At 44.7% G+C, this 44,339-nt stretch carries 42 protein-coding genes and 4 tRNA genes (1 of these 46 cut by a window edge); 23 read left to right on the top strand and 23 right to left on the bottom strand.

The features are described 5' to 3' along the window. From GDA45_01945 to GDA45_01925, 5 genes are all read right to left on the bottom strand, one after another. Positions 1-93 (bottom strand): elongation factor Tu (locus tag GDA45_01945; GenBank protein ID MBC6413683.1); only part of this gene is annotated, 93 nt, incomplete at its 3' end. Positions 94-117: 24 nt separating this feature from the next. After that, positions 118-192, bottom strand: a tRNA-Thr gene (locus GDA45_01940). A gap of 28 nt (positions 193-220) precedes the next feature. Beyond that, positions 221-291: transfer RNA gene (locus GDA45_01935), tRNA-Gly, on the bottom strand. A 73-nt stretch (positions 292-364) separates the two neighbouring features. Then, positions 365-446, bottom strand: a tRNA-Tyr gene (locus GDA45_01930). 78 nt (positions 447-524) lie between these two features. Next, the gene (locus GDA45_01925; GenBank protein ID MBC6413682.1) at positions 525-755 is read right to left on the bottom strand and encodes a hypothetical protein; all 231 of its coding nucleotides are present in this window, start codon (positions 753-755) and stop codon (positions 525-527) included. 134 nt (positions 756-889) lie between these two features. On the opposite strand from GDA45_01925, the gene GDA45_01920 reads away from it, so the two are divergent. After that, positions 890-1,867 (top strand): malate dehydrogenase, encoded by a 978-nt coding sequence (locus GDA45_01920; protein MBC6413681.1) that lies wholly within the window; start codon positions 890-892, stop codon positions 1,865-1,867. Positions 1,868-2,105: 238 nt separating this feature from the next. On the opposite strand, the gene GDA45_01915 is transcribed toward GDA45_01920, so the two are convergent. The 3 genes from GDA45_01915 to GDA45_01905 form a co-directional block, all read right to left on the bottom strand. Next, a complete protein-coding gene (locus GDA45_01915) occupies positions 2,106-2,387 on the bottom strand; it encodes a hypothetical protein (protein ID MBC6413680.1) in 282 nt (93 codons plus the stop codon). Positions 2,388-2,403: 16 nt separating this feature from the next. Continuing rightward, the gene (locus GDA45_01910; protein ID MBC6413679.1) at positions 2,404-2,487 is read right to left on the bottom strand and encodes a hypothetical protein; all 84 of its coding nucleotides are present in this window, start codon (positions 2,485-2,487) and stop codon (positions 2,404-2,406) included. Between the two features lie 102 nt (positions 2,488-2,589). After that, on the bottom strand, positions 2,590-3,363 hold the full coding sequence (locus GDA45_01905; protein ID MBC6413678.1) for a PD-(D/E)XK nuclease family transposase: 774 nt from the start codon (positions 3,361-3,363) through the stop codon (positions 2,590-2,592). Positions 3,364-3,603: 240 nt separating this feature from the next. Here GDA45_01905 and GDA45_01900 point away from each other — a divergent pair, with 240 nt between their 5' ends. Beyond that, entirely contained in the window at positions 3,604-4,371 is a 768-nt protein-coding gene (locus tag GDA45_01900) for a hypothetical protein (GenBank protein MBC6413677.1), read from the top strand. 260 nt (positions 4,372-4,631) lie between these two features. Here GDA45_01900 and GDA45_01895 read toward each other — a convergent pair whose 3' ends face one another. Beyond that, positions 4,632-6,728, bottom strand: a complete 2,097-nt coding sequence (locus GDA45_01895; protein ID MBC6413676.1) for an LPS-assembly protein LptD — start codon at positions 6,726-6,728, stop codon at positions 4,632-4,634. A 182-nt stretch (positions 6,729-6,910) separates the two neighbouring features. On the opposite strand from GDA45_01895, the gene GDA45_01890 reads away from it, so the two are divergent. After that, entirely contained in the window at positions 6,911-8,098 is a 1,188-nt protein-coding gene (locus GDA45_01890) for an efflux RND transporter periplasmic adaptor subunit (GenBank protein ID MBC6413675.1), read from the top strand. Positions 8,099-8,133: 35 nt separating this feature from the next. Here the strand turns inward: GDA45_01890 and icd are convergent, their stop codons facing one another. Beyond that, positions 8,134-9,477 (bottom strand): NADP-dependent isocitrate dehydrogenase, encoded by a 1,344-nt coding sequence (gene icd / locus GDA45_01885; GenBank protein ID MBC6413674.1) that lies wholly within the window; start codon positions 9,475-9,477, stop codon positions 8,134-8,136. A gap of 34 nt (positions 9,478-9,511) precedes the next feature. Further along, a complete protein-coding gene (gene aceA / locus GDA45_01880) occupies positions 9,512-10,774 on the bottom strand; it encodes an isocitrate lyase (protein MBC6413673.1) in 1,263 nt (420 codons plus the stop codon). 531 nt (positions 10,775-11,305) lie between these two features. On the opposite strand from aceA, the gene GDA45_01875 reads away from it, so the two are divergent. Next, positions 11,306-11,485, top strand: a complete 180-nt coding sequence (locus GDA45_01875; GenBank protein MBC6413672.1) for a hypothetical protein — start codon at positions 11,306-11,308, stop codon at positions 11,483-11,485. A 141-nt stretch (positions 11,486-11,626) separates the two neighbouring features. Here the strand turns inward: GDA45_01875 and GDA45_01870 are convergent, their stop codons facing one another. From GDA45_01870 to GDA45_01855, 4 genes are read right to left on the bottom strand one after another with little or no spacing between them, the layout of a single operon-like run. Continuing rightward, entirely contained in the window at positions 11,627-12,229 is a 603-nt protein-coding gene (locus GDA45_01870) for a hypothetical protein (protein MBC6413671.1), read from the bottom strand. Next, positions 12,229-12,909, bottom strand: a complete 681-nt coding sequence (gene bioD, locus GDA45_01865) for a dethiobiotin synthase (GenBank protein ID MBC6413670.1) — start codon at positions 12,907-12,909, stop codon at positions 12,229-12,231. Before bioD ends, GDA45_01870 begins: the two co-directional genes overlap by 1 nt. Positions 12,910-12,947: 38 nt before the next feature. Continuing rightward, on the bottom strand, positions 12,948-13,826 hold the full coding sequence (locus tag GDA45_01860; GenBank protein ID MBC6413669.1) for a phosphoribosylaminoimidazolesuccinocarboxamide synthase: 879 nt from the start codon (positions 13,824-13,826) through the stop codon (positions 12,948-12,950). Between the two features lie 15 nt (positions 13,827-13,841). Further along, positions 13,842-14,594: an MBL fold metallo-hydrolase gene (locus GDA45_01855; protein MBC6413668.1), complete on the bottom strand. Its 753-nt coding sequence runs from the start codon at positions 14,592-14,594 to the stop codon at positions 13,842-13,844. Between the two features lie 58 nt (positions 14,595-14,652). Between GDA45_01855 and GDA45_01850 the strand changes: the two genes are divergently transcribed. Continuing rightward, entirely contained in the window at positions 14,653-14,889 is a 237-nt protein-coding gene (locus tag GDA45_01850) for a BolA/IbaG family iron-sulfur metabolism protein (GenBank protein MBC6413667.1), read from the top strand. A 1-nt stretch (position 14,890) separates the two neighbouring features. Here the strand turns inward: GDA45_01850 and GDA45_01845 are convergent, their stop codons facing one another. Further along, positions 14,891-15,457, bottom strand: a complete 567-nt coding sequence (locus GDA45_01845) for a cytochrome c4 (protein ID MBC6413666.1) — start codon at positions 15,455-15,457, stop codon at positions 14,891-14,893. A 273-nt stretch (positions 15,458-15,730) separates the two neighbouring features. Here GDA45_01845 and GDA45_01840 point away from each other — a divergent pair, with 273 nt between their 5' ends. Further along, entirely contained in the window at positions 15,731-16,732 is a 1,002-nt protein-coding gene (locus GDA45_01840; protein MBC6413665.1) for a glycosyltransferase family 9 protein, read from the top strand. A gap of 44 nt (positions 16,733-16,776) precedes the next feature. On the opposite strand, the gene hisI is transcribed toward GDA45_01840, so the two are convergent. The 4 genes from hisI to GDA45_01820 all read right to left on the bottom strand — a co-directional run bounded on the left by hisI (position 16,777) and on the right by GDA45_01820 (position 20,156). Continuing rightward, positions 16,777-17,262 carry a phosphoribosyl-AMP cyclohydrolase gene (hisI, locus tag GDA45_01835; protein ID MBC6413664.1) on the bottom strand — a complete coding sequence of 162 codons (486 nt, stop codon included), beginning with the start codon at positions 17,260-17,262 and terminating at the stop codon, positions 16,777-16,779. A 468-nt stretch (positions 17,263-17,730) separates the two neighbouring features. Continuing rightward, positions 17,731-18,657, bottom strand: coding sequence for a hypothetical protein (locus GDA45_01830; GenBank protein ID MBC6413663.1), 927 nt, complete (start codon positions 18,655-18,657; stop codon positions 17,731-17,733). 98 nt (positions 18,658-18,755) lie between these two features. Beyond that, positions 18,756-19,406, bottom strand: coding sequence for a DUF4145 domain-containing protein (locus GDA45_01825; protein MBC6413662.1), 651 nt, complete (start codon positions 19,404-19,406; stop codon positions 18,756-18,758). A 120-nt stretch (positions 19,407-19,526) separates the two neighbouring features. Next, a complete protein-coding gene (locus GDA45_01820; protein ID MBC6413661.1) occupies positions 19,527-20,156 on the bottom strand; it encodes a S24 family peptidase in 630 nt (209 codons plus the stop codon). Positions 20,157-20,607: 451 nt separating this feature from the next. Here GDA45_01820 and dapF point away from each other — a divergent pair, with 451 nt between their 5' ends. The 3 genes from dapF to xerC are packed head-to-tail and all read left to right on the top strand — an operon-like array spanning position 20,608 to position 23,105. Continuing rightward, the gene (gene dapF, locus GDA45_01815) at positions 20,608-21,468 is read left to right on the top strand and encodes a diaminopimelate epimerase (GenBank protein MBC6413660.1); all 861 of its coding nucleotides are present in this window, start codon (positions 20,608-20,610) and stop codon (positions 21,466-21,468) included. A gap of 3 nt (positions 21,469-21,471) precedes the next feature. Further along, on the top strand, positions 21,472-22,236 hold the full coding sequence (locus GDA45_01810) for a DUF484 family protein (protein ID MBC6413659.1): 765 nt from the start codon (positions 21,472-21,474) through the stop codon (positions 22,234-22,236). Beyond that, on the top strand, positions 22,194-23,105 hold the full coding sequence (xerC, locus tag GDA45_01805; protein MBC6413658.1) for a tyrosine recombinase XerC: 912 nt from the start codon (positions 22,194-22,196) through the stop codon (positions 23,103-23,105). Before GDA45_01810 ends, xerC begins: the two co-directional genes overlap by 43 nt. Before the next feature lie 55 nt (positions 23,106-23,160). On the opposite strand, the gene GDA45_01800 is transcribed toward xerC, so the two are convergent. Continuing rightward, a complete protein-coding gene (locus GDA45_01800) occupies positions 23,161-24,930 on the bottom strand; it encodes a DNA primase (protein ID MBC6413657.1) in 1,770 nt (589 codons plus the stop codon). Positions 24,931-24,959: 29 nt separating this feature from the next. Then, the gene (gene gltB / locus GDA45_01795) at positions 24,960-29,417 is read right to left on the bottom strand and encodes a glutamate synthase large subunit (GenBank protein ID MBC6413656.1); all 4,458 of its coding nucleotides are present in this window, start codon (positions 29,415-29,417) and stop codon (positions 24,960-24,962) included. A 346-nt stretch (positions 29,418-29,763) separates the two neighbouring features. Between gltB and GDA45_01790 the strand changes: the two genes are divergently transcribed. The 12 genes from GDA45_01790 to GDA45_01735 all read left to right on the top strand — a co-directional run bounded on the left by GDA45_01790 (position 29,764) and on the right by GDA45_01735 (position 42,430). Further along, positions 29,764-30,699, top strand: coding sequence for a DUF91 domain-containing protein (locus GDA45_01790; GenBank protein MBC6413655.1), 936 nt, complete (start codon positions 29,764-29,766; stop codon positions 30,697-30,699). A gap of 24 nt (positions 30,700-30,723) precedes the next feature. Continuing rightward, positions 30,724-32,043, top strand: a complete 1,320-nt coding sequence (locus tag GDA45_01785; GenBank protein ID MBC6413654.1) for a hypothetical protein — start codon at positions 30,724-30,726, stop codon at positions 32,041-32,043. Between the two features lie 31 nt (positions 32,044-32,074). Next, positions 32,075-33,001, top strand: a complete 927-nt coding sequence (locus GDA45_01780) for a restriction endonuclease (GenBank protein ID MBC6413653.1) — start codon at positions 32,075-32,077, stop codon at positions 32,999-33,001. Between the two features lie 31 nt (positions 33,002-33,032). Further along, entirely contained in the window at positions 33,033-34,124 is a 1,092-nt protein-coding gene (locus tag GDA45_01775; protein MBC6413652.1) for an ImmA/IrrE family metallo-endopeptidase, read from the top strand. Between the two features lie 390 nt (positions 34,125-34,514). Continuing rightward, on the top strand, positions 34,515-36,062 hold the full coding sequence (locus GDA45_01770) for a 2-isopropylmalate synthase (protein MBC6413651.1): 1,548 nt from the start codon (positions 34,515-34,517) through the stop codon (positions 36,060-36,062). 9 nt (positions 36,063-36,071) lie between these two features. Then, positions 36,072-36,824 (top strand): uracil-DNA glycosylase, encoded by a 753-nt coding sequence (locus GDA45_01765; protein ID MBC6413650.1) that lies wholly within the window; start codon positions 36,072-36,074, stop codon positions 36,822-36,824. Beyond that, positions 36,825-37,349, top strand: coding sequence for a ribosomal protein S18-alanine N-acetyltransferase (rimI, locus tag GDA45_01760; GenBank protein ID MBC6413649.1), 525 nt, complete (start codon positions 36,825-36,827; stop codon positions 37,347-37,349). A 7-nt stretch (positions 37,350-37,356) separates the two neighbouring features. After that, complete coding sequence (gene cobA / locus GDA45_01755; GenBank protein ID MBC6413648.1) at positions 37,357-38,736, top strand: uroporphyrinogen-III C-methyltransferase; 1,380 nt, start codon at positions 37,357-37,359, stop codon at positions 38,734-38,736. A gap of 158 nt (positions 38,737-38,894) precedes the next feature. Next, on the top strand, positions 38,895-40,613 hold the full coding sequence (locus tag GDA45_01750; GenBank protein ID MBC6413647.1) for a proline--tRNA ligase: 1,719 nt from the start codon (positions 38,895-38,897) through the stop codon (positions 40,611-40,613). Positions 40,614-40,625: 12 nt separating this feature from the next. Next, entirely contained in the window at positions 40,626-40,943 is a 318-nt protein-coding gene (locus GDA45_01745; GenBank protein ID MBC6413646.1) for a hypothetical protein, read from the top strand. A gap of 18 nt (positions 40,944-40,961) precedes the next feature. Further along, a complete protein-coding gene (locus tag GDA45_01740; GenBank protein ID MBC6413645.1) occupies positions 40,962-41,792 on the top strand; it encodes an SDR family NAD(P)-dependent oxidoreductase in 831 nt (276 codons plus the stop codon). Further along, entirely contained in the window at positions 41,789-42,430 is a 642-nt protein-coding gene (locus tag GDA45_01735; protein ID MBC6413644.1) for a hypothetical protein, read from the top strand. The genes GDA45_01740 and GDA45_01735 overlap by 4 nt, the downstream gene beginning before the upstream one ends. A gap of 22 nt (positions 42,431-42,452) precedes the next feature. On the opposite strand, the gene GDA45_01730 is transcribed toward GDA45_01735, so the two are convergent. Further along, positions 42,453-42,526: transfer RNA gene (locus GDA45_01730), tRNA-Met, on the bottom strand. 161 nt (positions 42,527-42,687) lie between these two features. Here GDA45_01730 and grpE point away from each other — a divergent pair. Then, complete coding sequence (grpE, locus tag GDA45_01725) at positions 42,688-43,323, top strand: nucleotide exchange factor GrpE (GenBank protein MBC6413643.1); 636 nt, start codon at positions 42,688-42,690, stop codon at positions 43,321-43,323. A 140-nt stretch (positions 43,324-43,463) separates the two neighbouring features. Next, positions 43,464-44,339, top strand: partial view of a molecular chaperone DnaK gene (gene dnaK / locus GDA45_01720; GenBank protein ID MBC6413642.1) — the start only. Its footprint extends 1,065 nt past the window's final position; only the first 876 of its 1,941 coding nucleotides appear in the window; it begins with the start codon at positions 43,464-43,466; its stop codon lies beyond the right edge, outside the window.

The raw sequence follows: 44,339 nt of genomic DNA, 5'->3' as shown, positions 1-44,339 counted from the left end.
CGCCGCCGTCAAGGTCGTCTTGCCGTGATCTACATGACCTATAGTCCCCACATTTACATGCGGCTTCGTTCTTTCAAATTTTTCTTTAGACATAATATTTCCTATATTAAAAGTTGATGGAGCCCATAACCGGGATTGAACCGGTGACCCCTTCCTTACCAAGGAAGTGCTCTACCACTGAGCTATATGGGCGAGCAAAAAAGGGCCGCAAAAAGGCCAGAGCGGGCGAGCGGGATCGAACCGCCATCATCAGCTTGGAAGGCTGAGGTTCTACCATTGAACTACGCCCGCCGTTCATAAATATTGATCCCACACTACTGTTCATTTACTAATTTCGCTCCCACTAAACTAGCTAGCTATAACTTGGAGGGGGTAGGATTTGAACCTACGAAGGCATAGCCAGCAGATTTACAGTCTGCCCCCGTTGACCACTTGGGTACCCCTCCACAATCTTATTGGATTGCGGATGATTCAGAACTCGGAGAACATAGAAGTATAACATATTTTTATAAAGCTAGGGGTTTTTAAGTAAATTTTTTAACTGCAAACAGTAGCCTAATGCCCAGCCATACTATAGCAGTAGCCCTACATTGATGGAATTCTGCGCAAAATAGACCACCTGAACCACCTCGATACTCAGTCTGTGGCGTACTACTGCCGCAGGCACGCCCTGATGTCAAACACCACTTTGTCCGACTACAACTATCTGCCTCCAATTTATGCGCTATTTGCCGCAGAGTATCGCAGTTATTCACAATGGTTACACCGCACGCAACAGCGCAAACAGCATTCTCACTTGTGCTAGAATATTATTTCCTTATATAGTAAATGTGCAAACTATAGTTTGCTACCAGCTATTGACGAAATCTAAGATTAGGGGATTTTAACTATGGATAACAACACAGCTATTAAAGTTGCAATTACTGGTGCAGCCGGCAACATTGGCTACGCACTTGCGTTTAGAATTGCCAGCGGCGCAATGCTCGGCGCCCAACCGATTGCGCTAAACTTAATTGAAGTGAAGCAAGCCGAAAAACAGCTCGACGGTGTGTTAATGGAATTAGATGATTGTGCTTTCCCTCTGTTGACCAACTGTCTTAGCACTAGCAATATTGAAGAGGGTATGGCCGATGTTGATGTTGCGATATTGGTCGGCGCAAAACCCAGAAGCGCAGGAATGGAGCGTAAAGATTTATTAAAAGATAACGGTGAGATTTTCAAACATCAAGGACAAGTATTAAATGCAGTAGCCTCTAAAGATGTCAAAGTACTGGTCGTAGGCAACCCGGCGAATACCAATGCACTCATCGCATCACATCATGCACCTAATCTAGCTGCTACACAATTTAGTTGTATGACGCGCTTGGATCACAACCGAGCACTGACGATGATTGCTAAAAAACACAACAAAGCGGTCGGACAAATCAAAAAAATGACTATCTGGGGCAATCACTCGGCAACCCAATTTCCCGATCCTCTACACTGCGAGATAGACGACACACGCATAGAATTAGACGAAGATTGGATGCACCAAGAGTTTATTCCAGCAGTACAGCAACGTGGTGCAAAAGTAATAGAAGCGCGCGGTGCTTCGTCAGCTGGCTCTGCGGCAAACGCAATAGTTAATCATATACACGATTGGCTACTAGGGACGCCGGCCGGCGATTGGGTTAGCATGGGAGTCGTCGCCGACGGTAGCTACGGCATAACACCTGGCATTGTCTACTCCTTTCCGGTCACTACGAATAACGGACAATGGCATATAGTGCAAGACTTACCATTGAATGACTACGAGCGCAAAATGATGGTAGCCACTGAGAAAGAATTATGCGAGGAACGCGCTGCCGTGCAGCACCTATTGACATAGTAGTGCTGAAATTACGCTTTGATAAGAAGTTTTTTGCGTATTCGCATAACCGACAATAAGTGTTGACAAGTTGCATTTGCTCTGCTGATGAACACGCAACATTGCATAACTTAACACTCGCCACCACTACCACTTAAACATTGGGCGCGTGATAGAGCAACATTGAGGCGATTGCGACTGTATAAGAATGCGATGTTCCTTTAGAACGGTTAATATCAGCATCAGACAAACCGGTTATCTAAGAGATTGTCGATAGTGGAAAGTCTTTTTTCAACATTTGTTTAGCCATTGCAAGACGCGCCTCTGTTTTGCCTTTAGCTATACCTTCAGCTTCGCCTTCCTCTCGCAGTCCTCGTTCGTGTAAATACTGTGCCATCTCCGATAGCTCACGGGATAAGGCTTCTTGCTCTAACCTCTCATCTTCCGACAGTCTATTCAAGTGTTCTAGTGCCATCTTAAGTTCCTCGTCTTTTGATAAATAATGGTATGCCGCTTCCGTCATCGCTTCGGAATGACTCAAAAGATAGCACCATTTTTTACTCTTTTAGACGGTTAATATCAGCGTCAGACAAACCAGTTAGCTCGGAGATTGTTGATAGAGGAAAGTTTTTTTTCAGCATTTGTTTAGCAATTGCAAGACGCGCCTCTGTTTTGCCTTCAGCTCTGCCTTTAGCTATACCTTCAGCTTCGCTTTCCTCTCGCAGTCCTCGTTCGTGTAAATACTATGACATCTCCGATGGCTCACGGGATAAGGCTTCTTGCTTTAACCTCTCATCTTCCGACAATCTATTCAAATGTTCTAGTGCCATCTTAAGTTCCTCGTCTTCTGACAAATAATGGTATTCCGCTTCCGTTATCGCTTCGGAATGATTCAAAAAATAGCACCATTTCTCTCTTAAATCAGTCAATTGCCTATAATCGCTTGGCAGTTTATTTAACTCGGCGGTCACAATCTTAAGACCTTTAATAGGTGGAAGATGAGGGTGCTTTTCCAAGCGTAGAGAAAAAGAATTAATACTACCTTTAAATTCTTTTCCGAACATCGAGTCGGTCGTGAATGTCAAAGAATAGGTCGGTGTGACTGGGTCGCGATCCTTCCCTTTCTTAAAGCCCTGCATATAGAGTCTAGACCAGTGACATAAGATCCTTTCCTTCAGGTATTTGCCGGAGGCCACTTGCATCTGAACATTGATATTCTCACCACTACTGAGCATGACTCGTAAATCCAATACGGCCTCCTTTTCATCCGATTTATCAGGCAGCATTGCTTGTGGTTCGCAGTCCAGAGCATCAGTCGGCTTGGATGAAGATGTTTGGTTATCTTGACTGCCAGTTTCAGGGTTTAGAATGATGATATCGGAGATGTCATCGGGGATAGGCAGAAAGCGCTTAAGCAATGACATCAAGACCTGCTTGTTCGTTGAGAAGAACATCTTAAATGTAATTTCTTGGGTTAATTTTAACCCCATAGTTTTTTTGGGCGTTTTTTTTGTCATGAGATATTTCTCCTTATAGGTTGAGTGATTTTTAGCAACAATATTGTTGATAACAACATATAAGTTAATCGGTTTTTAGGTTGGCGATGTAGCTTTTCCGACAAACGGTCGGAATTAACCGATAGATGGTATTAATACTTTGATTTGACCAAAAATACAGATTTTTATTGAATTTTACAAAGATCTAAATTAGAATAATTTATTTTATTATTATAATTCAACTATATTGAGGATATTAAAATGAAATTATTATATACATTAAGCAGGGTTAATAAGCCCTTCTTCGGAAGCTTATTATTCCTAGCTTTTATCTACTCTTCCTTCGCTATTGCGGAGGAACATTCAGCGCATAGTTTGAGTGCCAATGTGACGCTCACATCGGAGTACTTGTATCGCGGCGTTACTCAAACCAATGAGGATCCAGCACTACAAGGCGGTTTTGATTATGCGCACGAATCGGGCTTTTACCTAGGTATCTGGGCATCAAGTCTGGAATTCAATGGCGAAACCTCCGATACTCCATCACTTGAAATTGATGTGTACGGTGGCATCAGTGGTGAGTTTAACAATGGCATCGGCTGGGATATCGGTGCTTTGTACTATATTTATCCTGACCAAAATGAGGATGTCGAAGGCGACTACGACTTTTTAGAGTTTTACGGTGGCTTAAGCTATGAATGGGATCACGAATACTCCCCGTCGGCAAATATAGGTCTTGCCTATTCAACCGACTATTACGGCGAAGATGGTGACTCATATTACATTCACGGTGGATTCGGCATGAGCCTAATGGGCATGATAGACCCCTATGTTAATGTCGGTTATCTGGATGTAGACGGCGATAAATCAACGCCCGGCTATGATTACTCTCATTACGCAATTGGCGCATCTAAAACCTTTGATATACTGACATTTGATCTGTCGTGGAACGATTCCATCGATTCTGATGACTGTGCAGATAATTCAGTTTGCGATGCGGTCGTCTTTTCGGTATCCAGTAGCTTTTAGTAAATAAAAATACTAAAAAGTTCCGGTATAGAAATGTTCTACCGAATCACAGAGGCATACCCACACACTAGCCAACCGTGTCGGGCAACCCTCTACCCTTCGCGTATCGATGTATCTAGCATAACGCATGCCGACTGCGCTTGTTGCAGTATACGGCATATTAGTTTCTGCTAAACGCGTCCCTACGCGGCCGTAGGGGCAGCCATATCAGGTCGCTCCTACGGCTTTAACCCCTAAAGCCCTTTAGATATATAACTAGACTATTCCCACCAATAGCCGAATATTTGATTGCCCAAAGTCTCGTCTAGATTATTGCCCAAATCACTCAAGCCCTCGAGATTGAACTCAAAACCTATATGAGTTTCATAATCTAAATCACCATCTATCAAACGACCGCTCTCGTTGTCTACATCTACCAAACGACGCTGCACATTAAAACCAACCGACCAGCAACAGCTTCTATAACGAACACCCAAGAAAGTTGATAAACTATTGTCGGCATCAAAATCATGTAGCAAGCCGGCCAACATCGTCCAGTTATCATTCAACGGCATACCTAGATTGACACCAGCTTGTTCATAGCCGCGGTTGGAATCGAACTCGTCGGGTAGCTGGTCACCGAAGGCATCAGCTTGCGAGCGATAGTATAGATTTACCCGACGATTACCACTGCCTTTAAGCGACAGCCTAGTAGTAAATTTTAAGGTTTGATCCTGCTTAGAGTCCCAAACCCACGATGATAGAAACTTTACTTTATTATTCAGATCCAACCCAAGTTCTCCGATTAACGGAGATTGCGGCCGATTTTCATCGCGCCGCTCATTCAAACGTACCCGCTGCTCCCTCAAATAATAAATACGGCCGATGCTTGCGCGTAACGCCTCTTTACCACTGCTACGATGTAATAAACGACTGTTCAAAGCCACTGTCAGCTGGTCGGCATCACCAATTCTATCAATGCCGTTAAAACGGTTCTCAGAAAACAAACTGGCAAAATTAAACTCGTTTGCAGTCGTATCAAATAACGGTATATCGTCCTGCTGCCGTCGTGGCACATTCAAGTAAAACAAAGTAGGCTCTAGGGTGTGCTTGAATCGGTCGCCTTCGCCAGGTGTTTTTTCAAATATCAAGCCCGAATGTAGGCTATAGACCGGTTGCGTGCGATTGATGTTGTCTTGCCGATAGAGCTTATAGTGCGTGTGGTTGATGGTTGCTGCGGATGTGAAAAAAAACCAAGGTCGGCGATATTGCCAATCCATTCTGAGACTATTATGAAAACGATTGCCAACTGGAATATAATCACGGTTGCCATCGCTATCTTGTATATAACTATATTTATGCACGAATTGTGCCGCTTGAGATTGAAACACGAAATTCATACCCAAGGGACCATCGTCGAATATCCGCGTCGCTTTCAATCCCGGTCTGAGCTGATATTGGTAAGGTTCTTGCAACCAATTCGCATCAGCGTCGGCTCTTTGTAAAGACTCGCTTTGAAAATTAAAGTGCCAACCTCGCCAAAACAAATCGCTCTCCACATAACTACGCAAATACGATTGATTCAACAAAGTTATATTGCTAGCTAGATCTTCTATATAATCAGTATCGGAGACCCTTTGCACTTTAACATCTAAACGAAATATATCATCACCCCTAGCGCGATGCTCAAAAAAATAGAAGTAGCGATGGTCGTCGTAATCAGTATCATCTAGCCATGAAAAACCTAATCTACCGTACTCACGAGCATATAAATAGCGCGCATCTACATCAACTCCTGCACCGCGCTGACTATAGACTTTGGGCGTAATCGTCATATCTTTATTCGGCGCTATATTAAAATACCAAGGACTCCCGGCTTCAACGCCGGCATTGCTGTTATAACTCAAGCGCGGCGGCAACAAACCACTTTTACGCCGGTTCTCAGATAGGCTCAAACGGTAGCGCGGCAAATACAAAAACGGAACCTCACCCAAGTGCAACCATGCTCTTTTGATAACGCCGGTCTGTTTATCTCTATCCAAAGTCAGCTCATCGGCAGAGATAAACCAGGGCGGTGTTTGGATATTGCAACTCGTATAACGCACATTACCGCGCGCAACGAGTTTATCGTTATCGGCATCAACTGCAACCCTATCGGCGAGTATCCGATTGTTATCTTTCTGTAATTGTACCCGTCCTTGCAAAACTGATGTTTGATTAGGATTGATTTCTATTCGGTCTGCCGAGAGGCGAAGTTGCTCAGCGGTAGCAGCGGATGGCATACCCACCGGCACACATTGCTCAGCTTCGGCAAATAATACCGAACTCAGTAGCAACAAATTCGATGCCGCAATGCTCAAATAACCATATCTAAACATAATTAAATAGGCCAAGGCATTCGGTAGAAGATGTCAATACTCCGACATCCTCGGCTATACACGGTAAATATGTTGGACACATGGCAAATAATAAGCTCCCTTAACACAGCAAACAATATTTAGAAATTTTCTTAAAATTATTAGATAATAAATATATTTAAGTGATATATGGTAACGGCAAAATGAAAAAGACTCAAAAATTTATGATACTGGCAGCATTGTGCATAACCGCACTCCTCGCCACCATATTAATGCAAACTCGCCCTCAAGCTATCGCTTCAAAAGAGGATAAAACTTTAACCAGTGTTGAAACCGTCGTTGCTGAAGAGCGTAGCATCATACCCAACTATACATTGACCGGACGATTGCAACCTATCAAGACCAGCGATCTGGAGTTTGAAGTGGAAGGGCAAATCATCGCTCGCTATGTCGAACCCGGAACTTATGTGCGGCAAGGGCAAGTGTTGCTAGCAATAGACAAAGACGATTATTACGATGCCTACATACAGGCGCAAGCTCGGCGCGACAATGTCTCCGCACAACTGAAATACGACAAAGAACTACTGAAACTGACGATGGAAAATGTTGCCTTGCAACGACGCGAAGTGGCTCGTGTCGAGAGCTTATCATCCAAACAACATGTCTCGCCGTCGGTGGTGGAGTCGGAAAAGAAGCAGCTGGTTAACTTTCGCTCTGAACAAGTCAGACTAGAGTACTCTATCAGAAAAGCGGAAATAGACTTGGTGTTAAACAACAGCTTACTCAATAATGCACAGCGCGACTTACAACGCACCAGCTTGAGTGCGCCTTTTAGCGGCACGGTCAACGAAATTATGGTTGAAATAGGAGACTATGTCAGCAGATCTAAAAAGGTGGCAACCCTAGTTGACCTATCGCTCTACGACTTGATATTAAATGTGAGCAACTCCGAAGTCAGCACACTAGAATTGAATAGCACGGTGCCAGTGACAATAGGCAACAAAAACTACCAAGGCACGCTCGTTGCTCTACAAGAAGACCCCGACTACGAAACCAACACCCACAAAGTGAAAATTAGGTTGTCAGGCAACGATCTGCAAGCTGGAGCCACTGCGCAAGCAACACTTAAAGGCAAGCGTCATGAAAGAGCCATTAGTATTCCGGTGACTGCAGTGCAGTATATAGATGGACAACCTTTTTTATTCGTCGTCAGCGATAACAATATCTTAGAAAATAGAGAAGTATTGCTGGGCATGCGGCTAAGCGATGAGATAGTCGTAGAGCAAGGAATCACAGTAGGCGAACTCGTCGTTGCGCGCGACATTGAAAAGCTAAATTTCAATCAAGAGGTAATACCAACCCCACTAAACCCTCCGAACTCGCTAAACTAATAGCACACGGCGTATTATTTGCCGTAAGCACGCTTTTAGTCGCTGGTCTCTAGCTCAATATGTCCAACGATGGCATCACCGAAACCCGAAGTGGTAACCAGTTTAGCTCCCGGCATCAACCGCTGTAACTCAGCACCAACATCGCCCAACTTAGGGCCGCCAGCAGTAATACCGCCGCGCACTCTCGCCAAATCATAGGTCACAGTCTTATTGGCAATAGCCTCTGCCACACCATGGATGACCAAATCGGCAGCCTCGTGCCATCCTATATGTCGTAACATCATCTCAGCGGAAAGAATAATAGAACCCGGGTTAACACGATTCTTGCCGGCGTATTTAGGTGCGCTGCCGTGAGTGGCTTCAAACACCGCAACCTTATCGGACATATTAGCCCCAGGCGCAATCCCAATGCCCCCCACCTGTGCTGCCAAAGCATCGGATATATAATCGCCATTCAAGTTGAGAGTGGCTATCACATCATACTCGTTCGGCTTCAAAAGTATTTGCTGTAGAAAATTATCGGCAATGATGTCTTTGATAACAATGGTCTCACTCGGATACTTAGGGTTTTCTATCGTGCACCACGGACCATCGCCTATCGGTTGTGCACCAAACTCGGCAGCTGCAAGCTCATAACCCCAGTTGCGAAATGCACCTTCGGTATATTTCATAATATTGCCTTTGTGCACCAACGACACCGACGAACGACGATTTTCTATTGCATAGCGTATCGCCTTTCTAATCAATCGCTGCGAACCTTCTTTAGAAACTGGTTTGACGCCTAAACCACAATGGTTGGGAAAACGTATTTCCGTCACTCCCATCTCGTCGGCGAGAAAATCTAAAACTTTTTGGACTTCCGGCGTGTCGGCCGACCATTCTATGCCGGCATAAATATCTTCGGTATTCTCACGAAACACAACCATATCAGTGGTCTCGGAGTCTTTCAGTGGCGTAGGCGTACCAGGAAAATAACGGATTGGTCTGACACACGCAAATAGATCCATTTGTTGACGAATTGCGACATTCAAAGAACGTATACCACCCCCCACCGGCGTCGTCAAAGGTCCCTTGATAGCAATATTATATTGGTCTATAGCCTCGTAAGTCTGTTGCGGCAACCACTGGTCTTGCCCGTAAAGTTCAACGGCCTTTTCACCGGCATAAACTTCCATCCATTCGATATGACGCTTGCCGTCATAAGCACACTGCACTGCAGTATTTACCACTTTACACATCACTGGGGTTACATCAACACCTATACCATCCCCTTCTATAAAAGGGATAATCGGGCAATCGGGCACCATCACATCACCGTTGGCAGATACTTTTATCGCCTCGCCCTGCTTTGGAACCTTGATTAAATTGCTTGGTGCCATAACTTCAGATGTCCTCTCGCAATTATGCGCTGGACTAAAACTGCTCTTCTTCGGTGGAACCAGTGAGTGCAGTAACTGAAGAGGCACCGCCTTGTATAACGGTGGTCACATCGTCAAAATAACCCGTGCCTACCTCAGCTTGGTGACTAGAGAAAGTATAGCCGCGGTCGAGTGCCGCAAACTCTTTCTGTTGCACCATATCAACATAAGCGGTCATCCCGTTCTTGACATAGTTATCGGCTAAATCAAACATGTGGTACCACATATTGTGTATACCGGCAAGCGTGATGAATTGATACTTATAACCCATCGCGCCAAGCTCCCGTTGGAACTTGGCAATCTTCGCTTCGTCCAAATTCTTACGCCAGTTAAACGACGGTGAACAATTATAAGCGAGCATCTGCTCAGGAAATTGATCGTGAATCGCATCGGCAAACTTCTGTGCTTCGTCCAAATCCGGCACCGCAGTTTCGCACCACAGTAAATCAGCATACGGTGCGTAAGCAAGCCCTCTTGCTATCGCTTGATCTAATCCTGCCCTAGTTTGATAAAAGCCCTCAACAGTGCGCTCTCCGGTGATAAAAGGCTGATCATAAGGATCCACATCCGATGTCAAAAGATTAGCCGCATTGGCATCAGTACGCGCCAACAACAATGTAGAAACACCGCACACATCGGATGCTAGCCTAGCAGCGATTAACTTTTGCACCGCTTCACTCGTCGGCACCAACACCTTGCCACCCATGTGACCGCATTTCTTTGCGGAAGCCAGCTGATCCTCAAAATGCACACCCGATGCCCCGGCCTCTATCATCGCCCGCATCAATTCAAAGGCATTGAGCACGCCACCAAAACCCGCTTCGGCATCAGCAACAATCGGTGCAAAAAAGTCTACATCACCCTTTTCCTTCTGCCATTGTATTTGATCAGCACGCTGAAACGCATTGTTGATACGCGCAACCACCGCCGGCACTGAGTTAGCCGGATAAAGCGATTGGTCAGGATACATCGCACACGCTAAATTGGCATCCGCTGCAACCTGCCATCCAGAGAGATAAATCGCCTTTACGCCGGCTTTGACCTGCTGCACTGCCTGTCCGCCGGTTAATGCGCCCAAACAATTAATATACGGCTCATCGTGCAATAGCTTCCACAACTTTTCGGAACCCAAGCGCGCATAGGCATAAGCCCTATGCACCGAACCGCTTAAACGCACTACATCTTCAGCACTGTATGTGCGCGTGACATTCTTCCAGCGCGGGTTGTTATCCCAATCGTTTTGTATATCGGCTATCATCTTTTCTCTTTTCACTCTTTTCCTCCGTTCAAAATCCGTTTTAGTATAAAGTATCTAGCTTGATAAACAGCTTCATAAAATCTGCCTAATGTTAGGGTTGTAAAAATTTTCATATCCCCTGAAGTCCATAGCTCTGGCAGGCATACATACTGCAAAGACGAGAAAAGTCTACAAATCAATATGCGACTCAGTCGACCAACCTAAAAGCTAATAACCTCACATATAATAACAGCATCCGTCTGTATCTCCAATTTTTTTATACGATGCAACCATAAGCTCGCACCGCCACACCCAACAATCTCCCTATCGCCTCCTACTATGAAATGTCATAGTAATAACGACAAGGTTTGCGCTACCAACGACTCAAGCACTCACTCTGTCACCAATAAATACCGCCTAAACGGATGAACGCAACGCTATGAAATATAGAACGAACTGTACTTCGGACACATCCCGCAGCGATAATATCAATTATTATTCCCCATGCTATAATCGGATTTTTAACCTTCAACACCGCTATTGCTTCAAACCGTGATGAAAATAAAAGCCGTCTCTATACTACTCATCATAGCCCTAACCGCCGCCTGCCATCCATTAAAAAACACATACAAACCTGAGCGCACAACACGCTCAGGTATCTGTTACACCCAATATATAGAAGGCAAACCAATCACTGAGAATTGCGAACAAGCAGTGCGCTACGGACAGTAACAGTAAACAAATGTGCTGAGAAACTACTCACACCCTAACACACTGGAAATTTGGGGAGAGTAATCAAAACATATACTGTTAAACTTTCAAACTGAACTACTCGCCAAGGTTATTTAATCTATTTAATCTATGGATTTGCTCCTAGCGTAAAGGATGCATTGTCTTATAAGGGCTATAACAATAGTATTTAGGTCTGCTGTCCAATCTGACATGGAGCCACGCTACGCCACCACCGGCAGTATTGAGCCAAAGCGGCGCACTGCTGATATGGAGCCCGACCAACTTAGCTACCTGCTGCCATAGAGCGTGCTGCTGATAATCGGGAGCGTGTCTGGTAAATACCGCTAGGTGGCTGTAGGTGCTGATGGTAGCCTTAGGGCACGGTACCACCATCCAAGCATCACCGCCTAAATTGGAAAATGTGACGATACTCTCCTGCGAGTGCGCGTTGTCAAAATAATCAGAGAATGCGCTAGCGTCGGCAGTTATCGCTAACTCTGGGCTATCTACGAGTACACATTCAAAGGGTTGATATAAAGTTTCTGTAGTCAACGGTGGTGTCTCCCAACGGTAGGCAATATAGTCTATGCTCGCTAACGATCTGATATAAAAAGATCTAAATACTTCGCTATCCTTCCATAAGGATAGAACCGTCTGATAGTTCAGTACAACACCACCATCGCACAATTGTAGCTTTAGTACGCCATGATCTATTCGGTTTATTTGCGCTTCATATCCACGCATCAATCTACGAGGATGGTGTTGGTTATCAATGTAGTTAACTCGGACAATGCCGAGGAGGCTATATTATCCTTATATACTTGCACTATAGGCACCTCCACCAGTGCATTTAACTCGCGATAATTATCAAGGTCGCAGCCATAAGTCTGTTGATTCAGACGATTGAGTACCACCGCAATAACTTTTAGACGGCGGGCAGCAAGTGCTTCTAAAGTCAACAATGCATGATTGATGCTACCCAATTGATCGGACGATACGACGATCACTGAAAATCCTAATGCTTCTATCAGATCTATATTAAGCCCGTCGGTAGCGATAGGAGAAAGCAAACCGCCGGCACCTTCAACCATCGTTAATTGCGCATCGCTACGACTACACGCAACGAGTTGCTCTATATAAAGGGTCTCCCCTGCCAACAGCGCTGCGCGTGCTGGCGAAGTCGCCGCTTTATAACGATAGCAACAAACTTGCAACGAACTATTGGATGGCGATGCAGATGCTGCCGCCAAACTATCAGCGTCTGCAGCGATTAACCCATCCTTGCCTGCAACACAACCGCTTTCGACCGGCTTGCGCACTGCAACTTCTACACCACTGGCTTCCAAGGACTCAATCAAGCGACAAGCTATTATCGTTTTACCTACGCCGGTGTCGGTGCCAGTAATAAATACCCCTGCGCCCATACCGTCACTCTAAAAAATAACTACACATAGAATTGCCTTCAGACCAATAGACTTTCAATTCGTTGGTATTTTTCGGTAGTTTTAGCAATAACATCAGTGGGCAGTTCGGGAGGCGGTGTGGCAGTATCCCAACCTACTTGTATTAAATAGTTGCGGATATATTGTTTATCAAAACTAAGCGGTTCGCTGCCGGGTTGATAGCTTTGCAGATCCCAAAACCGCGAAGAGTCGGGCGTTAACATTTCGTCTATCAATAATAGATTTCCGTCAGCGTCGGTAGCGAATTCAAACTTAGTATCAGCGACGATAATGCCGCGTGCATAAGCATAGTCGCTACAAAACTTATAAAGTGCGAGTGCCTTGTCACGTACCTCACAGGCTATTTCCACACCTAACATATCAACCATTTGCTCAAAAGTGATGAGTTCATCGTGCGCACCTATTTCTGCTTTAGTGGTCGGTGTGAAGACGGCTTCGGGCAGACGCTCACAGAGCTTTAATTTTGATGGCAAAGTGATACCGCATAGTTTTCCGTGCTTTAAGTATTCGTTCCACGCAGAACCATATATATAGCCGCGCACGATCGCTTCTACGGGTAGCGGCTGTGCTTTTTGAACAACCATACTCCGTATAGCCAGTTGTGGATGATGGCGCAACTCAGGCACTTTCTCGTCAACCGCAACAGCGATTATATGATTAGGCATAATCGTAGCACTATTAGCAAACCAGAACTTACTCAGCGCAGACAATACCCGACCTTTATCGGGTATTGGTGTAGGAAACACAACATCAAAAGCCGACAGCCGGTCGCTGGCAATCATCAACAGATGTCGGTCGTCTAAATCATAAATATCTCTAACTTTGCCTTTGCATAGCAACGGTACCGATTCCAGATGCGTATCGTATATTGCATCCACTGCGGTAATCTACTGTTAGCCTTGGTCGTGCATATCGCATATAGACCGAGTGCCATCGGGCATGTTATCGGGGCAACGACCACACATCTCATTGCCGGGCACCGCATAATCCATTTTTTTGGGCTTCGGAAACTCTAAAGAATCCATCAATGCGACAAACTGCTCGCGGGTGGTTCCGGTTTTAAGGCGCGGGTTGCGCAGTTTCTCTTGGCCGACGGTACTGAGGCGGCGATTCTCATAATCGTGTGCCGGATAGACTAAAGTATCGTCTGATAAGCTGAAGAACTTATCATGGATACTGTCGTACAGCGTTCCCGAATCACCCGATTGAAAATCGGTACGCCCGCAACCTTCTATCAAAAGTGCATCGCCGCTGAACACCATTTTATGCGTACCATTGTCTATCAAATAGGCATAATGCGTGTCAGTATGGCCGGGGGTGAACAACGGATGTAGCACTATATTACCGACTTTCAATGCCGTGCCTTCTTGCACACCAATGTCGCGGCACGGCAGCTGGTCGACTTCAGCACCAGCCAATTTGCAGTTGGTCAACGATTTAAGCTTTAACCCACCGGTGATATGGTCTGCGTGTATGTGCGTCTCTATCGCATAATTCAAATTCAAGCCTAGCTCTCTAATCACTTCTAAATCGCGTTCAAAAGTTTCGATCACTGGGTCTATGAGTGCCACAGTTGCGGTCTCTCGACACGCAAGCAGATAAGTATAAGTACTGGATTGCGGCTCAAAAAGTTGTCTGAATATCATTGCACTACTCCTAACATTGTGGTCAAATGAATCTCCTAGTATATAATACTAAATAGCAATGGAAACTGAAGAAATTAAAAAGCTAATCTTAACCGGCATAGCCGATGCACAAGTACGCGTCACCGGCGGCGACAGCAAATACCACGCCGAAGTGATTAGTACAACTTTTAATAATTTGACTCAAGTACAGCGCCATCAAGCAGTTTACACGACCGTGCAGGAACATATACAAAACGGTCGGCTACATGCATTGAGCATAGCCGCCCTAACACCTGAAGAAGCCCAAAGCCGATAAGCTATTCGGCTTTTACCGCTCTGCGGTCTATGTGATAAGCCGACAAGCCTTGTTGCTTAGAGAAATACTCCGACAACAATTTCATATCCGTTTCATTAAGCGTGGCAATTATTCCTAGCATTATCGCATTATTGCGTCGACCTTCTTTATAATCAAGCAAAGACTGGTATAGATAGTCTCTGTATTGTCCCGCCAATCGTGGATTTTGAGGTAATTGGCTATTACCGTCCATGCTATGACAACCTGCGCAAATCGCAAGTTTAGATTGTAATTCGCCGCTAGCCTGCACTGTCGGTGCTGTCGATACTACCTTTTGATCGCCGGCGAGATAAGCCGCTATATCCTGCATATCAGTTGCATTTAAGGTGGACGCGTTGGCACGCATAGTTGGATGACTACGCTCGCCGGATTGATAAGCCTTTAATGCTGCGACGATATAGTCAGCGTGTTGACCAGATAGTTTAGGTACACGGTAACTTGGATAAACATTGGTATAACTAGGAATACCGTGACAACCCAAACAAGCTTGCGCCTTGAGACGGCCTTGTTCAACGTCGCCAGCAACCACCGAAGAGCACAATATAAATAGGCAGATAAACTGTATACTATATTTCATATGAATTTTCTAAACAATTATATAAAGTGGTTTAATGACAAATGGATATATGCAAGTGCGTATAATGCCAAAATATACATCAAATGTCCATAGTTTTATGCGCTATCGTAAAAGAGAACTCAAGGAAAGAGATAAGTTAGCGTTTAGCAAATTGAAACATCAGCTTACGCTTATTTTTAATCGATGGCGCAACTTCTGAAACAATCCCTCAAAAGGATTTGCATCTTGCGATTATCCGCGATAGGAGATGTCGCACAAGCCTTCGTCGCCGTCAACGAACTCAAACTGTCGCAACCGCATCTAGACATCACTTGGATTATAGGAAAAACAGAATACCAACTGTTAGCTCACAACAAAGATATAGATTTCATAATCTTTGATAAAGACCAAGTGGTTCATTCATATAGACGCATAGCCCGCCTATTGCGACACAGAAAATTCGACGCGTTGCTTTTAATGCAATATTCGCTGCGTGCGGGATTGCTGAGCCTACTGGTGAAAGCACCGCTGCGCATAGGATATCCGCGCCTGTTTTCTCGTGAGTTCCATCGCTTATTTATTAATCGGCACATAGAGATGCCTGAACGCATACATGTATTGGACATTTATTATGCTTTTGCTAAAGAGGTGGGGTTGAAAGAACATATAAATGCTATCCCCACATATTATGCATCGGAAGATGCGCAGTTTGCGCAACGCCATCTACCTAAAGACAAAAGAACTCTTTTGATTAGTCCGTGTTCCAGCCATCATTTTAAGAACTGGCTACCGCAAAATTATGCAGAGGTCGCACAAATTGCTATGCAAAAATACGATATGCATGTCGTGTTGGTGGGAGGCAATAGTCGTGGCGAACAAATATACGAACAACAAATACTAAAACATCTACACACACCGTGTGTCAGCTTGATAGGGAAAACCAATCTCCGACAACTAGCAGCACTCGTCGCACACAGCCATTTGGTTATTGCCCCCGATTCGGCAATCGTGCATATCGCCTCTGCAATACAAACGCCAGTAATAGGTCTTTACGCGGCAACCAACGCCGAGCGCAGTGGACCTTATCGCTACCTAGACCAGTGTATCAATCTTTACTCCGAAGCGCTAAAGAAATACTATCGCAAAACCGTAGACGATGTGCGCTGGGGTAAACACATAAAAAAGCACGCTGCTATGGAACTGATTAGCACGCGCTCAGTCATCGAGCAACTAGATAGAATAATGTAGCGGCAACTCGATGTGCCACTAAACTGTGAGGCAATCCTGTGCGATTATAAAACGGTCGGGTTGGGTTGGCCGCGATAGACTTCGTCGGGGTCAAACGCTTTGTTTTTTTCGATAAACCGTAATTTCGGTTTTTGGGGTATATCGGCACCTATAGGTATTTCCCTATAAAAGCACGAGCGATAACCGACATGACAGCTTGCATCACCGACGACCTCTACGCGCATCCACAGTGCGTCTTGGTCATCATCAATCAGCAATTGTTTGACTTTTTGAATAAGCCCGCTAACATCGCCTTTGTGCCATAGACATTCACGACTGCGACTCCAATAATACGCTTCACCGTGTTTAATCGTCTTTAGCAACGCTTCTTTATTCATGTATCCGTGCATCAGTATCTTACCGCTTTTGTAGTCGCTGGTGACGACTGGTAGTAAGCCATCGGCATTAAATTTCGGCGACAGATCAGTACCCTCTTCAACCTGTTCTACGCTTTTGCGCTCAGTAAATATGTAGTCTTGTGCATCAGTCATAATTTTTCTCCGTGTTCCTCTATTATCAGCAACCCTAAAGTGCTTTATTTTAGCACGGAGAGCAACATTGATGCGCGGTTGGTATGTGGCACTATACAATATAGAGGTTTAGAGAAGATGCATATACAAGCACTCCTAATTGGGATAACCCAAAACCTAAAGAGGTTATCGGCTACTTTAGATTTTTATTTTAACTGGATAAGATTTTGGTTCACATCAACATTTTTCATCCCGGTATTGCTTCAGAGGATAAAGCCTACTTTTTCAACAGCCCCACATTTCTACCTTGGGTTGACAACAACGTTCTGAAAGTGAGAGACGATGATAGGTTGGGATTATAGCATTGAATTAGGCGGTATCAGGTCAGTCGCATTGTGCGACTTTGAATAAGGTTTGGAAAGGGGCGAAATGTCCGCCCACTAAGTCAGGTTAGTTTCGACGGGTAGCTACTGAAATACCAGGGATTATCTATATGGTAGGTTGCTTGGGTCCTTCCCTGAATTCGATAACCTTAAGGATTTTATAATGGTAGCTATGTCTTCCGCTTAGCGTGAGTTCTTGTCTTATCTCTAATTCCACTTTGTATTCATCACCTATGCGTGTGCCTCCTCTATTCATCGTTTGCTGTGCAATATCAGTTTCGCTAATATCCACAGACACACGGGCATCTCCGTATGAAAACTTCCATATTTTCGCATCCTTTGTGTAAACAGGTCCATAAACTATAAGCCCTGTAATAATCGTTTTGGTTTTTTCTGTTTCATGCGGATTGCTATATTCTAAAATATTCCTTGCATCCTCAGCTGTGATTTTTACACTAGAGCCTCTTTGAGATTCAAACTCAAGATTATCATAGTCTCCTGAGGCAACCGGCTCTGCAATGCGTTGCATGTTTTGTATTGCTTTCGGTTCTTTCATTAATTCATCCGTGGGCAACGCTAGATATATGGTATTATTATTCCCTTTGACCCTGAGCTCTATTAACTTTTGATTGTTTCTTGTGGTTTCCTCTTTATGGGTTATCTCTCTATTCCCAATGTAAGCGGCTACCTGGAATAGACCCCATATGTCCTTGGGTGACCCTCTTAACATTCCTAACCATTTAAATATTTCCTTAGCTGTTGCTATATCGTTAGGACCTAAAAGTGTTTTCACGTGGGCATAGACAGATAAGCAATAAAGACACAAATCAAGTTCAAAACACTTCTGATCAGTGTTAGCACTAACCATAGCTTTGGTTGATATGCCCTCGCCATTGGCCCGCGTGTTTGCCATTCCGCACAAGGTGCCCAGTGCTATTAGCGAGGAACCAAGGTCGGCTACATCAATATAATGGCTCTGCACTGCAGGCCCGTTGTAACGAATGCGGACGTGCTCTTTATTTAGTTCCATCATTATTAAAGTATACTGAACCAGCAATTACGCTGGTTTTGCCTAGTATATATGATTTTCTTGGTTTTATTCCCTAATTTTCAGTACAACCAAATGTGAGACTAATCCGGCTTATTTTCAAGTTGTTTGGCTTGCTCGCCTAATTGTTTGGGTATTTCATATTGATCGCTGAAGAAATGATCCAAAAAAAGCAGGCTGATTTTAGCAATTTCCTTTTGTTTATTTCTATCTATTGGCTGTCCATTCTCATCGTACAGACGGTTATCAGGGTGTGCGCCATGATTGCCATACTTTCTTATGATATTGAACATTTTTCTAAGTTGATCAGAAATGTTAGCTATGTCTATTCTTTTTCCTAAGCCACTTTTGAGGTTTTCACTTCCTTTAAGTAATTGTTGTTCAATAGTTCTGCGAGACATTATCATGCTGGCTTTCCAAAACCCGCTGTTGTAGCAATCTATAGCCTCCTGAAAATCATTTTGTGTTTCTTTATTTGGGATGACTTTTAGATCTACTTTGGGGCTAAAGCTCCTTTCTCTTGGAAAGTGGTGATAGTATTCATAACCTCCGCGAGACTTAGTCCTCGACCACCTGACTATAATGATCCCATTACAATGTGTGCATATATATGCCTCATGAATTAATTCTCCATTAGGTAAGTATTTGCCTATTTCGACCGTCTCATTGCCAATATTAAGCATCCCGTCTTTTGAGACTGGAAGCAAAGCATAACGCTCATTCACTGTTTTCATAAAGCTATTTAAAATGATGTACGCCCACGCCTGGAATTGGCATTTGCTCATGCAATGTGGACATTCTAATTTGATACTAGTGCCGCGTTCCATCTATTTTTTAGTAAGACTTTATATAAATTATTTTAGGGTTTTGGCTGTCCATCGGACTTCGCCGATAATCTCTGCGTTGGGCGGAAGCGGGGCATCCTTCCATTCTGAGTTGTCGCTCACCAACAGCCAGTTGCCTTCGCTATCTTTACCTAAGCGTTTCACCACTAAGCCATCTTCTGTTCGGATAACGTAGACATGACCGGCGTGTCGCCGACGGCGGTTGCGGTCTACCAACACGACGCTTTTGTTAAAAAACGTGGGTTCCATAGAGTCGCCTCTAACACGAATAATTGCGCACGAATTAGGTTTTAACCCGTGTTTATTCAACCAGTCAGGTCGAAATGCAATATAGCTTATTATATTTTCTTGTTCGTTGAATGCGCCAGCACCAGCCGCTGCATCTACTTCAATAATCGGCAAGTGATTTTTGGTGCTATGTGCTCCATCGTGTTCTAGTATGGTCTCAGGGTCTAATTCTTGAATATCGTATGGGGCTATCGCTTCTGATATTTTATTTTTATTACGAAGAAGCGATAGAATTTCCTCCAGCATTTCTTGTGTATTCTTATCGTCAGAGGATTCTTGCTTAAGATAAAATTCTAACCCAAGGGCTTTTGATATTTCTATCACTCTAGAGAGTTTAGAATCATGCCCCATTAGTACGCTTCGTATAGCGTCTCTGGGAAGACCCATTGCTACAGCTGTTCCAGTAAGCGAGCACCCCTCCATTCGTTTTTACAGTATATTTTTAAATTGATCTAGTGTTTCCATAATGAATGGCATTTATGCCACATTTTACACTAAAAAGACACATGGGGCTGTTGAAAAATAGCTTTTAATTTGTCTCTTGCTCTCGTTTCAGTTAGTTTTCTACAAAGATGAAATTCACAACCTTGGCAATTCGTCGTAGCAATTTACTCAGCTAAAATTTACTGAGTTACCTAGATTAGGTTGCAGCGGATGACTGCATAAAAGACCTCTTTTTTTATTAGCCGTTTACTGTTACTTATGTTGGAGACTTTTTCAAAAGCCCCACATTTTTACTTTGAACACAAGTGGGCACCTGTGGTTTGGTTTAACGGTAAACATTGTATATAATTGCTGTCCTATGAATATAGGATTTGCAAAAATGCACGGTAGTGGTAATGATTTCATGCTGATAAACGGCACAGAACATACCACGCGCCTTAATTTGGATAAGCAACTCATTCAGCAATGGTCGGATAGACATACTGGTATAGGTTTTGACCAACTGTTAATCGTAGATCATCCTTCGGTGGCGGATGTTGACTTTGATTATCGCATTTTTAATGCCGATGGCAGCGAGGTCGGACAGTGTGGCAATGGCGCCCGTTGTGTAGCACACTTTGTTCACAGCAAAGGATTGACCGATAAGGAAACTATACGCGTGCGTAGTGCTACGCGTATTATGAAAATTACCAGACAAAACGACAACCATATCGCAGTGGATATGGGGAGTGCGGAGTTTGAGCCCGAATGTATCCCATTTGATCCTAGCGGTTTGGTGGTAGTTGGAGAGCAGACCAAAAAAAAATTATATACCATGAATATTGCCGGCTACGAGCTTCGCTTTAGTGCTTTATCGTTCGGTAATCCGCATGCGGTCATCCGGGTTAACGATGTTGCAGCGACAGAGGTTGCTGAAATAGGTGCAGCATTACAGGCGCATCGCTGTTTCCCTGAGAGTGTCAATGTATCTTTTGCTAGGGTCTGTGGCTCTGGGTTGCAAGCGCGAGTATACGAGCGCGGGGTCGGTGAAACAAAGGCTTGCGGTAGTGGTGCTTGTGCGATTGCAGTGGTTGCCCGCCTCCACGGTTGGTTCGCCGACACGCCGCATACCATACTGGTACATCTGGTCGGCGGATCGCTTGAGGTACGATTTGACAAAGACAAAGTAGAATTGGTGGGGCCGGCTGAACTAGTATACGAAGACAGAATAGAGGTATAGATTATGGTAGCAGACAAAGAGGTTAAAGGCACGACAGCGCAGCAGACCATTGACTTTTTAACCCAAAACCCATCCTTTTTCAACGATCACTCTGAGTTATTGCTAGAACTATCGCTACCACACAAAAACGGCAATGTAATATCTTTATGGCAAAAGCAACTGGAAGTTATACGTAGCGAATTCGATGCGTTGAAAAAGGACACTGTAAACACTGAACAGCAGCTTGCGACACTGATTAATATCGTTGATAAAAACGAAAAGCTCAGTATCTGTTTACATCGTTTGTCGTTAAGATTGTTCTTCAAGCGAGAGGTGGAAGCGGCGGTCTGTGAAGCGGTAAACACCTTAAGAGCGCAGTTTCCGGCTAATCAAATTATCATTCGGCTATTCCCACCGTATGCCGAATTATCGCAGACAGCATCGCCGGTGAATGCCGAAGACCGATTGTTGAAAACGCTAATTGCATCTCTATTTGATAGCGGCAACCCGGACTGTGGTCCTTTCAGCGAGATGATTAAAAAAGCGTTATTCGGTAATTTTTCAAAGCGGATCCGCTCAGCGGTGGTGATGCCGCTATCGTTTAATACTCAAAAGATAGGTCTTTTATTACTGGGAAGCCCTCGCGCCGATGCTTTTGTTCCTGGCAAGGGAGTGATGCTATTGGTGCAGTTCGGTGAGTTGATTGCAGTATCTATTGCGGCTTGTGCGCAATATCAAAAGGATTTATGGATTCTACCCAAGCCTGCGAAGAGTTCCTCTCAGCACTAAAAGCAGAGCGCAATTATTCAAATCATACGGTTAGCAATTACCGCCGCGATATACTGCGCTTTTTAGCATACATATCGCAAAATGGAGGGAATTGGAGCAAGCTGGAGGAAGCTGAGGTATTGAATTATATCTCGTCGCAGCACACTTCTGGTATCAAAGGCAAAACTTTAGCCCGCACCCTGTCGTCTTTACGAAGTTTTTTTAAGTATTGTAAAGAACAGGCTTATGTGTGTAATTATCCGTTTACCAATGTTAAGCCACCTCGCGATGAAAAGAAATTACCGAACACGCTCGGCGTTGACCAGGTTGCACAGCTGTTGAATAAAACGCCTGCCGATGTCTCGCCACTACTCATCAGGGATATAGCAATGATAGAGTTAATTTATTCTTCGGGTTTACGTTTGTCGGAATTGGTATCAGTGAATCTAGATAGCATAGATATGCGCAGTGGGATGATACGCGTAATTGGTAAAGGAAATAAAGAGCGAGAGGTGCCGGTCGGTGGTCGGGCAATTGAAGCAATAGAACGATGGTTGAAAATACGCGGAACGATGCGTGGTAGCGACGGAAAGGCCCTGTTCTTGAGCCGCAATGGCAACCGCCTTGGTGCCCGAAGCGTGCAGTTGCGTCTTGAGCAATTTGCCCGCTCTCAAGGTATGCTCCAACATGTGCATCCTCATAAATTGCGCCACTCTTTTGCAACGCACATACTTGAGTCCTCAGGTGATTTACGAGCGGTGCAAGAGTTACTAGGGCACGCCGATATCAGCACGACACAAATATATACGCACTTGGATTTTCAACATCTGGCAAAAGTCTACGACCAAGCGCACCCAAGAGCACATAAGCGAGGCACTAATAAGAAGTAACCCTCAGTGCGCACTATTGCGTCTGGTTTGTTATGCAGGGGTCAGTGTAGGCGTGCTATCTGTTCTTTAATTGATGCAGATGTTTGAGTAACTCGTTAATTTCTACTTGTCCGTTATCGTCAGTTAATAATTGCTGTTGCAGCTGTTCAATTTTTTGTTCGGTTACTTCTATTTCTAGTTGTCGCATTGCATCGCTAAACTCTATCTCGGTATCGGCAGTTGAGGCGTCGTGTGTTAAGAGCAAGCGGCTTAAACTCTCTTGATGCGGGCTTTCGCGAAAATACTCAATAATTCCGGCAGTGCTAGACAGTTTTTTATGCTTTATGCAATCTACCACATCAGCCAATAATTCGGCACCTGATTTTTGCAAGGTGCGTATTTTATCGGTAGCCGGCGCATGCTTTACTAACGATGGCTTCTCCAACAGTAGTCGTAATGCCACAGTGATTGTCGAATAGAGAATCTCCTTACCGCTCCTAACGCGTGTTGTGGGTCTAGGACGAGACTTTGGAGCTGCATAGTCGGTTCTTAATTTATCTACATCTAAATTGATTTGCTGTGCTAGCCGATTGAACATCAATTCTTGGAATACGCCTTTGGGTAATTTCATTATCAGTGGTCTGACTGTTTTGGCATAGCGAGTTGCGTGCGCGGGGTTGCTCAAATCCAGCCCTTGCGCGTGGTGTTCAAATAAAAAGTCTGCCAGCGGCATCGCTTGTTGAGCGAGTTTATTAAATTCTTGATAGTCGTGCTGTCTTATATAGCTATCAGGGTCTTCGCCAGGTGGTAGAAACATAAAACTGATATTGCAACCATCAGTGAAAGCAGGGAGTGCTTGCTCTACGGCGGCAACCGCCGCCCGTCTGCCAGCGTTGTCGCCGTCAAAGCAGAATATCAGATTATGGCTAAAGCGCAGAGCTATGCGGATATGGGTTTGAGAAGTCGCAGTACCTAGAGTTGCGACCACATTGCGTACACCGTGCTGAGCCAAGGATACTGCGTCCATATAACCTTCAACGAATAGCAAAGAACTCAGGTCGCGGACTTTTTTCAACTCGTGGACACCGTATAGTGTATTTCTCTTTTTGAATAGCGGGGTTTCTGGAGAATTCATATATTTAGGAGACTTGCTTTGTGCACTGTTTGATGTTGTTTTTTTTCTCTCTAATAAACGACCACCGAATGCGATAGTATTGCCGCGTCGATCGCGTATTGGGAACATCAAGCGATCTCTAAATTTTTCATAATAACCGCTACTACCTTTTGCGATTAGACCAACATTGTGCAATAGCTTCTCGTTGTATGCCGATGTCAAACATTGCCTTAAGTGAGGAGTGGCAGGCGCATAGCCGATAGCAAAATCGGTCGCTGTTTCTGATGCGATGCCGCGTTGTTTTAGGTAGGCTGCTGCTACGCTATCTTGCTTTAGCTGAGCTCGATAGAATTCGCACACCTTATCCATGACTGCGCGCATCTGTTCAAACATTTTTTGCTCCTTGGTTGACACGCGAGTGTCTTGCCGAGGCACTTCAATACCAGCCTGATGTGCCAGTTCTTCGACCGCCTCAGGGAAAGTCATGCGTTGGTGTTCGGTTAAAAACTTAATTGCGTTCCCCGATGCATGACAACCGAAACAGTAATAAAGCCCTTTTTCTAAGGAAACCGAAAAGGAAGGAGTTTTCTCATTATGAAAAGGGCAACAAGCCATATATGACCGGCCTGATTTTTTCAGCGGCGTCGGTATATAACGGTTGATTAATGAGACGATGTTGGTTCGAGCCAGCAGATCCTCTATAAAATTAGGGGTGAAAGTTGAATTCGCCATCGTTTTGCCGAGTGCGCAGACAATCCCTTTTAGGCTGCTCGCGACAGACTCGCCATTAGCATATCAAGTTCTGCGGCTTTCGGTTTGACCATCCAAAATTTAGGTAAATAAGCGTAAAAATCGTCAACTATAGATTGTCCATACAGGCTGCCTGTTTTTTGACAATGCTCGCATAAAAGCGAGTATAAGTATTCGCGTTGCGGTTCCATGTCTTCAGTGTTTATTCTATAGATGTCAACCATCTCGTGGTTGTATTGATCGCTAAATGCCGCGTGCTGGTCAAACACCATTGCCAGACCGCCAGTCATTCCGGCAGCGAAGTTCAGTCCGGTTTTACCCAATACGACGACGAATCCTCCAGTCATATATTCACAGCCATGATCTCCTACCCCTTCAACAACGGCGATCACTCCAGAGTTTCTAACCGCAAAACGTTCCCCAGCACCGCCGGCGGCAAAGAACTTTCCACCAGTAGCACCGTAAAGACAGGTATTGCCGATAATCGGTAGGTTATGTGCTTGCGCTGCAATAGGTGGCGGCGGATAGACGACTATCTCACCTGCAGCCATACCCTTGCCCACATAGTCATTTGCATCGCCTTCAAGGTTGAGGTGCAATCCGCCGGCATTCCAAGCCCCGAAGCTTTGGCCAGCAGTGCCTTTGAAATAGACCTGTAGCGGTTTATCAGCCATGTCGTAATTACCGTGCAAGCGGACGATTTCACCGGATACCCGCGCACCTATAGAGCGGTCAACATTGTATATCGGATAGTGGAACTCACCACCTTGTTTATCCGCGATAGCCTTTTGCATATCGGCGACCATGCGTTCGGCTAGTTTGCCTTTATCAAAAGGTTTATTTTTAGGATGAATACAGAACTGAGCTTGTCGCTCGTCAATATTGTTGTTGTCAAGTATCGCGCTTAGGTCTAAACCTTTTTGCCGACCTTTGATGTCCGGTATAATCTCCAGTAAATCAAGTTGCCCAATGAGCTCTTCAAATTTACTGACACCCAAATGCGCCATCCATTCTCGGGTTTCTCTGGCAACGAATAGAAAGTAATTGCGCACCATTTCCATCTTGCCGATGAAATGTCTTAACCGCAACACTTTATGTTGCGTGGCAACGCCAGTTGCGCAGTTATTGAGATGACAGATTCTTAAGTATTTACAGCCGAGTGCTATCATCGGAGCAGTGCCGAAGCCGAAACTCTCAGCGCCGAGTATCGCCGCCTTGACTACATCCAAGCCGGTTTTTAATCCGCCGTCGGTTTGCAGGCGCACTTTATCGCGCAGATTATTCGCCCGCAAAGCCAGATGTGTTTCAGGCAAGCCCAGTTCCCACGGTGCACCGGCATATTTGATGCTGGTCAGTGGGCTTGCCCCAGTGCCACCGTCGTAGCCTGATATGGTAATCAAATCAGCATAGGCTTTAGCAACGCCGACCGCAATAGTGCCGACACCCGCTTCGGCAACCAGTTTAACCGACACCAAAGCTCTTGGGTTTACTTGTTTCAGGTCGAAGATCAGCTGGGCAAGGTCCTCTATGGAATAGATGTCGTGGTGCGGTGGCGGCGAAATCAATGCAATGCCTTTGCTTGAATGTCGTAACTTGGCAATCATTTTATTCACTTTAGAGCCCGGCAACTGCCCTCCTTCACCGGGTTTTGCACCCTGTGCGATTTTGATTTGTAAAACTTCCGCATCGCTAAGGTAATGTGGTGTTACACCAAAGCGCCCTGATGCAACCTGCTTGATTTTTGATGATTTGTTAGTGCCGAAGCGAGCCGGATCTTCACCGCCTTCGCCGGAGTTAGAACGACCACCCAAGCTATTCATAGCTTCCGCCAAAGTTTCGTGCGCCTCAGGCGACAATGCACCTAAGGACATTCCTGCAGAGTCAAAGCGTCTAACAATCTGCTGTTCGTCTTCAATCTCTGTTAAGGGTATAGCAGTTTTAGATTTTAGTTTTAATAAATCCCTGAATACCGTCGGCCGTCGGTGGTTGACATGATCGGCATAAACCTTATAGGCATCGTAGTCGCCTTCTTGCACGGCTTTATGCAAGCTCTGCACGACATCCGGGTTATAGGCATGGTATTCGCCATCGTGTATATATTTCAATAGACCACCTTGCTGTAGCAGTTCAGAGTGGTTCCAAGCGCGTTTTGCTAGTGTTCGCTGATCGGCTTCTAGATCGGCAAATCGCAGGCCTTGCAATCTGCTAACCGTGCCTTTGAAACATAGATTGACAACCTCGTTATGTAAACCGACTATTTCAAATAACTGTGCGCCTCTATAACTGGTGATGGTGGATATACCCATTTTAGAGATTATCTTCAACAGCCCTTTGTTGATGCCTTGTCGGTACGCCGAACAAACTTCCACCAATGGCTTGGCGTTGTCAATCTCTTGTTTGCGATACATTGCAGCTAGGTTCTGATAACTCAGATAAGGAAAGATGGCACTTGCTCCATAGCCGATTAAGGTGGCAAAATGATGCGGATCGCGCGCGGTTGCGGTTTCTATCAATATATTACACTGACAGCGCAAACCTTCTTTAATGAGACGATGATGCACTGCACCGCAAGCTAGCAGTGCGTGTATGTTGAGACGATGGCGGGCAATTTTTCTATCGGATAATACGACTAATAAAAAGTCTTTATCACGCGCTGCTGCAACCACTTCATCGCACAGCTGTTCTATCGCCGCGCGTAGATTATTATCATCAGCGTAGTTCAGATCAAAAATCTTATGCGGGAATTTTTCAAGTTGCAGTATAGTGCGAAACTTATATTCGGATACAATCGGCGAGCGCAACAGCAGGCGATCGACTTCAGGCAGTTCAGCAAAAGGATTCATCTCGCAACCCAGTGCGGTCTCCAGTCCCATCACGATGCGCTCGCGCAAGGGATCTATAGGTGGGTTTGTAACCTGAGCGAATTGTTGGCGGAAGTTGTCGTACAGCGAGCGCACTTGCGCAGAGAGCACTGGCAGTGGGGTGTCGTCTCCCATTGACCCGACCGCTTCCTGTCCTGCATTGGCTAGCACTTTGATGACTTGTTCTTTTTCCTCGTAGGATAAGTCGAACATCTTTTGGTAGCTCAGCAAATCCTTGTCTGCCAGTGGCTCGTAGACGCCGGGTATTTCCTCCAAACAACTAGGCACATAGTGGGTATGCTCTTTTAGCCACTGGCGATACGGGTATTTAGATTTTAGCTGCTCGTTGATCATCTCAGGTAGCATCAAAGTGCCGGTTTCGGTATCCACGGCAATCATTTCCCCGGGTTTTAGTCGCCCTTTAGTTGCAACATCGTCATCACTATAGTCGTATATGCCGATTTCCGATGCCAGCGTGATATAGCGATCTTTGGTAATCACATAGCGCGCCGGGCGCAAACCATTTCTATCCATTGAACACGCCGCATAGCGACCGTCGGTTAAGACGATGCCTGCCGGACCGTCCCACGGCTCCATATGCAAAGAGTTATAGCCAAAGTAAGCACGTAGGTCAGGGTCTATGTAACCAACATTCTGCCACGCCGGCGGTATCAATAAGCGCATCGCACTGCATAAATCCATACCGCCCATCATCAGCACTTCAAGCATATTGTCCAAGCTGCACGAGTCCGACCCTTCCATAGAAACCAGCGGCATCAATTCGGATAAATCGGGCAATAGCGGACTTTTTAAGATATGCGCTCGTGCTGCTGCCCAATTACGGTTACCGCAGACGGTGTTAATCTCGCCGTTATGCGCAAGAAAGCGAAACGGTTGCGCCAAATACCATTGCGGGTGTGTGTTGGTTGAAAATCGTTGATGAAAAACACACAAAGACGATGTTAAGCTCTGCTCAGCAAGGTCTGGATAGAAAATCGGTAAGTTGTGTGGCATTATCAGCCCTTTATAGGAAAGCGTTTTAGAAGACAGGCTTGCGATATAGAAAGCGGTATCAGCCAGTTCTATCTCCGCTTTGCGGCGCGCAACGAATAGAGCTTGCTCGGCATTTTTAATGGAGGCTTTTATATTGACCAGCACCTGTTCTATTCTCGGCAAGGTCTCAAGTGCTTTGGCACCGCACGCCTCTTTATTAGTCGGCACAGCCCGCCAACCGGCAACCTCAAATCCTTGCTCGGCTAGTTGTAGATTTAATATCTCTCGCCACTGCTGTGCGGTGGTTTGGTCTTGTGATAGAAAGACGACACCGACGGCAAAGTTTTCGGCTAGACGGATATCCACCTCATCCGCTTTCGCACGCATATAATCTAGCGGCATTTTCATTAACAGCCCGCAACCGTCGCCAGTTTTTCCATCAGCTGAGACAGCCCCACGATGGGTTAGCCTGCCAAGCGATTGTATTGCCGTCTCAACCAGCCAATGGCTAGCCTGCCCATCCATCTGCGTGATGAGGCCAAACCCGCAACTATCTTTTTCAAATTGAGGACGATAGAGTCCGCTCATGGGTAAATCCACCTTTGAATCTTTCATTAAAAGTAAATAAGTCTAATTATACGCTATTATGGATTTGCTGAGGCACCCTGCCCGCTTTCGCTGATAACTAAACCTGCCACTTCAAATAAACTTCAAATGACCATGGCACGGATATCAGTGTGAGAATTTTTGCAGGTTTTGTCTAGTTATTGCCCAACACAATCGTAGCTTTGTGTTCATCTTTGCTTAAGAAAGATATGAGAAAGCCAAAGGGTCAATCAGATATATTGGTAAATCTATATTATGTATAATAGCTGAATAAAAACATACAGTATCAGATCTTTTTATCTTTCAGCTAAGAGTTTCTAGTAGCAGAAAATATAATATATAAAGGCAACCAGATATGAGTGACATTAAATTATTCACATTAAACGGCGAAAATATTTCAGCGGAACTCGCATCTGGTATTTTTGCCTTTGAGAGAGATTTACAAAAACTGATAGAACGCAACATGAAAACCATCTTAGGCATTAATTTTCTGGATACTGAGTATACAACAAGCGGAGAAGATAGAGGTCGTATAGATTCACTGGACATAGATGAAAACTATTGTCCGGTGATTATTGAATATAAACGCTCGTACAGCGAGAGTATAATCATTCAAGGTCTTTTTTATCTTGATTGGCTAATGGATCATAAAGATGCATTTTATAGGCTGACTATGGATCAGCTTGGGAGAGACTGTGCCAATAAAATTGAATGGTCTATGCCCCGTTTATTTTGTATAGCAAATAGTTTTACAAGATACGATGCGCACGCAGTTAAGCAGATGAATAGAAACATAGAACTAATACGCTATAAAAAATATGACGACAATATACTACTTATAGAGCAGGTGGTAGCAGGTTCCAGTAATACTCATATTAGCTCTCCGGAGATAGCTCAGGAACCACAGATGGAAGCACCTGCGGCCTATAGAACTTTTAATGAAATAGCCAGTGAGTTAGATGGCGATTTGAGAGATTTATACCTTGCAGTAGTAGACTTTATTGAAAATCTTGGTGACGATGTTCAAAGGAAAGAACTTAGATATTATCTTGCATTCAAACGACTTAAAAATTTTATATGCTTAGAGATTAGGCCTCAGGTACAATGCATAAGACTCTACTTGAGAGTCAACCCTGAAGATTATGTCGACAATAACGGCGTAAACGGCATATTCCGTGATGTTAGTGGCACAGGGCATTGGGGTACCGGAGATTTAGAATTAACAATAAAAAACATGGAAGATTTCAACCAAATACAATATGTACTTACAGAGTGTTATGCAGCAAATTAATATAAACCATACTATGATAGTCCCATGAGTATTCCTTTAGCTAAACAATTGCGGTTACCCATCTTAAAAATAATGCAGGATGGGAAAGAGCGTCACAAACAAGAAATCTATGACCTCCTTGACAGGGAGTTGCAGTTTTCCGAAGAAGACAAAACTGAGCTTTTAGCAAGTGGCGGCAATAGATTAGATAGCCGTAAACATTGGGCTATAGCATATCTAAAAGCTGCCAATCTACTGGAAAATATGAAAAGAGGTTATTACAAAATTACCTCACAAGGACAACAAGTACTTAAGGAAAATCCAAGCGTTATTGACCGAGAGCTTCTTTTACGTTATGCCCCCGCCGATAGTAATTTTTACTATCCTTCAAAGAAAAGTAAAGAGGAGATTGACAACGAACAGAATATAGATCGTTACACTGCAATGACATTACCAGAAAGATTAGCCGCATTTTTTGAACAGACTTCAGCAGAACAAGCCACAAACAAAGAAGTTGTTGAATGGATTGTTAAAAACTATCCTGTTGATTGTGCTAAAAAAGCGCAAGAATCTACACAGAGATTCGAAGATCAAGAGGAGTGGCTTATTAGGCAAATTGGAGCCGAGTTAGGTAGTCTATGGCGTCATCCACCAAATATTCTAAAAGAAAAAGGAATTATTCCCGCGACAGTAGACCGTAAATGGGGATGGCGGAAAGAGCAGACTATCAATGCCTCAACGAGAAATAACGATGCCGGCACGGGCGAGGATACCAATCGCCCAGAACCATTTACGGAAAAGCAAATGTATCCCAAGCTAATAGAATATTTGAAATTAAAACTAAGAGTTCATAGCAAGCGTATTGATGAGACAAGATCTGCAAATTTAAAGGGACCGAAAGGCAACCAGTGGTTATATCCGGATATAGTAGGTTTAGAGAATTTAAGTAAAGATTGGGATCGCAATATCAAAGATTGTGTAACGCAATATTCGGATAAAAAGTCTAAGTTGTGGTCGTTTGAAGTGAAAAAAGCAATCACATCCTCTAATCTACGCGAAACATTCTTTCAAGCTGTAAGCAACTCATCGTGGGCTAATTTTGGTTATTTGGTTGCCACTGAAATAGCAGAAGGTAGTTCCGATGAATTACGAATATTAAGTAGTCTCCATGGCATTGGCTTTATAAAACTAAATACTGATGAGCCATCCTTAAGCCAGATCTTGATACCCGCAAAAGAAAAAACAGAAATTGACTGGAATATAGCAAACAGATTAGCAAAAGAAAACTCAGATTTTCGGGAATATATTGATCTGATAATCGACTTTTGCAAAACAGGTAGAATCATTCCATCCCAATGGGATTAGCCAATTATAAAGCACGCTATAAAACAGTTCCATGAGTGCTCCTTTAGAGAAACATTTGATGTTACCTATCTTAAAAGTAATGCGGGATGGGAAAGAGCGTCACAGACGAGAAATCTATGACCTCCTTGACTCAGTATTGCAATTTTCGGAAGAAGCGAAAACAGAACGTTTGGCAAGTGGTGGCAGTAGATTAGATAGCCGTAAAAATTGGTCTATAGCATTTCTAAAAGCTGCCAACCTACTGGAACGGCCAAAAAGAGGTTATTACAAAATCACCTCACAAGGACAAAAAGCACTCGAGGAAAATCCAAGCGTTATTGACTGGAAGTTTCTTTTACGGTATGCCCCCGCTGATAGTAATTTTTTCTATCCTTCAAAGAAAAGTAAAGAGGAAGTTGACGACGAACAAGATATAGAGGTGGATTCGGCTTCATCCGAAACGCCGTTAGAACTGATAGACAAAAATCACCAGTTATTAAAGAATATACTGGCAAGTGATCTATTGTCAGAGATTAAGAAAAAAGATGCGAAATTTTTTGAATACCTAGTAGTAGATTTATTGCTTGCGATGGGATACGGTGGATCTCGCGAAGAAGCGAGAGCTGCAGTAGTAGGTAAAAGCCACGACGGTGGTATAGATGGCATTATTAAAGAAGATAAATTAGGCTTGGATATTATTTATCTGCAAGCCAAGAGATATGACAGTGGTTCAATCGGCGGAAGTGCCATCCGAGATTTTGTAGGAGCTTTGGTTGCAAAGCATGCTTCAAAAGGGATCTTTATTACAACCGCCGGTTATTCCAGCAGTGCCAGAGAGTATGTCAAACAAGTACCGCAAAAAGTTATCCTAATAGATGGCAACGACTTGGTAGATTTGATGATCGAACATAATGTGGGTGTATCCAGGGATTATTCTTTTGAAATAAAGAAGATAGACAGTGATTATTTTGATGGATAAGCATCCATAAATAGGATGGACCGTTTGCGCTATGCTTGTCAACTTAGAGAACTTAAAAACTGCAAGGGAAAATGCCGGCTACACTACCTTAGAAGCGGCAAAGAAAATATGCCCTAGCACAAAAGGAAATCGTGTAGCACAATGGGAAGCAGGCGAACTGCGCCCTACTTGGCACCAATTAAAAGCATTGGGAAACGCCTATCAAATCAATACCTTTCTTTTAACCAGTGACGAAAAAATCACTCGCAACAGAGTGATTAAAGATTATAGAAAACACGAAACAGGAGGTGAACTGGAACTCAACGCAAGAAAATTCATCCACTTTCTATTGCAACGACAGGATTATTTAGCAAAGGTTATGAAAGAAGCAGGTATGCGAAAAAATACTCTCGTCGGCATGGTTAAAAACAGTACATACAGAGACGCTCCTAGAATAGCACAATTTATAACAGATAGAATCAACTATCGGTACGATGAAAGTGTAGGAAATAACCATCTAAAATACTTTATCTCCTTGCTAGAGAATCAAGGTATTTATGTGATGAAAACTTTGAGTTATTGGAAAATATCGGTAAAGAATATGAGAGGCGTATATCTAAAAAATGATTATGCTCCGATTATCGCTCTGAACAGAAAAGATGCTAAAACTGCGCAGTTATTTACCCTTGCCCACGAGCTTGCACATTTATTTACCAATTCGGAAGGGGTCTCTAATATAGATTTTAGATGTCGGTCAAACGACCCAACGGAGATTTTCTGTAATGCGGTTGCTGCTAATTTACTACTACCAGAGGAACGGATAGAGAGAAGAAGACATCATATTGATGAACTAGAGGAAATTGCCAAACGGTTTCAAATTAGTAAGTTATTTGTTTTCTACAGATTAAAGAACTTAGGTTTACTTGGCAGACAAGACTTATATTCAATAGAGGAGAAACTTAAAAAAATGGCTGATGATTTTTCAGCGAAGCAAGGCAAGGATCAAGGCGGTAACTATATTAACAACATGAGAGATAGTAACGGTTATTTGTTTAACAATTTTATTTCATCGTTGTATTTTGAACGCAAAATTAACGCTGCAGAAACCACCAAGATATTAAAACTCTCTATAGATAAGGTATAGCTATGAGTTCATCTGGGAAATCGTGTAGCACAATGGGAAGCAGGCGAACTGTGCCCTACTTGGCACCAATCAAAAGCATTGGGCAATGCCTATCAAATCAATACCTTTATGACTGTAATTGTAAAGTAGAAATGTCCGCCGGATAAAAGCAGTCGCGTGTACTTGGAAGGACAGCGGTTGCCCTGCGGTTTCCTAAAACATTTTTTATAGGTTATAATTCTAAGTATGAATTATCCGAATAAATTTTTAACCATTCTATATAAGCCACATGACTTGTGGCGACGACTTCCGTTTACGCGATTGCCGCATTGACGCGGCTTAGATAACAGCTGGCGAGCTTAGTGACGCACAATCATTTTTATATTTCAAATTTTTATGGCGGAGAGACAAATGCCGAGTAAAGACAAGTTAATTATATTTGACACTACATTAAGGGATGGTGAACAAAGTCCGGGTGCTTCTATGACCCAAGATGAAAAGTTGAGGATTGCCAAAGCTTTGGAGAAATTACGCGTGGATGTAATAGAAGCTGGCTTTCCTATTGCAAGCCCCGGGGATTTTGAAGCGGTGCGCACGATTGCCCGTACTATCAAGCACAGTACGATCTGTGGGCTGGCGCGGGCGTTGGAGAAGGATATAGTAAAGGCTGCAGAGGCTCTAAAAGATGCCGAGTCGCCGCGCATACATACTTTTATTGCATCGTCGCCTATACATATCAAAAACAAATTACGCATGACTGCTGATCAGGTATTGGAACAGGCGGTAGCCGCAGTGCGATTGGCGCGCCGCTATACCGACGATGTTGAGTTTTCTCCTGAAGACGCGGGTCGGTCGGAGATTGACTTTTTATGTCGTTTGGTTGAAAGCACTATTGCGGCCGGTGCTCGGACTATCAATATCCCGGACACGGTCGGCTACAGTATGCCCGAACAGTTTGGCGAGCTGATTGGCACCTTATTAAACAAAGTGCCTAATGCTGACCAAGCAGTTTTTTCAACCCACTGCCACAATGATCTGGGTTTAGCGGTAGCGAATTCGTTGAGTGCGGTCAAGCAAGGCGCACGGCAAGTTGAATGTACTATCAACGGTTTGGGTGAGCGCGCTGGCAATGCGGCTATGGAAGAGATCGTGATGGCAGTGCATACCCGCACGGATATATTCAGCTGCAAGACGAATATAGATACGCGTCAAATTGTGCCGATATCGCGGCTGGTTGCCGGCATCACTGGTTTTCCAGTGCAGCCGAATAAAGCCATCGTCGGCGCCAATGCATTTGCGCACGAGTCGGGCATCCACCAGGACGGCGTGCTTAAGTATAGAGAGACTTACGAGATCATGCGTTCTGAAGATGTCGGCTGGAGTTCTAATCGCATCGTGCTAGGCAAGCACTCCGGACGCAATGCTTTTAAGACGCGCCTGCAAGAACTAGGCATAGTATTCTCCGATGCTGCTGACTTGAATACTGCGTTTGATAATTTTAAGTTATTAGCAGATAAAAAGGACGAGATCTACGACGAAGATCTGCAAGCACTGGTATCCGATAGTGCAGCCGAACAGACCACAGAGTATTACCGTTTAGCTTGGTTGAGCGTCACTTCGGAGAGCGGTATTCGCCCCCATGCAAAGGTTGATTTGCATATCGAAGGCAACGAGCATCGCGCTGAGGCGCACGGCAGTGGCCCGGTTGATGCTGCTTTCAAAGCGATCGAGTCGGTCGCACGCAGTGGAGGTGAACTGTTGCTGTATTCGGTTAACAATATCACCACTGGCACCGACTCTCAGGGCGAGGTCACAGTGCGCTTGTCAAAAGGCGGTCGCGTAGTCAACGGATTGGGTGTTGATACCGACATTGTCATTGCTTCGGCTAAAGCGTATGTTAATGCGCTGAACAAGTTGTCCATCGGCAGCAAAGCGCATCCTCAACTGGCGCATATCTGAGGTCTGTAGATGGCAGTAGACAAGTTATGGTATCTGCAACAGATGGGTATAGAGCCTTATGTGCCGCGTGCTGTTGCCCGCACCACGCAACAAACACCATCGCAAGCATCCGACTTACCCGCAACGCATCGTCAAGGTACCGTCGTCCCTGAGCCTGATGCTGTCGTTGCTCAGCAACCGGCAAGCGATGACGACAATGCGGCTTCGCAATGGCAGGTTTTGCAACAACAAGTGGTGGGTTGTAGAAAATGCGTGTTGCACGAGAGCCGCACACAAACCGTATTCGGTATCGGCGATCATCAAGCACAGTGGATGTTCATCGGTGAAGCCCCAGGTATGGATGAGGATAGAAAAGGCGAACCTTTCGTCGGGCGCGCCGGACAATTGCTAAACAAAATGCTAAAAGCTATCGGCTTTAATAGGAACGAGGTTTATATCGCTAATATTATTAAATGTAGGCCTCCAGATAATCGCAATCCTCGCCTTGAGGAGATAGTGCAGTGTGTTGATTATTTGTATCGCCAGATTCGGTTGGTGCAGCCGCAGATTATCATTTTATTGGGAGGTGTCGCCGCTACTTCTTTATTAAAGCAACAAACGCCGGTATCGCGGTTGCGTGGGTTAGTGCACCACATAGAAGCTAGTGAGGCGCCAATTATAGTGACCTATCACCCGGCTTATTTGCTGAGGTCACCAGACCAAAAAGCCGCAGCTTGGGAAGATTTGAAGTTTGCCTGCAAAACCATAGGACGGGATTTATAAATGAGTGCCTGTGCCAAACAAGCTCTGCCTGAGCATCATACCCGAACACTTCTGCAATGCCCCGGACAAAGCGATGCCGAGGCTAATATCGTAATGTCGCCGATGACTGCCACTGATATTGCCGATGTGCACGCTCTAGAGTGTCGCGTTTACGCCTTTCCGTGGTCGCAAACTATCATCGTTGACTGTATCAACTCCGGCTATCAGTGCTGGATGATCAGGCAGCAAAACAAAGTGATTGCCTATGCCATTATGATGTTGGGTAGCCGAGAGGGGCATTTGTTGAACCTTTGTGTAGCACCTGACTTTAGAAGATGTGGTTATGCAGACTACCTAGTGGGTTTTTTATCCGATGTTGCAATCGTACAAAATGCCGAGCGTATGTTGCTTGAAGTGAGAGCGAGCAATCATCCGGCGATTAGTCTTTATAGCAAGTTAGGCTTTCAACAGATCGGTCGTCGTGCCAACTATTATCCAGCCGCTACTGATAGAGAAGATGCATTGGTATTCGCTAAATTGCTCTGAATAGATGATGCGATATGTGCCGTTTTTCCTCGAACTAAAAGGGAAGCAAGGCTTGATAGTCGGCGGCGGCGAGATAGCTGCGCGCAAGGCACGTCGACTCATTGACGGCGGCATGCAACTAACGATAGTTGCGCCGCACATCTCTGCAACCATGCGTGCATTGGCATCGTCTGCATCGTGTGTTGTCAAACAACGACCGCTGGCCGACGACGATGTCAAAGGCATGTTTTTAATTGTCGCTGCGACCGACCGCAGAGAGGTCAACCGCCGCATTGCTAAATTGGCTAACGCGCAAAGCAGTCTGGTCAATATCGCCGACGAAGCTACCGAAGGGAATCTATTATTCCCATCTTTGGTAGATCGCCATCCCATACAAATTGCTATCTCAGCAGGCGGCACATCGCCATCGCTGTCGCGTCTGTTGCGTTCCTATCTGGAGGGATTCATTCCGCGCGGTTATACCGAACTCGCCAACTTGTTGGGACGATATCGCAACCGTGTCAAAGAAAAATATTCCTCTGCACAACAGTGTCGCGCTTTTTGGGACACTGTCTTGCGCGGTCGCATAGCTGATGCAGTTTTTGCCGGGCGCAACGAAGAAGCCGAAGCAGGTTTGCAAGCGTTGCTAGCTAGCGAGCAAAATGCCGATAACCAAGTAGGCGAGATTTATTTAGTGGGTGCCGGTCCCGGCGACCCCGATTTATTGACGATAAAAGCACTGCGGTTAATGCAACAAGCCGATGTAGTGGTCTACGACCGCTTGGTCTCAGATAGCATACATAAGTTGTTGCGCCCTGGTGTGGAGAAAATCTATGCTGGCAAACAAGCTGCCAAACACGCAATGTCGCAGGCGGATATAAACCAGTTACTGGTTGACTTAGCTAAGCAAGGCAAAAAAGTATTACGCTTGAAAGGCGGTGATCCCTTCATTTTCGGGCGTGGCGGCGAGGAAATAGAAACCCTATTCGAGCAAGGTATACCGTTTCAGATAGTACCAGGCATCACTGCAGCATTAGGTTGTGCTGCGTATAGCGGAATACCGCTAACGCACAGAGACTATGCACAATCGTGCGTGTTCGTAACTGGACACCGCAAAGATGGGAGTGTTAACCTCAACTGGAGATTACTCTGCCAAGCTGGTCAAACACTGGTTTTCTATATGGGATTACTCGGATTAGAACACATCTGCCAAGCACTCATAGAAAACGGTATGCCACCGACCACCCCCATTGCTCTGATTATGCACGGCACCTTAGCCGACCAGAAGATCGTCATCTCCGATTTATCTAATATCGTCTCGGCGGTACAAGATCAAGAAATAGAACCACCCACCCTGCTCATTGTTGGCAAAGTCGTAGAACTATACAATAAACTGCAGTGGTATTAGATACCCACATAGCTTCTCGCTGTAGTAGTCGTATGTAGAGGCATGTATAATAGTCTAATGAAAAGCCCACGGTTAAAGCCTGCGGTTAAAATTATTATTATATTCAGCTGTTATCTTGACTAAGCTACCGTAAATATAGCAAGGCATCAAAATAGTTTATGCGCATTTCCCGGTTTCCATTAAATACATTAAAAGAGACACCTGCCGACGCTGAAGTCATTAGCCATCAGCTGATGTTGCGTGCCGGGATGATACGCAAGCTGTCGTCTGGGCTTTATACATGGCTTCCTATGGGATTGCGCGTATTGCATAAAGTGGTTGCTGTTGTGCGCGAAGAGATGAACGCCGCAGGCGCTATAGAGTTATTAATGCCGGCTATACAGCCAGCCGAGTTATGGCAAAAATCGGCTCGTTGGCAAGACTATGGTGCCGAGCTATTACGCATCACCGACCGTCATCAAAATGACTTTGTCTTCGGTCCTACACACGAAGAAGTCATCACCGACCTAGTGCGGCGTGAATTGCGTAGCTATCGTCAGTTGCCGATTAATTATTATCAGATTCAAACCAAGTTCCGAGATGAAATCCGCCCTCGTTTCGGCGTGATGCGCGCCCGTGAGTTCATTATGAAAGACGCTTATTCTTTTCACGCCGACGAACAATCATTGGACGATTGTTATCAAGATATGTATAACGCGTATCGCACGATATTCGAGCGACTTGGTTTGGATAGTTGCGCGGTATTAGCTGATACTGGAAGCATCGGTGGTAATACTTCGCATGAGTTTCATGTGCTAGCAAATTGTGGAGAAGATGCCATTGCGTTTTCGGACGAAGACGATTATGCAGCAAATGCTGAACTTGTACCGACCTCAGACCTTGGTGAGAGACCTATGGCAAAAGAAAGCCTGAGCAAAATTGCCACGCCGGGCATTGAAAGCATTCCGGAGTTAGCGCAGTTTATCAAGGCGGATGAGAAAAAATGCCTAAAGGCACTGATTCTTAAGGGTAGTGAGCATGCTCTGGTGGCACTTTTTGTGCGCGGCGACCACACATTGAACTTAACTAAAGCGGCAAAACATCCTGCAGTCAAAACGCCGATAGAATTTGCCGAACACACTGATATTGCAAAGTGTATTAACTGTCCGCCTGGTTCACTGGGTCCTATGGGTATGAATATTCCGCTCATCGTCGATTATGCTGCCAGCCGGATGGCTGATTTTGTCGCCGGTGCTAATGAGGAGGGCTATCACTACACCGGCATGAATTGGGGGCGCGATTTGCCTGAACCACAGACCTACGATTTGCGCAATATAGAGGAAGGCGACCCAAGCCCCAGTGGTCGCGGCCGTATACGCATACGGCGTGGTATAGAAGTCGGGCATATTTTCAAGCTCGGCACCAAATATAGCGAGGCGATGAATGCCACGGTGCTGGGCGAGAACGATCAGCCGATGACGATGATTATGGGCTGCTACGGAATTGGTGTATCGCGTATCGTCGCCGCTGCCATAGAGCAAAATCACGACGACACTGGTATTATTTGGCCATTGGCAATGGCTCCTTTTATGTTGTCTTTAACGCCTCTACAGTATCATCGCAATCCGAGCGTGAGAGCGGAGAGCGAGAATTTATATGGTGCGTTGTGTGATGCTGGTGTTGAAGTTTTATTTGATGATCGCGACATTCGTGCCGGGGTGATGTTCTCCGATAGTGATTTACTGGGTTTGCCGTGGCGGGTAGTGATTAGCGAACGGCGACTGGCACAGGGCGAAATAGAACTGGTAGAGCGTCGCAGTGGATCAAAAAGCATATTACAATATAGTGATGCTAAAAAAACTGCACAGGCTATACTAGAGAAAATACACTCAGATTAACACACAAATACTATGAAAAATATCATCTTATTATTGACTGCACTCCTCTTGGTAGTTGCTTGCGGCCCCAAACTCACGCTACACGGTAGCAATGTTAAAGTAGGCACTGAGGCCGAGTTAAAGCAATGCCAATTGTTGGGAAGTACACGCTTCTCGATTACACCGACGCGTATGAAGCTGATGAAAGAAGAAGATATAAAAAAGCGATTGACTATCGAGGCACGCAATTTTGCTCCGCGAATCGGTGGCAATATGGTATTACCAGTCGGAACCATTGAAGAGGGTAAGCGGTCTTTTAAGATATACAACTGCCCAGTTTCTACGAATTAGAGGTAAATCCGAGTATAGATGCCTGCAACTTCTATTCTAATCACCGGCTGTTCTACAGGGATAGGTTATAGCGCAGCGGTTACGCTAAAAAAACGTGGCTACAGAGTTTTTGCAACTGCGCGCAAAGACAATGATCTAAAGCGTCTTTCCGAGAAAGGTTTGGAGGTCGTAAAGCTCGATATGAACTCATCTCAGAGTATTGCACAGTGCTTTTCGTGGGTGATGCAGCAAAGCGGCGGTACGCTTGATGCGCTATTCAATAACAGTGGTTATGGTCAAGTAGGGGCTATAGAGGATGTGAGCCGCGATCATATGCGGCTTCAGTTTGAAACCAATTTTTTCGGCTGGCACGAGTTAACAAGTCTGGTCATTCCGGTGATGCGCCGGCAAGGATACGGGCGTATCATCCAAAACGGTTCAGGGCTTGGCTTGTTTGCTCTACCGTTGCGCGGTGCATACACTGCAAGCAAGCATGCGTTGGAGGGGTGGACTGATACTTTACGGCTGGAACTGGCCGGTACGAATATAAAAGTATCTATTGTAGAACCAGGACCTATAGATACACCGTTTAGGCAAAATAGTCTGAGGACTCTGGAAAATATAGACATAAAAAAAAGTTTTTATAGCGACCGCTACGAACAAATGAAAAAGCGATTAATGGTGTTAGGTCCGGCAGTACCGTTCACACTGCCGCCAGAAGCGGTCGTTAAAAAGCTGATACACGCGCTAGAGAGCAAACATCCTCGTCCTCGCTATAGGATTACTTTTCCGGTAGTCTTGTTTTGGCAACTCAGGAAATTGTTGGGTGATAGGTTATTTGATCGTATTTTATTAAAAGTAGGTCAATGAAAACGATACCAATTGCCAATCGTGAATTTATAATTTTAATGACTATTGCACTGCTGTTATCGGCTTGTGCCGAACCGCAACCGCAGAATATTGATAATGCTTGCGATATATTTTCGGAAAAAAAAGCCTGGTATGATGCTGCTATCTCTTCTCAGGAACGATGGAATATTCCAGTTGAAGTCACCCTAGCATTTATCCATCAAGAGTCATCTTTCCGTGCTAACGCAAAACCTCCTCGAGGAAAACTACTCGGATTTATTCCGTGGTTTGGTAGAGTGTCTTCAGCTTCGGGTTATGCACAAGCGCTGGATGCAAGTTGGAGTGAATATAAAAAAGAAACTGGGCGGTGGTATGCCCGTCGTAGTAATTTCAAGCATTCAGCTGATTTTATCGGATGGTATAACGATAAAAGTGCTCGGACACTAAATTTATCGCGTAATGATGCCTATTCGCTTTACCTTGCTTATCACGAAGGGCGCGATGGATTTAAGCGCAAAACCTACAATCAAAAACCATGGTTGTTAAAAGTAGCGAATAAGGTCAAACAGAGAACCGCCGATTATCGTCGCCAGCTTGCGAGTTGTGCAGTGCAACCGCGTTCATGGCTATCCAGATGGATGCACTTTGATTTTCTATAATTACATTACCAATAAGCGAGAATGGCTATGGCTGGACTTGAACCAGCGACCCCGGCATTATGAATGCCGTGCTCTAACCAACTGAGCTACATAGCCACTGAAGGAGCAATTATAATCGCTTTTTCTTGAAAGTGGGAAAATCACCTATATATAGTAGGCTGTTATCGTTTATATTAAAAAAATCTATTGATAAAAAGGGCTGTAGAGTGAAAGATACAAAATCTACCTTCGCAAAACACACCGACGAGCAGCAATGCATCAACGGTACTAATGAAACCAATAGTCAGCCGCAGCAAGAAGATGCCGCAAGTTTAGAGAATGACCAAACACAAGATATAGCTGCACAGCCCGAAGCCGATACCGCTGTCAACGAGCAAACTCAAATAAAGGAATTAGAGGCTAAGGTAGCAGAGTATCTGGACCAATTAATGCGCAGTCAGGCCGAACTACAGAACTATAAAAAGCGTAGTGAACGAGAAATTGCACAAATACGAAGTTATGCCAACGAACATTTTGCGAGCGAATTGTTGGTGATTAAAGATAGTTTAGAGACTGGTTTGCAAGACGGCGGGCGCAAGGAAGAGAAAAAATTATACGAAGGATTAGAGTTAACTTTGAAGCTCTTGCAGCAAGTTTTTGAAAAGTTTGGTATCCAAGAAATCAATCCTGAGGGCGAGCCTTTCGATCCGCAACGACACGAAGCCATGATGACGCAAGCCGACGCAAGCCAACCACCTAATACGGTGCTAAAAGTATTGCAAAAAGGCTACTTGATAAATGATCGGTTGTTGAGAGCGGCGCGGGTATGCGTTTCTAGTGAACCCGAAGCATCGTCAGCTGCACAACCTGAGCCTGATGGAGAAGTAAAAAACGAGACCACTACGAGCGATTAGACTGCTACGGTGGAAAGTATGAAAAATACCGAAGATTCAAGCCAATTCGGATAGAAGGAACGATAAAAAGTGTTGTGCATACTTGAAAAACTCGTTTTATGCCCATATTTAGCATATTCACTTATGGAGAGTTACACACAATGAGTAAAATTATAGGTATTGATTTAGGCACTACTAATTCCTGCGTTGCTGTGATGGAAGGCGGAAGTGCGAAGATTATAGAGAATAGCGAGGGTGCCCGCACCACTCCGTCAATCGTTGCTTTTTCTAAAGATAACGAGGTTTTGGTCGGACAACCTGCAAAACGCCAAGCGGTTACCAATCCGATGGATACTTTATTTGCGATTAAGCGATTGATCGGCCGCCGCTATGACGAAGAAGCGGTCAAAAAGGATCTCAAAATGGTTCCGTATAAAATCGTTCAATCGAAAAATAACGACGCTTGGGTAGAAGCCGGTGGTAAGCAAATGGCACCGCCGGAAGTATCGGCACGTATATTAATGAAAATGAAGAAAACCGCCGAGGATTATTTAGGAGAAGAAGTTAAAGAAGCAGTTATCACAGTCCCAGCATATTTTAATGACTCGCAACGGCAAGCGACAAAAGATGCCGGCAAAATTGCTGGGTTAGATGTTAAGCGCATTATCAATGAGCCGACAGCTGCTGCACTTGCTTATGGGCTTGATAAAGCGAAAGCCGGCGATCGTAAAATAGTCGTATTTGACTTGGGTGGTGGCACTTTTGATATCTCCGTCATTGAAGTAGCCAGTGTTGAAGGCGAACAACAATTTGAAGTGCTTTCTACTAACGGCGACACTTTCTTAGGTGGAGAAGACTTTGATACTCGCTTGATGGAGTATCTAGCTGATGAGTTTAAGAAGGAACAAGGTATAGATCTGCATAACGATCCGCTCGCACTGCAGCGCCTCAAAGAAGCGGCTGAAAAGGCTAAAGTAGAACTTTCAGTTGCACAACAGACCGATATAAATTTGCCTTATATTACTGCTGATCAATCT

The organism is Chromatiales bacterium (assembly GCA_014323925.1).
Taxonomy (GTDB): domain Bacteria; phylum Pseudomonadota; class Gammaproteobacteria; order Poriferisulfidales; family Oxydemutatoraceae; genus SP5GCR1.
The sequence above is the reverse complement of the archived record's forward strand: the minus strand, read 5'-3'. Positions and strand labels throughout refer to the sequence as shown.

Bases quoted from the DNA above. Each gene is read 5' to 3' on its own strand.
- GDA45_01750 (MBC6413647.1), top strand. From the start codon at position 38,895: ATGCGCATTTCCCGGTTTCCATTAAATACATTAAAAGAGACACCTGCC.
- GDA45_01830 (MBC6413663.1), bottom strand. From the start codon at position 18,657: ATGATGGAACTAAATAAAGAGCACGTCCGCATTCGTTACAACGGGCCT.
- GDA45_01820 (MBC6413661.1), bottom strand. From the start codon at position 20,156: ATGGGGCATGATTCTAAACTCTCTAGAGTGATAGAAATATCAAAAGCC.
- xerC (MBC6413658.1), top strand. From the start codon at position 22,194: ATGGATTCTACCCAAGCCTGCGAAGAGTTCCTCTCAGCACTAAAAGCA.
- GDA45_01850 (MBC6413667.1), top strand. From the start codon at position 14,653: ATGGAAACTGAAGAAATTAAAAAGCTAATCTTAACCGGCATAGCCGAT.
- GDA45_01810 (MBC6413659.1), top strand. From the start codon at position 21,472: ATGGTAGCAGACAAAGAGGTTAAAGGCACGACAGCGCAGCAGACCATT.
- gltB (MBC6413656.1), bottom strand. From the start codon at position 29,417: ATGAAAGATTCAAAGGTGGATTTACCCATGAGCGGACTCTATCGTCCT.
- GDA45_01890 (MBC6413675.1), top strand. From the start codon at position 6,911: ATGAAAAAGACTCAAAAATTTATGATACTGGCAGCATTGTGCATAACC.
- GDA45_01870 (MBC6413671.1), bottom strand. From the start codon at position 12,229: ATGCGTGGATATGAAGCGCAAATAAACCGAATAGATCATGGCGTACTA.
- dapF (MBC6413660.1), top strand. From the start codon at position 20,608: ATGAATATAGGATTTGCAAAAATGCACGGTAGTGGTAATGATTTCATG.
- GDA45_01770 (MBC6413651.1), top strand. From the start codon at position 34,515: ATGCCGAGTAAAGACAAGTTAATTATATTTGACACTACATTAAGGGAT.
- GDA45_01735 (MBC6413644.1), top strand. From the start codon at position 41,789: ATGAAAACGATACCAATTGCCAATCGTGAATTTATAATTTTAATGACT.
- GDA45_01765 (MBC6413650.1), top strand. From the start codon at position 36,072: ATGGCAGTAGACAAGTTATGGTATCTGCAACAGATGGGTATAGAGCCT.
- GDA45_01745 (MBC6413646.1), top strand. From the start codon at position 40,626: ATGAAAAATATCATCTTATTATTGACTGCACTCCTCTTGGTAGTTGCT.
- icd (MBC6413674.1), bottom strand. From the start codon at position 9,477: ATGGCACCAAGCAATTTAATCAAGGTTCCAAAGCAGGGCGAGGCGATA.
- GDA45_01825 (MBC6413662.1), bottom strand. From the start codon at position 19,406: ATGAAAACAGTGAATGAGCGTTATGCTTTGCTTCCAGTCTCAAAAGAC.
- GDA45_01855 (MBC6413668.1), bottom strand. From the start codon at position 14,594: ATGATATTCAGACAACTTTTTGAGCCGCAATCCAGTACTTATACTTAT.
- GDA45_01895 (MBC6413676.1), bottom strand. From the start codon at position 6,728: ATGTTTAGATATGGTTATTTGAGCATTGCGGCATCGAATTTGTTGCTA.
- cobA (MBC6413648.1), top strand. From the start codon at position 37,357: ATGCGATATGTGCCGTTTTTCCTCGAACTAAAAGGGAAGCAAGGCTTG.
- GDA45_01910 (MBC6413679.1), bottom strand. From the start codon at position 2,487: ATGCTGAAAAAAAACTTTCCTCTATCAACAATCTCCGAGCTAACTGGT.
- GDA45_01775 (MBC6413652.1), top strand. From the start codon at position 33,033: ATGCTTGTCAACTTAGAGAACTTAAAAACTGCAAGGGAAAATGCCGGC.
- aceA (MBC6413673.1), bottom strand. From the start codon at position 10,774: ATGATAGCCGATATACAAAACGATTGGGATAACAACCCGCGCTGGAAG.
- GDA45_01780 (MBC6413653.1), top strand. From the start codon at position 32,075: ATGAGTGCTCCTTTAGAGAAACATTTGATGTTACCTATCTTAAAAGTA.
- GDA45_01920 (MBC6413681.1), top strand. From the start codon at position 890: ATGGATAACAACACAGCTATTAAAGTTGCAATTACTGGTGCAGCCGGC.
- hisI (MBC6413664.1), bottom strand. From the start codon at position 17,262: ATGACTGATGCACAAGACTACATATTTACTGAGCGCAAAAGCGTAGAA.
- GDA45_01790 (MBC6413655.1), top strand. From the start codon at position 29,764: ATGAGTGACATTAAATTATTCACATTAAACGGCGAAAATATTTCAGCG.
- GDA45_01785 (MBC6413654.1), top strand. From the start codon at position 30,724: ATGAGTATTCCTTTAGCTAAACAATTGCGGTTACCCATCTTAAAAATA.
- rimI (MBC6413649.1), top strand. From the start codon at position 36,825: ATGAGTGCCTGTGCCAAACAAGCTCTGCCTGAGCATCATACCCGAACA.
- GDA45_01740 (MBC6413645.1), top strand. From the start codon at position 40,962: ATGCCTGCAACTTCTATTCTAATCACCGGCTGTTCTACAGGGATAGGT.
- GDA45_01800 (MBC6413657.1), bottom strand. From the start codon at position 24,930: ATGGCGAATTCAACTTTCACCCCTAATTTTATAGAGGATCTGCTGGCT.
- GDA45_01905 (MBC6413678.1), bottom strand. From the start codon at position 3,363: ATGACAAAAAAAACGCCCAAAAAAACTATGGGGTTAAAATTAACCCAA.
- bioD (MBC6413670.1), bottom strand. From the start codon at position 12,909: ATGGGCGCAGGGGTATTTATTACTGGCACCGACACCGGCGTAGGTAAA.
- GDA45_01900 (MBC6413677.1), top strand. From the start codon at position 3,604: ATGAAATTATTATATACATTAAGCAGGGTTAATAAGCCCTTCTTCGGA.